Origin of the sequence: Mycobacterium sp. MYCO198283, from assembly GCF_021213805.1 — a bacterium.
Lineage (GTDB): Bacteria > Actinomycetota > Actinomycetes > Mycobacteriales > Mycobacteriaceae > Mycobacterium.
Window position 1 is genome coordinate 655,555 of sequence record NZ_JAJQJI010000001.1, and the last position, 56,046, is coordinate 711,600.

A 56,046-nucleotide genomic window follows, 5' to 3' on the forward strand; every position below is an offset into this window, starting at 1 on the left:
GGCGTAGATGACCGCGGAGGGCGCGTCCGACTTCGTCGTGGTGGCCAACCGCCTGCCCGTCGACGCCGAACGCCTGCCGGACGGCAGCGTGCGCTGGAAGCGCAGTCCCGGCGGGCTGGTAACGGCGCTCGAACCCCTGCTGCGTCGCCGCCACGGCGCCTGGATCGGCTGGCCCGGCCTGACCGACGGTGACGAGGACCCCATCGTCGAGGACGGCCTGACGCTGTACCCGGTGCGGCTCTCCGAAGACGACGTCGCCCGGTACTACGAGGGATTCTCCAACGGCACGCTGTGGCCGCTGTACCACGACGTGCTGGTCAAGCCGATCTACGACCGGCACTGGTGGGAACGCTACGTCGACGTCAACCGCCGGTTCGCCGAAGCGGCCGCCCGGGCCGCCGCCCCCGACGCCACCGTCTGGGTGCAGGACTACCAGCTGCAACTGGTGCCCAAGATGCTGCGGATGCTGCGCCCCGACCTGACCATCGGCTTCTTCCTGCACATCCCCTTCCCGCCGGTCGAGCTCTTCATGCAGCTCCCGTGGCGCACCGAGATCGTCGAGGGCCTGCTGGGCGCCGACCTCGTCGGCTTCCACCTCCCCGGCGGCGCGCAGAACTTCCTGTACCTGGCGCGCCGGCTGGTGGGCGCCAACACGTCGCGCGCGTCGATCGGGGTGCGCTCGCGGTTCGGCGAGGTCCAGGTCGGCGACCGCACGGTCAAGGTCGGCGCGTTCCCGATCTCAATCGACTCCGCCGAGCTCGACGAGAAGGCCCGGCACCGCGACATCCGGCGCCGCGCGAAGGAACTGCGGGAAGAGCTCGGCAACCCGAGCAAGATCCTGCTGGGCGTCGACCGGCTCGACTACACCAAGGGCATCGACGTCCGGCTGGCGGCGTTCGACGAGCTGCTCGCCGAAGGCCGGATCGACCCGCACGACACCGTGCTGGTGCAGCTCGCCACCCCCAGCCGCGAGCGCGTCGAGGCCTACCGACTGCTGCGCGACGACATCGAGCGGCAGGTCGGCCACATCAACGGCGAGTACGGCGAGGTCGGTCACGCGGTCGTGCACTACCTGCACAAGGGCCTGCCGCGCGACGAGCTGATCGCCTTCTTCGTGGCCGCCGACGTGATGCTGGTGACGCCGCTGCGCGACGGCATGAACCTGGTGGCCAAGGAGTACGTGGCGTGCCGCTCGGACCTCGGCGGGGCACTGGTGCTCAGCGAGTTCACCGGCGCGGCCGCCGAACTGCGGCAGGCCTACCTGGCCAACCCGTATGACCTCGACGGCGTCAAGAACGCGATCGACGCCGCACTCAAGCAGGACCCGGAGGAGGGCCGCCGCCGGATGCGGGCGCTGCGCCGGCAGGTGCTCGCCCACGACGTCGACCGGTGGGCCCGAAGCTTCCTCGATGCGCTGGCCACACCCGCCGACGGCGCGTCTATAGCACCTCGATGAAGTTCACCAGCCACTTGCCGTCGACCCGCTTGACGTCCACGCGCACGCGGCTGCCCTGGAACACCGGCTCGGTGGCGCCCTTCGCCGTCACCGTCCGCGTGAGGTAGACGAGCACCGACGCCGAGTTGCGGGTCGCGTCCATCACGCCGTAGCCGGTCACGTTGATCTGGCTGTTGACCTGCCGCTGCCGTGCCTCCGGGATCACGTCCCGGTCCGCCTGCGCCCGGAACGCGCGCCGGTATTCGGGGGTGAGCAGCGGCTCCGCTTCGGTCAGGCTGCGTTCGATGGTCTGGAAGTCGAAGCCCAGCACCGCCGGCACGGCCCGCGCCGCGATGGGACCCACCTCGTCGCGCGTCGCCTGCGCACCCACCAGTTCCTCGCGCTCCCAGAACAGGTAGCCGCTGACGGCGCCGGCGGCGACGATCGCCGCCACCAGCAGCGAGCTGAGGACGACGGTGACGGCGCGCATCCTGCGCGTCATCAATTGCCGCCTTCCGGATACGTGATGTCGTTGAGCGTCATCTTGCCGTCGTCGTCCTCGTGGACGGTCACCCGCAGCTTGTAGAACTGCGTCGGCTTGTTGATGCCGTCGATGTCGGTGACCGTCACCCGCATGGACACCAGCACCGACGCGTTGTTGCTGACGGGGTCGATGCCTTCTAGCGCCGCGCCGTTGACGATGGCCTCGGACTTGGCGTTGGTGTCGCGGAACAGCGACTTGAGACCGTCGAGGTTGCCCGGCTGGCTCAGCTGGTCGCGAAGCGGCCCGCTGGTGTTCGCGTACCACTGGTCGACACCGGAGTCGATGTTGTCCTGGGTGTAGCTGAACATGCTGATCAGCAGGGAGGTGGCGGTGTCGACGAAGCGCTGTTCCCGCTCGGCCCGCGCCTCGGCGTGCCGGATCTGCACACCGAGCGCGACGATCGCGGCGATCAGCGCGGCGGCCAACACCGCCGCGAAGGCGCCCGCCGCGTTGGCGACGAGCTTGCGGTGCGCCGGCCGGCGCGGCGGCGGGCCGGCCGCGGACTTCCGCTTACCCGCCCCGCCCGTCGGCGCCTTGACGCGGACGGTGGCGGTCTCGGGCGCAGCGGTGCCGGCCGGACCGGCGGCGCGGGACGCACGGCGGCGCGTCGTGGGACGGGATTCCAGATCAGCAGTCATCAGGATTGTCTCGGGTATCGCATCAGGTCTGTCCACGTCTCCGCGGGCAGCGTGGTCACACCGGAGTCGAACACCCCACGGTCTCCGTTGGGTGCCACGAACTGTCCGGTGTTCGGGTCGTAGGTTGTGTACGCCGGTCCCGCAGCCTGCGGCACCATGCCCGCCTCGGCGGGCAGCGGCGCGTCCGGCGCGGGCGCCGGCGGTGCGGGCGGCGCGGGCGCCGGCGGCTGCAGCCCGTACGGCGGTACCGTCGGGCCGTAGTACGGCAGCGGCGGCGGCGGCGGCCCGTCAGCCGGCGGCTGCGGCAGCGGGAACGGCGCGTGCGGCGCCGGCCCGGGACCTGGCGGCACCCCCGGCGGCAGCTGCACCACCGGCGGCCCCGGGTCCGGATCGGCTCCCGGCGGAATGAACGGGAACTTGTTCGGCGGCAGGATGTTCCGGCTGTCCGGCTCGTACCGCTGGTCCTCTCGCTCGCCCATCGGCGTGCCGACCGGGATCGGGGGCCCACGCCACGGGTTGCTGCCGATCGGCACGTAGCCGGCCGGGTCGCGGCACAGCTGGACGGTGGGCGCGCGCTTGCCCGGGAACTCCATGCACGGATAGTTGCGCGCCCCGCGCACCACGCTCGGATCGCTCTGCGGTACTTTGCAGTACAGGTCCTTGGGTAGGTCACGCAGCGTGGTGTCGGCGGGCGACCGGATCTCCGTCGCCGGAACGAAGCCCGTCAGGCACGGCGGCGGATCGCCCAGGTCGATCTTGAAGTCGAGCTTGCCGCCTTCGTCCTTCGGGACGCCACCGCCGACCGTGAGCAGCGCGGCGATCAGGGCGGGGAAGATCACCAGCGCCTGCTCGATGGACTTGTTGTAGATGACGCCGATGCGGCCGAGGTTGGCGAGGTTGGCGGCCAGCACCGGGAACGACGGCCGGATGCCGCTGAATGTCGCGCTGGCCTGGTCCGCGGCGCCCGGCGCCGACGCCAGTGTGTCCCGCAACTGCGCGTCCGCGTTCCGGACGTTGCCGGTGACGCGGGCGAGGCCGTCGGCGAGCGAGCGGATGTCGTCGCCGCTGCGGACCTGCGATTCCAGGAACGGCCCGGCTTGATCGATGAGCGCGACGGTCTGCTCGTAGCTGCCGTTCGCCTCGTCGATGAGCAGCCGCGCCGACCGGATCAGCCGCGACAGCTCGGGCCCGGAACCGTTGAACGCCTTGAACGTCTCGGCCAGCAATTCCCGCAGCCGGCTGTCACCGACGCTGCTCACCAGGTCCTCCGCGGACTGCAGCAGACCCGCGATGTCTTGGCCGATCGCGGTGCGGTCCTGTCCGATGCGGGCACCTTCCCGCAGCTTCTCGGTGGACGCGTTCTCCGGCGGCACCAGGTCGACATACTGCTCGCCGATGGCTGACACGCTCTTGACGGTCGCGGTGACGTTCGCCGGGATCGGTGTGCCGCTGTTGAGCACCATCTTCGCGTCGACGCCGTCGCGGGCCAGCCCGACGGACTCGACCTTGCCGACCTCGACCCCGCGGTAGGTGACGTTGGCGTTCTCGTACAGTCCGCCGCCGGCGACGAAGTTGGCGGTGATGTCGTAGGAGCCGATGCCGAGCGCCGTCGGCACCCGCAGGTAGAAGATCGCGACGGCGCCGACGGTGACGACGGTGACGATCGCGAAGATCGTCAGCTGGATGCGTGCGAGTCGATCGAGCATGTTCCTACTGCCTCGCCGTTCCGGGCGGGATCTTGAACGGGTCCGCGGCCTGTCCGGACAGGTTCGCCAGCTGGCCGGTCAGCCAGTCGGGCGGCGTCAGCACCTCACCCATGTGCTTCATGTTGGGGTCGAGCGCCGACGTGGTGAACACCGACTCGCCGGTGCGCCGCACCGTCAGGTCGAAGGTGACGAACACGTTGAGGTAGTCGCCGCGGACGGCGTTCTTGATGTAGTCGTTCACGAACGGGAAGGTCGGCAGCAGTTTCAGGTCGCTGATGAACTCGTCACGAGAGTCGTTGAACGCCTTGACCACCGGATAGAGATCGCGGATCACCGCGGTGAGGTCGGTCTTGGTCTGCGAGAGCATCCGCGAGCCGACCTCGGAGAAGCGGCCCAGCGCCGCAAAGGCGTTCACGATGTTGTCGCGGTTGTTGTTGAGCACCTTGATCGCGTCCGGCAGCGTGTCCAGCGCCCGGGCCAGATCGTCGCGGTGCCCGGCCAACTGCCCGGCCACCCGGTTGAGTCCTTCGGCCGCGGCGATGATGTCGTCGGTTTGCCGGTTCAGCGACCGCGTGAGCTCGGCGAGCCGGGGCAGCAGGCCGTTGAAATTCTGCGTCCGGCCGACCACCGCCTGATAGGCCTCGTCGGTGATGTCCTGCAGCGCACCGAGATTGCCCTTGTTCACCACGACGCCGAGCGCCGACAGCACCTCCTCTGTGCTCGGATAGATGTCTGCGCGACCTTGCGACCGCGTTGGCGGGGAGCTCGACGTCGCCGTTGAGCGCCAATTTCACCGCCGCGTAGAACGTGCCGTCGGGTCGCTGCATCGCCTCGATGCCCGAGACGCTGCCGACGGTGACGTCGTCGACGAGCACCGGCGAGTTCTGCGGCAGGGTCGCCACGTCGGGCAGTTCGACGGTGATCTCGTAGGAGCCGGACCCGTGCCCCTGCGTTCCCGGCAGATCGAGCGAGTTGAGGCCGCCGAACGAACAGCCAGCCAACACCGCCGTGCCACTCGCGATCGCCACCGTGCGGACGGCGACGGTCGACACGCCGCCCCTCGTCGGCCGCATCATCCGGCACCTCCCGGTCCGGGTAGCGGCGCCTCGGCAGGAGCCGGACCGGCAGCCGGACCCGGTGCAGGACCGGTGGCCGCCGGCGCCGACTGGCCGGCGACCGGTGCCTCCGCGGGCAGCGGTGCGGTCGGCTGACCGGCCGGGGTGGCGCCCGTCGACGTCGCGCCCGGTGCGGCGGTGCTCTCCTGCGGCGGCAGCATCAGCGAGTCCAGCGTGGCGTCGGACGGGATCTCCGGCGGCGTCACGCCGGGTGCCGGCAACCACTGCAGGTACGGCACCGGCGTGCGCACCTTCGCCTCGGTGGCCGGGGTGTCGTAGATGATCTGCCCCTTGTAGGCCGTGATGCTGTTGATCGGGTGGAACAGCACCGGCGGATAGTTCATGGTGATGCGGCGCAACACCGGACCCATGCGCTGACGGCAGATCTCGGCCCGCTTGAAGTTGTCCGGGTTGGCGCCGGTGTCGAACGTGCCGGCGCAGATGAACTGCACGGGGTTGGCGAAGTTCGGCAGCGACAGCACGCCGCCGACGGTGCCCTGCGCCGGGTTGTAGATGTTGTAGAAGTTCGCCAATCCGTTCGGCGTGACGTGCAGGATCTGCTCGATGTCGTCGCTCTGGTTGCTCAGCAGCGACGTGAAATCGGCCAGCTTGTTCACCTGACCGATCAACGCCTGATTGCTCTCACCGAGGAAGCCCCGCACGTCGTTCAGCGCGGTGTTGAGCGTCGCGAGCGTGTTGTCGAGGTCGGTCGTGCTCTCTGCGAGCACCTGCGACACCGACGCGACGTGATTGCTGAACTGCACGATCTGCTCGTTGCTCTTCGACAGCGCGTTGATCAGCACCTGCAGGTTCTTCACGGTGCCGAACAGATCGGTACGCGAATCACCGAGCCGGCCGGCGACCTGCGAGAGCTCGCGCATCGCGCTGCGGAACGAGTCGCCGTTGCCGTCGAAGGTGTCGGCGGCCTGGTTCACCGCGGCGGTCAGCGGACCCTGCAGCGAACCCTCGTGCGGCCCGAGCTGCCGCGACAGGTCCGTCAGCTGCTCCTTGACCTCGTCCCATTCCACCGGGACGGCCGTGCGGTCCAGGCCGATCTCGGCGCCGTCGGCCAGCGTCGCGCCGCTCGAATAGGCGGGTGTGAGCTGGATGAAGCGGGCGGCCACCAGGTTCGGCGCGATGATGACCGCCTGCGCGTCCTGCGGCACCTTGATGCCGGAGTGCAGGCTCATCGTCACCCGGACGTCGTCGGCCCGCGGATCGATGGCGTCGATGCTGCCGACCGGCACGCCGACGATGCGGACCTCGTCGCCCGGGTAGAGACCGACCGTGCTGGTGAAGTAGGCGACCAGCTTGGTTCCGGCCCGATGCGGCCAGACCGTGTAGATGCCCGCCGCGAGCATGATCACCAGCGCGGCGACCAGCGTGATGCGTACGCCGCGGCGGCGTTGCGTAAACAGTGTCATGGTGACTTCGGCCTGATGATGAGCCGCTCGGCGATGAGGCCGCGCAGGTAGTCGCTGAGGCTGTCGGGCAGCTTGCCCGGCTGGAAGTACGTGTCGAGCAGCACCTCGGAGATGGTTGCCGGCGGCAGACCGTAGAGGTTGATCTGGAAGCCGGGTGCCGAACCGACGACCTCGCCCAGGGCGGTGGCGAAGGGCGGGAGCCGGCGCAGCGCCTCGCTGATGTGCTCCCGACGCTCCAGCAGGTTGTCGAGCACGGCGTTCAACTTGGTCAGCGCCGGGGTGAATTCCTTGCGGTTGTCGCCGACGAACCCGGAGAGCTGCGCCGAGACGTCGTCGATGCCGGCGATCAGCTGGCTCAGCGCTTGGCGGCGCTCGTCGAGCGCCGCGAACAGCGAGTTGCCGTCGACGATCAGCTGGTTCACCTGGCCGGCGCGCTGCGCGAGGATGCTGGTCACCGACTTGGCGTGCTGCAGCAGATCCTCCAGCGCCTGGTCGCGCGAGTTCAGGCTGCGCGACAGCGCGGTCACGCCGTCGAGCGCACCGCGCAGGTGCGGCGTGGCGTCCCGCAGCGTGTCGGTCAACACCTGCAGCGCCTGCTCGAACTGCGGCTTGTCGAGTTGGGAGGCGTTGCGGCCGAGGTCCTGCAGGGCGGTGTTCAGGGTGTACGGCGTGGTGGTGCGGTCCAGCGGGATCGACGTCGCGTTGCCGGTGCCCCGCGGGGTGACGCCCAGCGACTTCTCGCCCAGCACGGTGTCGGTCTTGATGGCCACCAGCGTCTGGTCACCGACGCGGATCTTGCGGTCGACGGTGAAGGCCACCTTGGCGACCTCGCCGGCCAGGGCGACCGACGACACCGAGCCGACCTTGATGCCGGCGATGTTCACGTCGTTGCCGGGCGCGATACCGCCGGCATCGGCGAAGAACGCCTCGTAGTTCTTGCCCTGCGGGAAGAACGGCAGCTTGGTGTAGCCGAACGAGACGAGCACCAGGCACGCCACGATCGCGATGCCGAAGATGCCGGTGCGGATCGGGTCGCGCTCCTTGGGCCTAGCCACTTTCGGAGCACCTCCCCTTGCTCGGGTCCGGCGGACCGCCGAACGGAATCAGGATGTCGCTGCCGTTGGGACCGTTGATCTTGATCCGGACCGAGCAGTAGTAGATGTTGAAGAACGAGCCGTAGGCACCGAGCGCGTTCAACCGCAGGTAGTTCTCGGCGAGCGGTTCGACGACCTTGTTGACGTCGCCTTTGCGGTCGTCCATCGCCGTCGCGAACGGCCGCACGTTCTCGATCACGCCCTGGATGGGCCGGCGGGACTGCTGCAGCAGGTCGGTCAGTTCGGTGGTGGCCGACGCCAGCGGCGGGATGGCGCCCGCGATGGGGTCACGGCCCTTCGCCAGACCCGTGACGAGTTGCTGCAGCTGGTCGACGGCGGTGTCGAACTGCGCGCTCTTGGCGTCCACGGTGCCCAGCACGGCGTTGAGGTTGTTGATCACGTCGCCGATCAGCTGGTCGCGCGCCGCGATGTCCTGCGTGAACGAGCCGGTGTTGCTGAGCAGCTCGGCCATTGCCCCGCCCTGGCCCTGCAGCAGCTGGATGACCGCATTGCTGACCTCGTTCAACTTGCCGCCGTCGAGACCCTGGAGCACCGGCTTGAGGCCGCCGAGCAGCGCGTCGAGGTCGAGCGCGGGCTGGGTGTTCGTGATCGGGATGGTGGCCCCGGCCGGCAGCTTGCGCAGGTCACCCGGGCCCGCCGCGATCTCGAGGAACCGGTCGCCGACCAGGTTCTCGTATCGGATGAGCGCCTTGGTCGAGCTGTAGAGCTGGTAGCGGTCGTTGACGTCGAAGGTCACGGCCACCTGGTTGTCGTCGGTGAGCTTGACCTCATCGACGGTGCCGACCGCCACGCCGGCGATCCGGACGTCGTTGCCCGACTTGAGCCGGGCAGCGTCGGTGAAGATGGCGTGGTAGGTCTTGCCGGAGGCGAACCGGAACTCGCCGAAGACGACGATCAGGCCCGCCGCCACCAGCAACATGACGAGCGTGAAGGCGCCGACCTTGGCGAGTACGTGCTTGTCCCGCATGGCTAGAAGTCGTCCCTTTCGGCGTACACGCCGTTGAACAGGAACTGCAGCGTCGACGGCGCGTCGAACTGCAGCTCGGTGTTCGGCTGATATGGAACGTAGGCGTTGTCGGTGACCAGGAACGGCGCGCGGTACCAGGAACCGCCCAGCTGCTTCGACGGCATGTCGGGCAGGCCGCGGCAGTTCGGCCCGCCGGTGGCGTTGACGATCGGGAGGCTCTCGGGCCAGGTGTAGGCGGGGGCGCCGGGCAGGAAATTCGACGACACGAACAGGCCCGGCCGGGTACCGCCGATGATCGGGCCGAAGTTGTCGATGGCCTTGTCGACCGCCCGGAACAGACAGCCGAACTCCGGCGAGTAGTCGCCGAGGAGCTTCGCGGGCGCCCGCAGCCGCTGCACCGCGGCGATGAAGTCGTTCTCGGCCGGGGCGAGCGCCGCGTAGCCGTTGTCGCCGACGCCGATCGCGGACAGCAGGGCGGCGTTCAGGTTGTCCTGCTGGTCGACGACGGTGTTGCTGATGGTCGGGACGTTCTGGATCACCGTCACCAGGTCGGGCGCCGCGTCGCCGTAGACGTTGGCGACGACGGCTGCCTGCGCAAAGTCGTTCTCCAACGCCGGCAGTTTGGGGTTGAGCTGCGACAGGTAGTAGTTGAGGCCCTCCAGCGAGGCGCCCAGGTCGTCACCGTTGCCCCGCAGCCCCTCGCCCAGCGCCGACAGCGTGCCGTTGAGCGCCATCGGGTCGACTTTGTCGAGCAGGTTCATCAGCGTCTGGAACAACGTGTTGACCTCGACCTGCACGTCGGCGGCCTGCACGGTCGTGCCCGGTTCGAGCGGGGTCTGCTTCGGGTTCGCGGGCTGCACGAACTCGACGGACTTCGCGCCGAAGACCGTGTTGCCGGCGATCCGGACCACCGCGTTCGAGGGGATGTAGCCCAGCTGGCCGCTGTTGAGTGCGAGCGTCAGCTTGGCCTGGTCGCCCGCGTACTCGATCTGCTGCACCTTGCCGACCTGGATGCCGCGGTACTTCACCTTGGCGCCGGTGTCGAGCACCAGGCCGGCCCGCTTGGCGAGCACCGTGATGGTCTCGGTCGGCGTGAACGCGGCCGTGTAGAGCAGGTAGGTGAAGACCACCGCGACAGCGATGACGGCCGCGAGGATCGCCGCGGCGATCCTGACGTGACTGCGTCTCGCGTCCCCGTCTGCCATGTCTCCTCGCTAACCGGAGAGGTTGAAGTTACCGGACGCGCCGTACACGGCGAGGCTGATGAACAAAGTGATCACGACGACGACGATGAGCGACGTCCGCACCGCCTTGCCCACGGCGATGCCCACCCCTACCGGGCCGCCGGAGGCGTTGTAGCCGTAGTAGGTATGCACCAGCATCACCGCGATCGACATGACGATGGCCTGCAGGAATGACCACAGCAGGTCGGTCGGGATGAGGAACGTGTTGAAGTAGTGGTCGTACAGGCCGGCGGACTGACCGTTGATGAACACCGTCGTGAAGCGCGCCGCGAAGAACGCCGCGAGCACCGAGAGCGAGTACAGCGGAACGATCGCGATGAGGCCGGCGATCAGCCGGGTGGACACCAGGTAGGACACCGAGTGCACCGCCATCGACTCGACCGCGTCGATCTCCTCGGCGACCCGCATCGCGCCGAGCTGCGCGGTGGCGCCGGCGCCGATGGTGGCGGCGAGCGCGATGCCGGCGATCACGGGCGCGACGATGCGCACGTTGAGGAACGCCGACAGGAAGCCGGTGAGCGCCTCGATACCGATGTCGCCCAGTGACGAGTAGCCCTGCACGGCGATGACGCCGCCGGAGGCCAGCGTGAGGAAGGCAGCGACGCCGACGGTGCCGCCGATCATCACCAGCGCGCCCGCACCCAGGGTCATCTCGGCGATGAGCCGGACGGTCTCCTTGCGGTAGCGGGTGACCGCCTTGGGGACGTAGCGCATCGACTCGCCGTAGAACAGCGCCTGCTCACCGAAGCTGTCGATGCCCCGCGGCAGCCCCGAGAAGAAGCGGCGCAGCCGCAGCGTCGTGTCGTAACTCATGGCCGTCCGTTCCTCGGGCTCGTCGGCCGATCGGTCACGCGCATCATCGGGACAGCACCCGCACGCCGACCGCCGTCATGATCACGTTGATCACGAACAGGCAGATGAACGCGTAGACGACCGTCTCGTTCACGGCGACGCCGACGCCCTTGGGGCCGCCCTGCACCGTCAAGCCCCGGTAACAGCCGACGAGCCCAGCGACCACGCCGAACAGCAGCGCCTTGATCTCGGCGAGCAGCAGCTCGCCCAGCCCGGTCAGCACCGTGAGGCCGTTGATGAACGAGCCGGGGTTGACCCCCTGGAGGAACACCGAGAACACGTAGCCGCCGGTGAGGCCGATGGCGCACACCAGCCCGTTGAGCAGCAGCGCGACGAAGGTCGACGCCAGCACCCGCGGCACCACGAGCCGCTGGATCGGGTCGATGCCGAGCACCCGCATTGCGTCGATCTCCTCGCGGATGGTGCGCGCGCCCAGGTCGGCGCAGATGGCGGTGGCGCCCGCCCCGGCGACCACCAGCACCGTCACGACCGGCCCGAGCTGGGTGATGGTGCCGAACGCGGTGCCCGCGCCGGAGAGGTCGGCGGCGCCGATCTCGCGCAGCAGGATGTTGAGCGTGAAGGCCACCAGCACGGTGAACGGAATGGCCACCAGCAGCGTCGGGATCAGCGAGACCCGGGCGATCATCCACGTCTGCTCGAGGAACTCACGGAATTGGAACGGCCGCTGGAAGATCTTCCGGAAGGTGTCGAGGGTCATCTCGAAGAAGCCGCCCACGGCCCGCGCCGGGACCGCGAGCTGTTCCTTCAAGCTGGTTCCCCTTCTTGGACCCGCCCCGGCCGTTCGGCCGGCCCCCCGCCGGCAGGTCTCGGGAGTGGTGATCGACGCGATCGGTGCTGATGTCGGCTGTTGCCGCGTGTGAGCCGGATCATACTAACTAGAACACGTTCGCCGTGTCAAAGCCCGCAAGATGAGACATTTGGCTCCTGTTTGTCCAGGTCAGACGCGGCCGGGTGCGCCCGCGGTGAGAACACGTTCTAGTTGCCGCCGACGGATGCCAGGCGTCGCCGTCCTGCTACCCCCGGTCGGCCGGGACGTGCGACCCCTCGACGATGGCGCTCGCCGAAAAGCCGAGCCGCGGATCCCGGTCGGCGAAGAAGGATCCCATCGACGCGGCGAGCGCGTCGATGTCCCACGCGTTGCCGTCGGCGGTGAACTGCTCGGCGATCACCGGCGCGGCCATCAGCGACACCGTCGGCCCGTAGACGATGAACAGCTGGCCGTTGACCTTCGCGGCGGCGGGCGAGGCGAGGAACCGCACCAGGGTCACGACGTGCTCCGGCGACAGGCCGTCGATCTCGCCGTCGGCCAGTTCCGGCGCCTCACCGAACACACCCGCCGTCATGGACGTCCGGGCCCGCGGCGCGATGGCGTTGGCGCGCACGCCGTACCGCTCGAGCGCGCGCGCCGCGGACAGCGTCAAGTTGGTGATGCCGGCCTTCGCGGCGCCGTAGTTGGCCTGTCCGGCCGGACCCGAGATGCCGGCCTCGGACGAGGTGTTGATCAGCCGGCCGTAGACCGTGCCGCTGTCGCTCTCCTTCGCCTTCGCGCGCCAGTAGGCGGCGGCGTTGCGGGTGAGCAGGAAGTGGCCGCGCAGGTGCACGGCGATGACGGCGTCCCACTCCTCGTCGGACAGGTTGAACAGCATCCGGTCGCGGGTGATGCCGGCGTTGTTGACGACGACGTGCAGGCCGCCGAGCGCTTCGGCCGCGGCCACCATCTCGTCGGCGGTGGCGCGTTCGCTGACGTCACCGGCCACCGCCACGGCCTTGCCGCCGGCGGCCGCGATCTCGTCGACGACATCGGAGCCCTCGAGCGCCTTAGCGATGTCGTTGACCACCACGCTGGCGCCGGAGCGGGCGAGGCCGATGGCCTCGGCGCGGCCCAGTCCGGCGGCGGCGCCGGTGACCACGGCGACCTTGCCGGAGAGGTCAGTCGAGCTGTCGTACGTCGTCACGTGAACTACTACCTCTAGTCTCTGCGGATCAGCGCCGCGCGGGGGCATTCGTTGATGGATTGTTCGGCCAGCCGCTCCAAGTCGGCGGGCACCTCGTCGACCTTCGTGACCGCGTAGTCGTCGTCGTCGAGATCGAACAGATCCGGGGCGATACCTACACACACCGCGTTGCCTTCGCAACGGTCCCGGTCTACTTCCACCCGCATGACAACCTCCCTGCGCTCGCTGGACGACATTGCGCCACCGGCCCCGATCGGCCGACCTGGACCCTAAGACTAGAACGTGTTACAACCGGATGGCCATCCGCCCAGCGGCCCGACCCGAAGGACGATTTCGATGCGGATCAGTTACACGCCCGAGCAGGAGGAGCTGCGCCGCGAGCTGCGGTCGTACTTCGCCCAGCTGGCCACTCCCGAGCGGATGGAAGCACTCAACTCGTCCTCCGGCGAGATGGGCCGAGGCACCGTCTACCGCGACACTGTCGCTCAGATGGGCCGTGACGGCTGGCTCGCACTCGGCTGGCCGACGGAGTACGGCGGCCAGGCCCGTTCGACGATGGACCAGCTGATCTTCACCGACGAGGCGGCGATCGCCGGCATCCCGGTTCCCTTCCTCACCATCAACAGCGTCGCGCCGACCATCATGGCGTTCGGCAGCGACGAGCAGAAGGCGTTCTTCCTGCCCCGCATCGCGTCGGGCGACCTGCACTTCTCGATCGGCTACTCCGAACCCGGCGCCGGCACCGACCTGGCCGCCCTGCGGACCACCGCGGTGCGCGACGGCGACGACTACGTCGTCAACGGGCAGAAGATGTGGACGTCGCTCATCGCCTACGCCGACTACGTGTGGCTGGCGGTGCGCACCAACCCCGAGGCGAAGAAGCACCGCGGCATCTCGATGCTCATCGTGCCGACGACGGCCGAGGGTTTCTCGTGGACGCCCGTACACACGATGGCCGGCGTCGACACCAGCGCCACCTACTACTCCGACGTGCGCGTGCCGGTGTCGAATCGGGTCGGCGAGGAGAACGCCGGCTGGAAGCTCGTCACCAACCAGCTCAACCACGAGCGGGTCGCGCTGGTGTCCGCGATGCCGCTCTTCCTCGCGCTCAACCAGGTTCGCGAATGGGCGCAGCACACCAAGGACGCGCGCGGCGTCCGGCTGATCGACCACGAGTGGGTGCAGCTCAACCTCGCACGGGTGCACGCCAAGGCCGAGTACCTCAAGCTCATCAACTGGGAGCTCGCGTCGTCGGACGCCGCCGCACCGTCACCGGCTGACGCCTCGGCAGCCAAGGTGTTCGGCACGGAGCTGGCCACCGAGGCCTACCGCCTGCTCATGGAGGTCCTCGGCCCGGCGGCGACGTTGCGGCAGGACGCCCCCGGCGCGCTGCTGCGCGGCCGCGTCGAGCGCATGCACCGCTCGGCGCTCATCCTCACCTTCGGCGGCGGCACCAACGAGGTGCAGCGCGACATCATCGGCATGGTGGCGCTCGGCCTGCCCCGGGCGAATCGATAGGAGCAGCAATGGATTTCAGCACCACCGAAGCCGCCGCCGACCTCGCCGGACTGGTCGGCACCATTGTCGGCGCCGTCTGCACGCCCGAACACCAGCGGCGCCTCGACGAGGCCGACCAGCGGTTCGACCGCACGCTGTGGGACAAGCTCGTCGACGCCGACATCCTGTCCACCGCCTCGCCGGAGTCGGTGGGCGGGGGCGGTTTCGGTGTGCTCGAGCAGACCGCAGTGCTCACCGAACTCGGTCGGCAGTTGGCCGCCGTGCCGTACCTGGAATCGGTCGTGCTCGCTGCCGGCGCGCTGGCCCACTTCGGTGCCGAGGAGTTGCGCCGGCAGTGGGCGGTTCCCGCCGTCGGCGGTGAACACATCCTCACGGTGGCGCTCGACGGTGAACTCGGTGAGCCTCCGGTGCGGGCCACTCCCACCGGCGACGACCATCGGCTGACGGGCACCCGCACGCAGGTGGCGTTCGCGCCGCTGGCCGATGCGTTCTTGGTGCCGGCCGAGCTCGACGGCGGCACCTCGGTGTTTGTGGTGAGCGCCGCCGACCCCGGCGTGATCGTGTCACCGCAGCCCACCACCGGCATGGGCTGCGTCGGGCTGCTCGAGCTGCGCGACGTGCGGCTGCCCGCCGGCCGGCTCGTGGGCGACCGCGCGGTGGCGGACTGGCTGGCGAGCCGGAAGGCGCTCGGCCACGCGGCGTTCCAGCTCGGGGTGCTGCAGCAGGCACTGCAGCTGACCGCCGGATACGCCCGCGAGCGCGAGCAATTCGACCGGCCCATCGGCAGCTTCCAGGCGGTGTCGCAGCGGTTGGCCGACGGCTACATCGACATCCAGGGCCTGCGGTTGTCGCTGCTACAGGCCGCTTGGCGGGTGTCGGAGGACCTGCCCGCCGACACCGAGGTGGCCACCGCCGCCTTTTGGGCGGCCGACGCCGGGCACCGTGTCGCGCACACCGCCGTTCACGTGCACGGTGGCGTCGGCATCGACACCGACCACCCGATCCACCGTTACTTCCTGGCCGCGAAGCAGACCGAGTTCGCCGTCGGCGGCGCGGTGCGCCCACTGCTGCAGATCGGCCGGGAGCTGGCCGAGACACCCGCCTGACGGCCGCTGACGGCGATGGAGCGCGTTCCGACCGTCACCGAGCTGGTGCGGCCACTGGCCGAGGTGGACGACCGCGGGGTCCACTTCGAGGGCACCTTCACCAGCTGGCGAGCCTGCGTGCAGGCCGGCGCGGACCTGGCCGCGGCGCTGCACGCGCGCCTCGACCCCGATGCGCCCCCGCATGTCGGTGTGCTGCTGGGCAATACGCCGTTCTTCAACACCGTCCTGCTGGCCGCCGCAATGACGGGGATCGTGCCGGTCGGCCTCAACCCGACCCGTCGCGGTGCGGCGCTGCGCCGAGACGCCGCCCACGCCGACTGCCAGCTGGTGCTCACCGACACGACGGACCTGCTCGACGGCGCCGTCGACGTCACGAGCCCGGCGTGGGCCGACGAGGTCCGCTCGTACGCAGGCGCGCCGGTGCGCTTCGACGATCCCGATCCGGCCGACCTGTTCATGCTGATCTTCACCTCCGGGACCAGCGGCGATCCGAAAGCGGTGCGCTGCACGCACGCCAAGGTGGCGGTGCCCGGCCGCATGCTCGCAGCTAGGTTCGGGCTCGGCCCGGCCGACACCTGCTATCTCTCGATGCCGCTGTTCCACTCGAACGCGATCATGGCGGGCTGGTCGCCGGGCGTCGCGGCCGGCGCGTCGCTGGCGCTGCGGCGCAAGTTCTCGGCGTCGCAGTTCTTGCCCGACGTGCGGCGCTATCACGCCACGTATGCCAATTACGTCGGCAAGCCGCTGTCCTACATCCTCGCCACGCCGCAGCGGCCCGACGACGCTGACAATCCGCTGAAGGTGTTGTACGGCAACGAAGGTGCGCCCCGCGACCTCGACCGGTTCGCGAAGCGGTTCGGCGTCACGGTGGTCGACGGGTTCGGCTCCACCGAGGGCGGCGTCTCGATCGCCCGCACGCCGGATACCCCCGACGGCGCGCTCGGACCGCTCGGCGACGGAATCGACATCGTCGACGTCGACACCGGCGAGCCGTGCCCGCCCGGTGTGGTCGGCGAACTGGTCAACACCACCGGTCCCGGGCAGTTCGCGGGCTACTACCAGGACCCCGACGCCGAGGCGCAGCGGCTGGCCGGCGGGATCTATCACAGCGGTGACCTCGCCTACCGCGACGAGGCCGGCTACGCGTATTTCGCCGGGCGCCTCGGTGATTGGATGCGGGTCGACGGCGAGAACCTGGGCACCGCGCCGATCGAGCGGGTGCTGCTGCGTCATCCCGACGTGGCCGAGGCCGCGGTGTACGGCATCCCCGCCCCCGACGGCGTCGGCGATCAGGTGATGGCCGCCCTCGTGCTTCGTGACGGCGCGGTGTTCGACCCCGACGCGTTCTGCGAATTCCTCTCGGAGCAGCCCGATCTGGGGCCCAAGCAGTGGCCGACGGCCGTGCGGGTGGGCACCACGCTTCCCCGCACCGTCACGTTCAAGGTGCTCAAGCGTCAGCTCGCCGCCGAGGGCCGCGATTGCGCCGACCCGGTGTACGCGCTGTCGCGCTAGCTCGGTCAGGCGCCCGCGATCCTGTCGAGGTGGCGGCGCGCCGTCTCGAACCCGTCGACCAGTTCGGCGATGATGTCGGCGACGGGGCGGATCTCGTTCATCCGGCCGACGATCTGGCCGACCGGCATGGCCACCGTCGTCGGATCGGTCGACTCGTTCATCCGTTGATGCGCCTCGCTGACCAGGATGTTCTGCAGTGGCATCGGCAGCGGCTCCGGAGCGTCGGGAGCATCCCACGCGTCGGTCCAGCGGGTCTTGAGCAGCCGGGCCGGTTTGCCGGTGTAGATCCGGCGCCGCACGGTGTCCGCGGACGTCGCGCCAAGCAGCGCCTCCTGGATCACCGAGACACCCGACTCGCGTCGCACGCCGAGGTCGTACTCGGCGGCGGTCAGCCACGCCGAACCCATCCACACGCCCTGCGCGCCGAGCGCGAGCGCGGCTGCCACCTGGCGGCCGGTGCCGATCCCGCCGGCGGCGAGTACGGGTGCGCGGCCCGCCAGGGCGTCGACGACTTCGGGGATGAGCACCATCGAGGCGATCTCGCCGGTGTGGCCGCCGGCCTCATGGCCCTGGGCGACGACGATGTCGACGCCGTTGTCCGCATGGCGCAGTGCGTGTTTCGCGCTGCCGGCCAACGCCGCGACGGGCACGCCGGCCGCGTGCGCCTGGTCGATGACGTCCTTCGGCGGCGAGCCGAGCGCGTTGGCGATGAGCTTGATCGGGTGCTTGAGCGCCACCTCGACGTGCGAACGCGCGACGGAGTGCAGCCAGCCGAGCACGCCCTCGGACTTCTGTTCGTCCTCGGGCAGCGGCGGCACACCGAGGTCGGCGAGCGTCTTGTCGACGAACTCGCGATGCGTCTGCGGGATGAGCTTGTCGATGTCGACGGCGCTGCCCTCGGTGGGGACCTTCGCGGGCATGACGATGTCGACGCCGTACGGCTTGCCTTCGGTGTTCTCGTCCATCCACTGCAGGACGTCTTCGAGGTCGTCGGCGGCGTTGAAGCGCACGCAGCCCAGGACGCCGAGCCCGCCGGCCTTGCTCACGGCGGCGGCGACCTTCTCCGACGGCGTGAAGGCGAAGATCGGGTACTCGATGCCGAAGCGGTCACACAGCTCGGTACGCATCACTTGCTCGCTCCCTGGACGTGCTTGGCGTCCACCTCGTCGGCCGGCCGCGACTCGGTCTGTTCCTTGGCCCACCGGTAGTCGGGCTTGCCGGCGGGCGTGCGCTGGATGGTGTCGGTCCACCAGATCTTGCGCGGCACCTTGTATCCCGCGATCTCGTTGCGGACGAACGCGTCGAGATCGGCGAACGACGGCGTCGCGCCTTCGCGCCGCTGCACCACGGCGGCGACGCATTGCCCGTACCGCTCGTCGGGCACACCGACCACCAGCGCGTCGAATACGTCCGGGTGACCCTTGAGCGCGCCCTCGACCTCTTCGGGGTAGATCTTCTCGCCGCCGGAATTGATCGACTGCGAGCCGCGGCCCAGCATCGTGACGCTGCCGTCGGCCTCGACTGTCGCGTAGTCGCCGGGGATCGCGTAGCGGACGCCGTTGATGGTGCGGAACGTCTCGGCCGTCTTCTTCTCGTCCTTGTAGTAGCCCAGCGGGATGTGCCCGCGCTTGGCGATCATGCCGCGCACCCCGCTGCCGGGCTGGACCTCGTTGCCGTCGTCGTCGATCACCACGACGTTCCTGTCGATCGTGACGCGCGGGCCGCCGGTGTGCGTCTGGCCCTTCGCGACGACGCTCGACCCGCCGAAGCCGGTCTCCGAGGAGCCGATGGAGTCGGTGATGATGCGGTCGGGCAGCAGCTCCAGCAGCTGGTCCTTCAGCGCCGGCGAGAACAGCGCCGCCGTACTGGCGAGCAGGAACAGGTTCGACAGGTCATACCGGGCGCCGTTGGCTTCGAGCGCGTCGAGCAACGGGCGGGCCATCGCGTCGCCGGTGAAGAACAACAGGTTCACCTTGTGCCGCTCGCAGGTGCGCCACACCTCGTCCGGATCGAATTCGGGCGCCAACACCACCGTCTGCCCGCCGAACAACGCCATCCAGGTGGCGCTCTGGGTGGCGCCGTGGATCATCGGCGGAATGGGGTACCGGATCATCGGTGCGTTCTCGGCCGCCTGCTTGGCCAGGCCGTACTCGTCGGCGATCGGCTCGCCCGTCGCAAAGTCGGTGCCGCCGAACAACACTCGGTAGATGTCCTCGTGACGCCACATGACGCCCTTCGGGAAGCCCGTCGTGCCGCCGGTGTAGAGCAGATAGATGTCGTCCGCGCTGCGCGGACCGAAGTCCCGCTCGGGCGAGCCCTGCTCCAACGCAGCGTCGAATGCCACGCCGCCGTAGCTGGAGAAGTCCTCGCTGCTGCCGTCTTCGACCACGACCACCGTCTGCAGCGACGGCACGTCGGGCAGCACATTGGCGACCCGCGGGCTGTACTGCCGCTCGTGGATCAGCGCCACCATGTCCGAGTTGTCGAACAGGTACTTCAGCTCACCCTCGACGTAGCGGAAGTTCACGTTGACGCCGATGGCGCCGGCCTTCACCACGGCCACCATCGCGATGACGATCTCGATGCGGTTCCGGGAGTACAGGCCGACCTTGTCGTCCTTTCGCACCCCTCGGTCGAGCAGGAAGTGCGCCAGCCGGTTGGCCTTCTCCTCCAGCTGGGCGTAGGTCAGCTGTTCGTCGCCGCAGATCAGGGCGACGCGGTCAGGCACGGCGTCGATGGCGTGCTCGGCGAGGTCGGCGATGTTGAGGGCCACGGCACCAAACTAGAACGTGTTACATTTCGAGACAAGTCCGTGGCACCGACGCTGGGAGGCCTGTTCCGTGAGCGAGTCCGACGACACCCCCGACGCCCTCATCGAGCAGCGCGGACACACGCTCATCCTGACGCTGAACCGGCCCGCGGCCCGCAACGCGCTCTCCACCGAGATGCTGCAGATCATGGTCGAGGCGTGGGACCGCGTGGACAACGATCCGGAGATCCGCTCCTGCATCCTGACCGGGGCCGGCGGCTACTTCTGCGCCGGCATGGATCTCAAGGCAGCAACCGCCAAGCCGCCGGGCGACTCGTTCAAGGACGGCAGCTACGACCCGTCGCGCATCGACGGCCTGCTCAAGGGGCGCCGGTTGACCAAGCCGCTGATCGCCGCGGTCGAAGGCCCGGCCATCGCCGGCGGCACCGAGATCCTGCAGGGCACCGACATCCGCGTCGCCGGCGAGAGCGCGAAATTCGGCATCTCGGAGGCCAAGTGGAGCCTGTATCCGATGGGCGGGTCGGCCGTGCGGCTCGTCCGGCAGATCCCGTACACCATCGCGTGCGACCTGCTGCTCACCGGCCGTCACATCACCGCCGCCGAGGCGCTGGACTACGGGTTGATCGGCTACGTGGTGCCCGACGGCTCGGCGCTCGACAAAGCCCTCGAGATCGCCGAGGTCATCAACAACAACGGCCCGCTCGCGGTGCAGGCCATCCTGCGGTCGATCCGCGAGACCGAGGGCCTGCACGAAAACGATGCGTTCAAGATCGACACGAAGATCGGCATCGAGGTGTTCCTCAGCGACGACGCGAAGGAAGGCCCACGGGCGTTCAAGGAGAAGCGCCCGCCGCAGTTCAAGATGCGCTGAGTGTTCGTCCTGTCGCCGAGCGTCACCTCATGGCGGGATTCACGCCGTCAGACCGCCACCAGTTGACGCTCGACGCGCCAGTGCCCGGTGAACGCGGCTCACGATGCTGCCCTCACCGTCTTCTGATGTCACGCGAATGACGATCCAGCCGAGCGCGGTGAGCTCTTCCATCCGCCGGATGTCCCGGTTGAACTGGTATGTATCGGTCCGGTGGTGGTCGCCGTCGTACTCGATGGCCACCTTGAGCTGCTTCCAGCCCATGTCGAGCACGGCGACCACTTCGCCATACACGCCGCGGACCGTGATCTGGGTTTCGACGGGCGGGAACCCATGCCGTGCCAGCAGCAGTCGCAGCCAGGTCTCCCGGGGTGACTCGGCTCCACGGTTCATGGCCGCCAACGCCTTGCGGGCTCGCCGGATACCTCGTCGGCCTGGGTACCGCTCGAGCAGTGCCTCGACCTCACGAACGTCGAGGCGCGTCGCGCGGGCAAGCGCGTCGAGGACGGCCACCGCGCGAGCGAAGGGATAGCGGCAGGCGATGTCGACCGCCGTCCGGCTGGGTGTGGTGACGCGCACGCCGTCGATGAGCATGACCTCGTCGTCGGCGACGCGGTCCTGCCACGTCACAATGCCGCCGGGCGGGCAGCGGCGGTAGTACAGCAGTTCGGCCGGCTGCTTCCCGCCGATCCACTTGGCACCGTGCAAGGCAGCCGCGGAACTACCTGCTACCACCGCCCGCCGTCGCGACCACACCCACGCGGCCCTCGCCCGCGCTTTCGCGGTCAACGGCTCGGACCCGAGGACGTAGACGTCGGGATAGATTGGTGTCGCAGTCGTGCGCAGTCGGTGCCTGGTCAGCCGACCCGTCGCCAACGCCTCGCTGCCCAGAAACGGTTCCCCCATGCCCGGCAGTATGTCGACGGGCTCCGACGGTCGTGACGAAACGGCGCTACACCACCGGCTTGCCCGGCGTGAAGACGACGGGCATGGCCTCGAGCCCGGATACGAAGTTGGCGGCCCGCAGCGGAAGCACGGCGTCGTCGGCGAGCCGCAGATCCGGCATGCGCTGCAACACCTTTGTCAGCATGAGCCGCAGCTCGAGGCGGGCGAGCTGGTTGCCCAGGCAGAAGTGGGTGCCGAATCCGAAGGCCACGTGGCTGTTCGGATTCCGGTCGATCCGGAAGCTCTCGGGGTCACCGAAGACCGACTCGTCGAAGTTCGCCGACTCGAACATCAGCATGATCTTCTCGCCGGATCTCAGCTGGGCGCCGTGGAATTCGGTGTCGGCGGTCAACGTGCGGCACATGTTCTTCACCGGCGACGTCCAGCGCAGCATCTCCTCGATGGCGCCGGGCAAGAGCTCCGCGTCCGCCACCACGCGCTCCCACTGATCGCGATGGCGCAGCAACTGCGCGGTGCCGCCCGACAGCGTGTGGCGGGTGGTCTCGTCGCCGCCGATGAGGATCAGCAGCGTCTCGAAGACGATCTCGTCATCGGTCATCCGGGAGCCCTCGACCTCGGAATTCACCAGCACGGAGAACAGGTCGTCGGTGGGCTCGGCCCGCCGCTTGCCGATGACGTCCATGGTGAAGGCGGTGTAGGCGGCAAAGGTGTCCATCAGCTTCTGGATCGTCGCCTCGTCGACGGTCGAGCTCAGCCCGCAGACCAGGTCGTCGGACCACTGCAGCAGCATGCCGCGCTCCTCGGGCAGCACGCCGAGCATGTCGCCGATGACGGCCATGGGCAGCGGCGCGGCGATGTCGCGCACGAAGTCGCACTCGCCGCGCTCGATCACCGCGTCGATCAGCGTGTCACAGAGCCGCTCGATCGACGGCACCTTGTCCATCACCCGCTTGCGGGTGAACCCGGCGTTGACGAGCTTGCGCCGCAACAGGTGCGCCGGATCGTCCATGTCGATCATGTAGGGCATGCCGGGCTGATCCGGGCGAATGCCACCGGTCGAGCTGAACAGCTCCGGGTTGCGCTCGGCGTCGATCACAGCCTGGTAGGTGGTGGCGGCGGCCAGCCCGTTGCGGTCGCGGAACACCGGTTGGTTCGCCCGCATCCAGCGGTACGCCTCGCGCGCGGCGGCCCCGTCGGCGTAGAAGTTGCCGTCCGCCAGGTCGACGTCGGGAATCGTGGTGGTCATGGCTCTCCCGGACTCAGGGCGTGACGACATGGGCGTCACCGAAGGTCATTTGGACGCGAGCGGAGGACTGCGACGCCATCGCTCGTTTGGGGAGACCGAGGGACGCCAGGTCCGCGGCGTACGGGTGGTCACCCAGCCGCAGCCGCGCCCCGCCGACCCGCACCCGCATGCCGGAATTTCGCATCTCCCAGGGGATCTCGCGGGTGACGCCGTCGAGGCAGCTGTAGGTCCGCAGGGTCTGGGGCTTCGAGGTGAGCGCCGACGGCAGCGGCACCCCGCTTGCGAAGTCGACACCCGCGATGAGCTTCCCGTCTTTGGCGACCTCGAAGCCGAACGAGGAACCCTCGCGCACCGTGAAGTCGGCCATGATCTTCGGGAAGCCCCAGATGGTGCGGCCGGCCTCGAGCGTGAAGGACTGGTCGACGGGCAGGTGGTGGATGAAGGCGGCGGCGTTGCGCAGCGCGGCCGGTCCGCGGGCGTTCGCCCCGGCGGGGTTCACCATCACCGCGGTGCCGAACTCGTTATATCTGCCCAGGTCGCCGTCGTGGTAGCGGACGAGCATGAGCATGACGACGGCCTTGCCCGGCAGGTACTCGCACACCCGCAGGCCGCTGTAGTCGATGAGCTGCTGCGCGGCCGGCGCGGACACCGAGAACATCGCGACGTGGCAGTCGGCGTGGCGGATCCGGACCGGCATCGTCAGCACCGTGCCGGCAATCGTGTGCTGAGCGGGTGTGGTCGACGTCACGCGCCCAACCTAGAACGTGTTCTAGTTCGTGGCAAGACCGTTCAGACGAGCCCGGCGAGATCCCGGATCTGCTCGGCAGAACGTGCACCGACCACCATCATCGTCACGCCCGCGGCCTCCCAGGCCTTGATCTGCTGCTGCACGTACCCCAGGTCGCCGACGATGGCCGAATCGTCGACGAGCTCGTCGGGGATCACCGTCGCCGCCTCGTCCTTGCGCCCGGAGCGGAAGAGCCTGGTCACGTCGTCGACCACCTCGGCGTAGCCCATCCGCCGGTACACGTCGGCGTGGAAGTTGGTGTCCTCGGCACCCATGCCGCCCATGTAGAGCGCCAGGTGCGGCTTCATCAGCTCCATGACCGCGGCCCGGTCGTCGGTGACGATCACCTGCGCCGTCGCGCAGATCTCGAAGGTCTCGCGGGTGCGCCGGGCGCCGGGGCGCGCGAAACCCTCGTCGAGCCACTCGTTGTACATGCCCGCAATGCGCGGGGAATAGAAGATCGGCAGCCAGCCGTCGCAGATCTCGGCCGCGAGCGCGACGTTCTTCGGGCCCTCCGCGCCCAGCATCACCGGGATGTCGGCGCGCCGCGGATGGGTGATCGGCTTCAGCGGCTTGCCCAGGCCGGTGGTGCCCTCACCGGTGAGCGGCAGCGGGTAGTGCGGGCCGGCGCTGGTCACCGGCGCCTCACGGGCCCACACCTGCCGCAGGATGTCGATGTATTCGCGGGTGCGCGCCAGCGGCTTCGGGAACCGCTGCCCGTACCAGCCTTCGACGACCTGCGGCCCGGACACACCCAGGCCCAGGATGTGCCGGCCGCCGGACAGGTGGTCGAGCGTCAGCGCGGCCATGGCGCACGCGGTCGGCGTGCGGGCCGACAGCTGGATCACCGACGTGCCCAACCGCATTCGGCTGGTCTCGCGGCCCCACCAGGCCAGCGGGGTGTAGGCGTCCGAACCCCACGCCTCGGCGGTGAAGACGGTGTCGAAATCCGCCTCCTCGGCCGCCGCGACGAGTTCTGCATGGTTCTCCGGGGGGTGCGCGCCCCAGTAGCCGAGCTGCAGTCCGAGCTTCATCCAGATCGCCTCATCACGTTCCTTGCCACGATTCTTAGAACCTGTTCTACTCTGATGCGTGAGCGTCAGCCAAGACAGCCCGGGCCTGCTCGATGCGCATGAGCCACCGCTTTCGGCCCCCCTCCGACTGTCATTCGACTACACCCGTTCGGTCGGGCCACTGCTGAGCCAGTTCTTCACCGCGTTGCGCGGCAAGCGCATCGTCGGGGTCCGCGGATCGGACGGCCGCGTGCTGGTGCCGCCGGCCGAGTTCGACCCCGTGACCTGCGCGCGGTTGAGCGAGATCGTACCGGTGAGCGCCGTCGGAACCGTCCAGTCGTGGACCTGGCAGTCGGAGCCGCTCGAGGGTCAGCCGCTGGACCGGCCGTTCGCGTGGGCGCTCATCACGCTCGACGGCGCGGACACGGCGCTGCTGCACGCCGTCGCCGCCGACGGGCCCGACGCCATCAGCACCGGCGCGCGGGTCACGGCGCACTGGGTCGACGAGCCGGTCGGCGCCATCACCGACATCGCCTACTTCACCATCGGCGAGGCCGAGGAAGCCGTCGAGCACACCACCGACGAGCGCGACCCGGTCAAGATCGTGGTCATCCCGACGGCCATCGAGATCCAGCACACCGCCTCGCTGCCCGAGAGCGCCTACCTGCGGGCGCTGCAGGAAGGCAGACTGCTCGGCGCGCGATCGGCAAAGGGCCGCGACGGCAAGCCCGGCAAGGTGTATTTCCCGGCGCGCGAAGCGGATCCGGCCACGGGTCTGCCGCTCGACGAGTTCGTCGAGCTGTCCGACAAGGGCACCGTCACGACCTTCGCGATCATCAACATCCCGTTCGCGGGCCAGCGCATCAAGCCGCCCTACGTCGCGGCGTACGTGCTGCTCGACGGCGCCGACATCCCGTTCCTGCACCTGGTCACCGAGATCGACGCCACCGAGGTGCGGATGGGCATGCGGGTCGAGGCGGTGTGGCGGCCCCGCGAGGAGTGGGGCCTCGGTATCGACAACATCTCGCATTTCCGGCCGAGCGGTGAACCGGACGCCGACTACGACACCTACAAGCACCACCTGTAAAGGCCTGGCACAGTGACTGATCGCAACGTAGCGGTGGTCGGGTTCGCGCATGCACCGCATGTGCGCCGCACCGAAGGCACCACCAACGGCGTCGAGATGCTCATGCCGTGCTTCGCGGCGCTCTACGACGAGCTCGGCATCGCGCAGCGCGACATCGGCTTCTGGTGTTCCGGATCCTCCGATTATCTTGCCGGACGCGCGTTCTCGTTCATCTCCGCAATCGACTCGATCGGGGCCGTGCCACCGATCAACGAGTCGCACGTCGAGATGGACGCCGCGTGGGCGCTGTACGAGGCCTACATCAAGCTGCTGACCGGCGAGGTCGACACCGCGCTGGTCTACGGGTTCGGCAAGTCGAGCGCGGGCATCCTGCGCCGCGTGCTCGCCCTGCAGACCGACCCGTACACGGTCGCGCCGCTGTGGCCGGATTCGGTGTCGATGGCGGGCCTGCAGGCGCGCGCCGGCCTGGACGCCGGGAAGTGGACCGCCGAGGACATGGCACAGGTGGCGCTCGACGCGTTCGCCGTCGCCGAGCGCACCGACTCCGAGCCGCCGGCCGCCGACATCGACGAGCTGCTGAGCCGGCCGTACTTCGCCGAACCGCTGCGTCGCCACGACATCGCACCGATCAGCGACGGTGCCGCCGCGATCGTGCTCGCGGCCGGCGATCGAGCGCGTGAGCTCCGTGAACGGCCGGCGTGGATCACCGGTTTCGAGCACCGCATCGAAACACCGGTCCTCGGCGCGCGCGATCTGACGACGTCGCCGTCGACGGCGGCCTCGGCGCAGGGCGCCACCGGCGGCGACACCGGCTCCATCGACGTCGCCGAGCTGTACGCGCCGTTCACCCATCAGCAGCTCATCCTCAAAGAGGCGATCGGGCTGGGCGACGGGACGGCGGTCAACCCGTCGGGCGGGGCGCTGGCCGCCAATCCGATGTTCGTCGCGGGGCTGGAGCGCATCGGTTTCGCGGCCCGGCACATCTTCGACGGATCGGCACAGCGGGTGCTCGCCCACGCCACGAGCGGGCCTGCGCTGCAGCAGAATCTGGTCGCCGTGCTGGAAGGGAAATAACCATGGCTGGACGCAAAGCAGCGGTTCTCGGCACCGGCCAGACCAAGTACGTCGCCAAGCGTCAGGACGTGTCGATGGGCGGCCTGGTCCGCGAGTCGATCGACCGCGCGCTCGACGACAGCGGGATGACGCTCGATGACATCGACGCCGTGGTGGTCGGCAAGGCGCCCGACTTCTTCGAGGGCGTCATGATGCCGGAGCTGTTCCTGGCCGACGCGGTGGGTGCGACGAACAAGCCGCTGATCCGCGTGCACACCGCCGGCTCGGTGGGCGGCTCAACCGGCGTGGTGGCGGCGAGCCTGGTGCAATCCGGGAAGTACCGCCGCGTGCTGGCGATGGCGTGGGAGAAGCAGTCGGAGTCGAATGCCATGTGGGCGTTGAGCATTCCGGTGCCGTTCACCAAGCCGGTCGGCGCCGGTGCGGGCGGGTACTTCGCCCCGCACGTGCGTGCCTACATCCGCCGCTCGGGCGCGCCGACGCACATCGGCGCCATGGTGGCGGTGAAGGACCGGCAGAACGGCGCGAAGAACCCGCTCGCGCACCTGCAGCAGAGCGACATCACCCTGGAGAAGGTGCTGAGCTCGCAGATGCTGTGGGACCCGATCCGCTTCGACGAGACGTGCCCGTCGTCGGACGGCGCGTGCGCGCTGGTGATCGGCGACGAAGAGACCGCGGACGCCCACGTCGCCGAGGGCCGTCCCGTCGCCTGGATCCACGCCACGGCGCTGCGCACCGAGCCGCTGGCCTACTCCGGCCGCGACCAGGTGAACCCGCAGGCCGGCCGTGACGCCGCCAAGGCGCTGTGGCAGGCCGCCGGCATCACCAGCCCGATCGACGAGATCGACGTCGCCGAGATCTACGTGCCGTTCTCGTGGTTCGAGCCGATGTGGCTGGAGAACCTGGGGTTCGCCCCCGAAGGTGAGGGCTGGAAGCTCACCGAGGCCGGCGAGACGGCGATCGGTGGACGCATCCCGCTCAACCCGTCGGGCGGGGTGCTGTCGTCGAACCCGATCGGCGCGTCGGGCCTGATCCGGTTCGCCGAGGCCGCCATCCAGGTGATGAGCAAGGCCGGCGCGCACCAGGTCGAGGGCGCTCGCAAGGCACTCGGCCACGCCTACGGCGGCGGATCGCAGTACTACTCGATGTGGGTCGTCGGCGCGGACAAGCCGGCATGAGCGAACATCCGGCCACGGCGGCCGGCCGCCGCTCCCGCGAGGCGGCCATGGCGCACGACAAGCAGGCATGGCTCGACAACTTCGCCGACGACGCCGTGGTCGAGGACCCCATCGGGCCGTCGCACTTCGACCCCGAGGGAAAGGGCCACCGCGGTAAGGAGGCGATCGCCAAGTTCTGGGACATGGCCATCGGTCCCAACGAGATGACGTTCCACTTCACCGACTCCTTCCGCTGCGGCAACGAGGAAGCAAACACCGGGCACATCTCGATCGTCACCAGCGGCCTGCAGGTGACGTGCGAGGGCGTGTTCACCTACCGCGTCAACGACGAGGGCAAGCTCGTCGCGCTGCGCGCGTACTGGGAGCTCGACCGCGCGGCAGCGACAGCCAAGCCGGTCTCCTAGCCGTCAGGCCTCGGACAGCCCGGCGCGGTAGCGGCGCGCCAAGTCCTCGTACTCCGGCGCATTGGTGCGCACCCAGTCGGCGGCATGGGTGCCGGCGATCGGTCCCTTGACCTTTGCCGGGGCGCCGACGACCAGCACCTCGTCGGGAATCTGCATGCCGCCGAGCACCACCGCGCCGGCGGCGATCAGGCTGCGGGCGCCGATCACCGCGCCGTCGAGCGTGGTGCAGTGATTGCCGACGAGCGTGCCCGCGCCGATCACGGTCCCGTGTACGACGCACGAGTGCGCCACGGTCGCGCCCGGACCGATGTCGGTGGGTGTGCCCGGCGAGGCGTGCACCACGGAGTTGTCCTGCACGTTCGCGCCCGCGCGCACGACGATCGGGCTGTAGTCGGCCCGCAGCACCGCGCCGAACCACACCGACGCCTCGGCCTCGACCGTCACGTCGCCGACCAGCACCGCGGTCGGGGCGATGAAGGCTTCGGGATGAACGGTCGGGGTACTCCCCTCGAAGCTGTACAGCGGCATTGCTCACATATACCTGCGGCGCCGCGGCTCGATTGCGCAGCCTGACGGTAAAACTGTAACGTGTTCTAATTGGAGAGCACTAGATGGAGGTGCGTCGTGCCCACGGAAGCCGCCGGCATTCGCGAGATCGACACCGGGACGCTGCCCGACCGCTACGCCCGCGGTTGGCACTGCCTCGGGCCGGTGACCAGCTACCTCGACGGCGAGCCTCACAGCGTCGAGGCGTTCGGCACCAAGCTGGTCGTCTTCGCCGACTCGAAGGGCGACATCAAGATCCTGGACGGCTACTGCCGGCACATGGGCGGTGACCTGTCGCAGGGCACCATCAAGGGCGACGAGGTCGCCTGCCCGTTCCACGACTGGCGGTGGGGCGGCGACGGCAAGTGCAAGCTCGTGCCCTACGCCAAGCGGACGCCGCGGCTTGCTCGCACCCGGGCCTGGACCACGGATGTGCGCGCCGGCCTGCTGTTCGTGTGGCACGACCACGAGAACAACCCGCCGCCGCCCGAGGTGCGCATCCCCGACATCCCGGAGTACGCCAGCGACGAGTGGACCGACTGGCGGTGGAACTCGATCCTGATCGAGGGCGCGAACTGCCGCGAGATCATCGACAACGTCACCGACATGGCGCACTTCTTCTACATCCACTTCGGGCTGCCGACGTACTTCAAGAACGTCTTCGAGGGCCACATCGCCTCGCAGTACCTGCACAACGTGGGCCGGGCCGACGTCAACGACATGGGCACCACTTACGGTGAGGCGCACCTGGATTCGGAGGCGTCGTACTTCGGGCCGTCGTTCATGATCAACTGGCTGCACAACAACTATGGCGGTTTCAAGGCCGAGTCGATCCTGATCAATTGCCACTATCCGGTGACGCAGGACTCGTTCGTGCTGCAGTGGGGCGTCATCGTCGAGAAGCCCAAGGGCCTTGACGAGAAGACCACCGACAAGCTGGCCCGGGTCTTCACCGAGGGCGTCAGCAAGGGCTTCCTGCAGGACGTCGAGATCTGGAAGCACAAGACGCGCATCGACAACCCGCTGCTGGTCGAGGAGGACGGCGCCGTCTATCAGCTGCGACGGTGGTATCAGCAGTTCTATGTGGATGTCGCGGACGTGACCCCGGAGATGACAGACCGCTTCGAGATCGAGGTCGACACCACCGCGGCCAACAAGTACTGGAACACCGAGGTCGAACAGAACCTCAAGCGCCGCGAGCAGGAGACGGCGGAGCAGCCCACGCAGGTGCCGTGATGACGGAGCGCGACGAGGCACCCGACGCCGATCGGTTGGCCGAGTCGATGCTGCTGCTCTACGGCGCGCACGACGACGACGATCACCCGGCGAGCGGCGGGCGCAGCACGAGCAGCTGGAGCAAGGCGCCGAGCTTCGCCTCCGATCCGGAGCGGGCGGCAGCTGTGCGGGCGGCGACGGAGCAGGACCGCGAACGCTACCTGACCAGCGGGCTGGTGCCCATCGACTGCCGCTACTGCCACGTGTCGGTGGACGTCCGCAAGCTCGGACCCGGGCACACCTCGGTCCAGTGGAACAGCGATGCGTCGCAGCGGTGCGCCCACTTCGCCGAGGTCCGCGAATCGGGCGGTGAGCCCGCGCGTAGCAAGGCGTGCCCGAAGCTCGCCGACAGCATCAAGCACGCGATCGCCGAAGGCGTGCTGGAGGAGACGTCCTCGGCGCCGTCACCCGGCGACGGCTGACACGGCGCCGCTCACAGCCCCTCGAACCGGGCTTTCACCGCCTCGGCGGTCAGGCCGTAGTCCTCGAGTCGGTAGGTGTGTTTCGGCGCGCGCGGCCCCTGCTGGCTCTCGGCGTGCATCTGCTGCATGGCCGCCTGCGCGTCGGCCGTGAGCTCGATGCCGAAGTACCCGTAGATGTTCTCGACGGTGGCCAGCGGATCGCGGATGAAGTCGAAGTAGTCGACGTCGTAGAACTGGGCTGGGTTGCGTTGTGCCCGTTCGGCTTTGAAGCGCTCCAGTCCGCGGGACCAGGTGTCCATCGCGTCGCGGCCGATCACCTCGCCGACGAAGGTGTTCGACCAGCCCTTGGTGGTGTGGTAGCTCAGTGAGCACATCGACGCCATCAGCGTCTCGGCGGGTCGGTGGCACTGCACCACGAGCGCATCGGGATACGCCGCGAACAGCGCGTCGAGCGCGAACAGGTGGCTCGGGTTCTTGAGCACCCAGCGCTTGCCGACGTCGTTCAGGCCGATCAGCTGCAAGTTCTTGCGGTGCCGCTGATAGGGCTTGGTCCAGTCCTGCTCGGCGAGCCAGTGGGCGTAGGTCGGCACGTGCGCGAGCGTCTCGTAGGACACCGAATGCAGCGACTGCCGCAGCAGCTGCCAGCACTCCTCGACCTCGTCGGCGGTCATGTAGTGCAGGCCCAGGTATTCCGGGTCCTCGTTGTGGGCCTGCGCGAACTGCGCGTCGAGCTGCTGGAACACCGGGTTGTCGGCCCAGGTCTCGCGGGGCGGGCGCGGCTGCGGAAACTCCGCCAACCACAGTTCGAGCCCCTGGTGACCGGGGTCGGCGGTCAGCAGTCGGTGCAGCGCGGTGGTGCCCGTGCGCGGCAGGCCGGTGACGAAGATCGGCCGTTCGATGGGGACGTCGGCGTGCTCGGGGTGCTGCTTCCACGCGGCCTCCGACAGCAGCCGGGCGACCAGCGCGTTGCGCAGGAAGAAGCGCGACATCTTGCTGCCGAGCTCGGTGAGGTCGGCGTCGCGCCGGTAGGACTCCAGCAGCACGCCGAGCGCTTCGCGGTAGTTGTCGTCGTCGGTGCCGAAGTCGTCGAGCCCGCACGCCTTGGTGGCCGAGGCGTGCAGGTCGTCGACAGTCCCGACGTCGGTGCGCGTCACGCTTTGTACTCCCCGCAGTTGACGTCGAGCGTCTGGCCGGTGATGCCGCTGGCAAGGTCGCTCGCGAGGAACACGATGGCCGAGGCCACCTCGTCCTCGGTGGGCAGCCGCTTGAGATCCGACGCCGCCGCCGTGGCGGCGTAGATCTGGTCGACATCCGTGCCGTACTTGTTTGCCTGATACTCGAAATAGCTCTTCAGCGTGTCACCCCAGATATAGCCCGGCGCAACGGAATTAACGCGGATACCCTGCTCCCCCAGCTCGCTGGCCAGCGACTGCGACATCGCCAGCAACGCCGACTTCGCCATCTTGTAGGCGCCGTACTTGGGCTGGGAGTGCCGGATGACCATCGAGTTGACGTTGACGACGGCGCCCTTGGACTCTGCCAGGGCCGGGGTGAAAGCCTGCGTCAGCCGCAGCGCCCCGAACACCGTCAGCTCGATCGCCTCCCGCATGTGCTCGAACGTCGTGTCGGCCAGCGGCTTCATCGACGGGACGCGAAAAGCGTTGTTGATCAACACGTCCGCCCGGCCGTACTCCTCGAGCGTCCGTGCGACGAGGTTCGCGACCTGCTCCTCATCGGTGATGTCGGTGGGCACCGCGACGGCTCGCCGGCCGGTGCCGGTGAGCTGCTGTGCCACGTCGTCGAGCCGTTCGGCGGTGCGCGCGGCGAGCACCAGGTCGGCGCCCGCCTCGGCGCATCGCCGGGCGAGCGTGGTGCCGAGCGCCGGCCCGACCCCGCTGATGACGACCACCTTGCCGTCGAGCATGTCAGCCCACCATCCTGTGCTGGATCTGCCGCTGCCGCAGCGCGATACGCGCTCGCCAATCGTCGCCGGAAATGACGTTCGCGTCGTGGTACGGCAGTGCCTGGGCGACGTCGGCCGTGTCGATTACCTCCAGGGTCGGCCCGTCGGCCTCGGCCAACTCGCGCGAGAGTCGCTGCCAGCGGAATTGCAGGTAGCCCTTGCGATGGCCCAGCGTCTCGCACCAATTGGTGACGCCGGGGTTCGCCTCGGACACCACGATGCGGATATTGCCGTCCGGGTCGGCCTGCGCCTGGGTGCCGTTGAGCGACGTCTGGTGGTTGATGTAGTCGAGCGAGATGTACCAGAGGCTGCCGAGCTGGAAACCGAGGTACGGGGCGTCGGACACCGGGATGGTGATGACGATCGCCTGGTCGGGAGCCAGGTCGTAATGCCCCACCGACGAGTACTGCGTGGCGAGGCCGCCGGGGGTGAGCCGCGGCGCGGTCAGCGTGTTGACGGGCAGCGTGTCGTAGAACCACTGCGGGAACTGCAGCCAGGTCTTGACCCGCTGCACGAGCTGCTTGCCGGCGACGGCGTAGCGCTTCTCGATGAGCTCCCTGGTGAGCGGTGGTGGCGCCGTGCCGGCGGTGTCGGTCCGGGCGATGCTGACGTATCCGCGCTGCGCCGACCAGTCGTTGTAGACCTCGCGGATGAGCAGCTGGCCGGGGCTGGTGGGGGTGACGCGCCATTCGAAGCTGCCGTCGTCGGCGATGTCGAGTTCGCGGTCGTCGAATGCCGCCTGACTGACCGGCACGTTGTCGTCGGTGTACTCGCCGCCGAGCAGCTGGAAGCTCAGGTCGGTCGTGGTGCCGCGGCGTCCGGTGACGACGTACTCATGGTTCGCCTGGACCCGGGTGCCGAAGTAGAGCGTGTCCGGATTGTCCAGCCCCATCTTGGTGAACGGACCGGTCCCCGACTGCAGGAACGGGTGATCGCGGTCGTAGTCGAAGGCCAGGTGCTCGCAGGCCGCGATGCCACCGGCCAGGTACTGCAAGCCTTCCAGCAGGTCGGCGTCGGACTCGATGAAGGGCGCCTCGGCGACGAGCCGTTCCGCCTCGGCGATCGCGTCGATGAAAGGCTGCGAATACACAGTCGTGAAACTAGAACCTGTTCTACCAAGAGTCAATATGCTGACCGCAGTGGTCCAGATATGAACCGTTGCGTAGGCTGGCCGCCGTGTCCGCCGAGCCACCGAATCGGCCATCCCCTCCCACCGACCGCGTCGTGCGTGTGCTCGACTTCCTCGCCGGCCGCCCGACGCAGCGGTTCGGGCTGTCCGACCTCGCGCGACAGACCGGGCTCAGCAAGCCGACCTGTCTGGGCATCGTCACCGCGCTGACCGACGCCGGCTACCTCGTCCGCGACCCCTGCGACAAGACCTACCGCCTCGGCCCGGCGCTGATCACACTCGGCCACCGGGCGCAGGAGTCGATGCGCATCAGCCCGGCCGCGCGTGACGAGCTCCGTCGGCTGTCGGCCCGGTTCGACGCCACGGCCGCGCTGTCCGGGGTGATCGACGACCGGATCACCGTGCTGGACCTGGTCTCGCCCGCCGGCGCCCGCCCCGGCGTCGAGGTGGGGCAGAGTTACCCGTTCGCGCCGCCGGTCGGCCTGATGTTCGTGCTGTGGGACGACGACGCCGAGCGCAGCTGGCTCGCGAAGGAGCCAACGGTGGCGCTGCGCACCGACTCCGACCGGCTGCGTCGGGTGGTCGCCGAGTGTCGTGCGGACGGCTACCTGGTGGAGCGGATCACCGCGGGCGGCCGGCGGCTGTACTCGTTGCTGGCCGGCGTCTCCACCGACCTGCCCGACGAGCTGCGGGCGCTGCTCGGCGAATTGGTGTCCGACATCGGCGAGCGGGTGTACCTGCGCAGCGAGAACCCCAACGGCCGCCGCCACGACATCAGCGTCATCTCGGCGCCGGTGTTCGACCGCGACCAGCGCCAGGCGATGGTCGCATCGCTGCACATCGGCGCCTCGCTCACCGACGGCGAGATCCGCGACCGCGCCCGGGCTGTGGTAGCGACCGCGGACGCGGTGACGCGGCAGTTGGGCGGCGTGAAGCCGGGCTGCTAGGTCACGACACCGCGGCAATAGCGAACGGCAACACCGCGGGCGCGCCGGCCTCGCGCAGCAGCCGGCCGGCCATGGTCGCCGTCCAGCCGGTGTCGATCAGGTCGTCGACCAGCAGCACCGGCCCGTCGACACCGGCCAGGTCCGGCGGCGACCACGCGCCGTGCAGGGCCGCCACGCGATACGCCGAGTTCGCGGCGGTCACCGGCCGGCGGTCCGGCGCGTAATGCAGCACCCCGAGATCGGTGAGCCGACCCAGCTGCGCGAGCCGCTCGGCCAGCGACCGGATGAGCAGCGGGTGCCGCTCGGAGTCGAGCGCCATGACCGCCGTCGGCCGGGTCTCCCACCGCCAGCCGGCGAGCACGTCGACCGCCGCCCGCACGATGTCGTCGGGAACGGGGGCGTCGGGGGCGTCGAGCAGCCGGCGCAGCGCGGCACCCCAGCCGAGGTCGGTGAGCCGCCCGATGACCCGGCCCGCGGCCGGTCCGTCGCTGATGCGCCCGGACACCTCGACGCCGAGCTTCGCCATGCCCGACGGCCACTGCCGCCGCGGCAACACCTCGACGCCGGGCCGCAGCAGTTCGTCGCGGGTGGCCTGCAGCGCCGCGGCGTCGACGTCGGCGCGATAGCGCGGTGGCGTGCAGTTGTCGCAGCGGCCGCAGCGGTCGCCCTCGCGCAGCTCCGGGTCGTCGAGCTGAGCACGCAGAAACGCCATGCGGCAGGCGTCGGTGTCCTGGTAGTCGAGCATCGCCTGCTGTTCGCGGCGGCGCGCCTCGTCGAGCCGGCGGTAGCGCTCCTCGTCGTAGGTCCACGGTTCGCCGGTCGCCAGCCAGCCGCCCTTCACCCGCCGGACAGCGCCGTCGACGTCGAGCACCTTGAGCACCATCTCCAGCCGGGTGCGCCCGAGGTCCACCAGCGGTTCGAGGGCGGGCGTGGACAGCGGACGGTCGGTGTCGAGCGCCCGCAGCACCGCGCGCACCGCCGATTCGGCGGGGAAGGCGACCGACGCGAAGTACCGCCACACCTCGCGGTCCTCGTGGCCGGGCAGCAGCACCACCTCGGCCGACTCGGCCGCTCGGCCGGCGCGCCCGACCTGCTGGTAGTAGGAGATCGGCGACGACGGCGCGCCGAGGTGGACGACGAAGCCGAGGTCGGGCTTGTCGAAACCCATGCCGAGCGCGGACGTCGCCACCAGCGCCTTGACGTCGTTGGCCAGCAGGTCGGCTTCGAGCTGTTCACGCTCGGCCGGATCGGTGGCGCCGGTGTAGGCGGCCACCCGATGGCCGCGATCGCGCAGCAGCGTTGCCACGTCGGACGCCTGCGCAACGGTGAGCGTGTAGATGATCCCCGAACCCGGGAGATCGGCCAGGTGCTGCGCGATCCAGGCCGCGCGCTGCGTGGTGGTGCCGGCCTTGACGACCGACAGCCGCAACGACTCCCGGTCGAGCGACCCGCGCAGCACCAGCGTGTCGCCGTGTGCATCGCCCACCCCGAGCTGCGCCGCGACGTCCGCCACCACGCGGTCGTTGGCAGTCGCCGTGGTGGCGAGCACCGGCACATCGGCGCCGAGGTCGGCGAGCAGCGTGCGGATGCGTCGGTAGTCGGGCCGAAAGTCATGGCCCCAGTCGGACACACAGTGCGCCTCGTCGACCACGACGAGCCCGGCGTCGGCAGCCAGCGAAGGCAGCACGCTGTCACGGAAGTCCGGGTTGTTGAGCCGCTCCGGGCTGACCAGCAGCACATCGAGGTCGCGGGCGCGGACCCGCTCGTGGATCCCGTCCCACTCGGCGACGTTGCCGGAGTTGATGGTCGCGGCGCGCACCCCGGCCCGCTCGGCCGCCGCGACCTGGTTGCGCATCAGCGCCAGCAGCGGCGACACGATGACCGTCGGCCCGTGCCCGGCGTCGCGCAGCAGCTTCGCGGCGATGAAGTAGACGGCCGACTTGCCCCAGCCGGTGCGCTGGACGACGAGCGCGCGGCGTCGGCCGACCACCAGCGCCTCGATGGCCGTCCACTGGTCGTCACGCAACCGCGCCGCCGGACCGGCGAGCTGCGTCAGGATCGCCTGGGCGTCGTCGCGCGTGATCATGCGCCCATCGTGCCCGCCGCCACCGACACGGCGGCGGGTCAGGACGTCGCGGAGCCCTCCATCTCGCGCTTGAGCTCGAGCGCGATGTCGATGAGTTGGTCTTCCTGGCCGCCGATCAGCTTGCGCTGCCCCGCGCGGTGCAGCAGCTTGTGCGCGGGCACGCCGTAGCGCTCGGACTGGCGGATGGCGTGCTTGAGGAAGCTGGAGTACACGCCGGAGTAACCCATGATCAGCGCGTTGCGGTCCAGCAGGCATTCGGCGGGCATGGCGGGGGCGACGACTTCCTCGGCGGCGTCGGCGATGTCGAAGAAATCGATGCCGGTCTTGACGCCGATCTTGTCGAACACCCCGATCAGCGCCTCGACGGGGGCGTTGCCGGCGCCGGCGCCGAACCGGCGGCACGAGCCGTCGATCTGCTTGGCGCCCGCGCGCACCGCCTCGATGGAGTTGGCGACGCCGAGGCCGAGGTTCTCGTGGCCGTGGAAACCCACCTGGGCGTCCGACCCCAGTTCGTCGACCAGCGCGGCCACCCGGTCGCGGACGCCCTCCAACACCAATGCACCCGCGCTGTCGACGACGTAGACACACTGGCAGCCGGCATCGGCCATGATCCGCGCCTGCGCGGCGAGCTTCTCCGGGCCGATGGTGTGGCTCATCATCAGGAAGCCAACGGTTTCCAGCCCGCGTTCACGCGCCAACCCGAAGTGCTGAATGGACACGTCGGCCTCGGTGCAGTGCGTGGCGATCCGGCAGATCTCACCGCCGTTGTCCTGGGCCTCGATGATGTCCTCTTTGGTGCCGACCCCGGGCAGCATGAGGAACGCGATCTTGGCGTCCTTCGCCGTCTCGGCGGCGAGCTTGATCAGCTCCTGCTCGGGGGTCTTGGAGAACCCGTAGTTGAAGCTCGACCCGCCCAGCCCGTCGCCGTGGGTGACCTCGATGACCGGCACGCCGGCGGTGTCCAGCGCGGCGACGATCGACCGGACCTCGTCGGCGGTGAACTGGTGGCGCTTGTGGTGCGACCCGTCGCGCAGCGAGGTGTCGGTGATCCGGACGTCCCAGCTGGAGTCGAAGAAGATGTCGCTGCTCATGCTTGGGCTCCCGCCTTGCTGAGGGGCTCCTTGGCGATCTCCTCGCCCACCTTGGTGGCCGCGGCGGTCATGATGTCGAGGTTGCCGGCGTAGGTCGGCAGGTAATCGCCGGCACCCTCGACCTCGATGAACGTCGTCACCACCGCCTGCCCACCGGAGTTGATGGACGGGTCGTCGAACTGCGGCTCGTTGAGCAACCGGTAGCCGGGCACATACGTCTGCACCTCGGCCACCACATCGTGGATCGACGTGGCGATCGCGTCACGGTCGGCGTCCTCGGGAATGGCGCAGAAGATGGTGTCGCGCATGATCATCGGCGGATCAGCCGGGTTGAGGATGATGATCGCCTTGCCGCGCGCCGCACCACCGATCGTCTCCACCCCGCGTTTGGTGGTCTTGGTGAACTCGTCGATGTTGGCCCGCGTGCCCGGGCCGGCGCTGCTGCTGGACACCGACGCCACGATCTCCGCATACGGAACCCCGCCGTTATCGACCAACGCGCGCGATACCGCGTGCACGATCGGGATCGTGGCCTGCCCGCCGCAGGTGATCATGTTGACGTTCGGCGCATCCAGATGCTCACGCAGGTTCGCCGGGGGGATCACCGCCGGACCCACCGCGGCCGGGGTCAGATCGATGGCCCGGATCCCGGCTTCGGCGTATTTCGGCGCGGCGGCCCGGTGCACGTAGGCGCTGGTCGCCTCGAACAACAGGTCCGGTTTGTCGTCCTGGGCCAGGAGCCAGTCCACACCCTGCGCCGTGGTCTCCAGGCCGAGGTCGCGCGCCCGCTTCAACCCGTCGCTGTCGGGGTCGATACCGACCATCCACCGCGGCTCCAGCCACTCCGACCGCAACAACTTGTACAGCAGATCGGTGCTGATGTTGCCGGACCCGACGATCGCGACTTGAGCTTTCTGGGCCATCGGCCCCTCCTCTACTCGAATGACAATCGGACCGACCCGAGGCCGGCGAAATCGGCGACGAACGCATCACCCGGCCGCGCGTCGATGGCCCGCGTGCACGATCCCGGCAGCACGATGTCCCCGGCCTTCAACCGCACACCGAAACTCTCCACCTTGCGCGCGAGCCACGCCACCGCCGTCACCGGATTTCCCAGCACCGCATCGCTGCGGCCCTCGGCGACCACCTCGCCGTTGCGCGTCAAGACGGCGTCGATGGCCGTGACATCAACATCGCCCGGCTTCACCCGCGCCTCGCCGAGCACCCAGCCCGCCGACGACGCGTTGTCGGCGATGGTGTCGCACAGCGCGATCTTCCAGTCCTTGATGCGGGTGTCGATCAGCTCGATCGCCGGCGCGAACGCCGCCGTGCCGGCCAGCACGTCATCCTCGGTGCAGTCCGCGCCCGGCAGGTCCTGCGCCAGCACGAAACCCACCTCCACCTCGACCCGCGGATACAGATAACGACGGGCCGGCACAGGCTTGTCTTCGAACACCTGCATCTCGTCGAGCAGATGGCCGTAATCCGGCTCGTCGACACCCATCATCTGCTGCATGGCCTCACTCGACAGGCCCACCTTGTGGCCCACCACCCGGGCGCCGTCGGCGACCCGCCGCCGGATGTTGATCAGCTGGATCTCGTAAGCGTCCACCACGTCGATGTCGCCGTGCCGGCCCGTCAACGGCGTCAGCGGCTCGCGGCTGCGCTCCGCCTCGGCCAGCTCCGCAGCAAGCTGTTCTCGCGTTTGGGCAGTCAACATTCTCGAAACCTTATAGCGCCGCTCTGCGGTCGGGATGGTGCACGTCAGACAGGGGCCGCTGGCGCCTGGCGCGGCCAATTCTATAACGTGTTCTACATGACCGACCAGGAGTATGACGTCATCGTCGTCGGGAGCGGCGCCGCCGGCATGGTCGCGGCACTCACGGCTGCCCACCAGGGTCTTTCGGCGATCGTCATCGAGAAGGCCCCGCACTTCGGCGGCTCGACCGCGCGCTCCGGCGGCGGCGTGTGGATCCCCAACAACGAGATCCTCAAGCGCGACGGCGTCACCGATACACCGGAGGCCGCGCGCACCTATCTGCACACGATCATCGGCGACGTCGTCCCGGCCGAACGCATCGACACCTATCTCGAGCGGGCGCCCGAGATGTTGTCGTTCGTGCTCAAGCACACGCCGCTGGAGTTGTGCTGGGTGCCGAACTACTCCGACTACTACCCCGAGACGCCCGGCGGGCGGGCGGGCGGGCGGTCGGTCGAGCCCAAGCCGTTCGACGCCAAGCGGCTCGGCGACGACCTGCAGAACCTCGAGCCGCCCTACGGCAAGGTGCCGCTCAACGTGGTCGTGATGCAGCAGGACTATGTACGGCTGAACCAGCTCAAGCGCCATCCCCGGGGCGTGTTGCGCAGCGTCAGGATCGGCGCCCGCACCATGTGGGCCAAGGCCACCGGCAAGGCGCTGGTCGGCATGGGCCGCGCGTTGATCGCGCCGCTGCGCATCGGCCTGCGCGACGCCGGGGTGCCGCTGCGGCTCAACACCGCGCTGACCGACCTCTACGTCGAGGGCGGCGCGGTGCGTGGTGTCTATGTCGTCGAGGCGGGGGACTCCGCCGGCGCCGACCCGCAACTGATCCGCTGCCGCCGCGGCGTCATCCTGGGCAGCGGCGGCTTCGAGCACAACGAGCAGATGCGCGTGAAATACCAGCGGGCACCGATCACCACCGAATGGACGGTCGGCGCAAAGGCCAACACCGGCGACGGCATCCTGGCTGCCGAGAAGCTGGGCGCCGCACTCGAACTCATGGAAGACGCGTGGTGGGGACCCACCGTGCCGCTCGTCGGTGCGCCGTGGTTCGCGCTGTCGGAACGCAATTCGCCCGGCTCGATCATCGTGAACCTGAACGGCAAGCGGTTCATGAACGAGTCCATGCCCTACGTCGAGGCCTGCCACCGCATGTACGGCGGCGAGTACGGCCAGGGGCCCGGCCCCGGCGAGAACGTGCCGGCGTGGCTGGTGTTCGACCAGCAGTACCGCGACCGCTACATCTTCGCGGGTCTGCAGCCGGGGCAGCGGATTCCGCGCAAGTGGCTGGAGTCCGGTGTGATCGTCAAGGCGGACACGCTCGACGAGCTGGCCGCCGCGACCGGACTGCCGGCGCAGGACTTCAAAGCCACCGTCGAGCGGTTCAACGGTTTCGCCCGCAGCGGCGTCGACGATGACTTCCACCGCGGTGAGAGCGCCTACGACCGCTACTACGGCGATCCGACGAACAAGCCGAACCCCAATCTCGGTGAGCTGACGCATCCGCCGTACTACGCCGCGAAATTGGTGCCGGGCGACCTGGGCACCAAGGGCGGCATCCGCACCGACGTCCACGGCCGCGCGCTCCGCGACGACGGCAGCGTGATCGACGGCCTGTATGCGGCCGGTAACGTCAGCTCGCCGGTGATGGGCCACACCTATCCCGGCCCCGGCGGCACCATCGGCCCGGCGATGACCTTCGGCTACCTGGCGGCGCTCCACCTGGCGTCCGCCGCAACGGCGCAGCAGGGCACGGTGGCCTAGCGATGCCGATCGATCTCGACGCGGCGCTGGGCGCCGAGCTGCCACCGGTCGAGTTCTCCTGGAGCAGCAGCGATGTGCAGCTCTACCATTTGGGGCTGGGTGCGGGCGCCGATCCGCTCGACCCGCGGGAACTGCGCTATCTCGTCGACAACACGCCGCAGGTGCTGCCCACGTTCGGCAGCGTGGCGGCGACGTTCCACATGACCGAACCGCCGACGGTGAGCTTCCCCGGCATCGACATCGAGCTCTCGAAGGTGCTGCACGCCAGCGAAGCCGTGACCGCGGCGGGTCCGCTGCCGCCGTCGGGTTCCGGACGCGGCGTGACGCGGATCGTCGACATCTGGGACAAGGGCAAGGCGGCGGTCATCTGGTCGGAGACCACCGTCACCACGCTCGACGGCGATCCGCTGTGGACGCAGCGCCGGTCGATCTTCGCTCGCGGCGAGGGCGGTTTCGGCGGCGAACGCGGCCCGTCGACGTCGACCGCGCCACCCGACCGGGCCCCCGACGTCGAGATCGCGGTGCCGGTGCTGCCGCAGCAGGCGCTGCTCTACCGGCTGTGCGGCGACCGCAACCCGCTGCACTCCGATCCCGAATTCGCCGCCGCCGCCGGCTTTCCGCGGCCGATCCTGCACGGGCTGTGCACCTACGGCATGACCTGTAAGGCGCTCGTCGATCGCTTCCTCGACGGCGACGCCACCCGCGTCGGCTCGTACGGCGCCCGGTTCGCCGGCGTCGTATTCCCGGGCGAGACGCTGTCGGTGCGGGCCTGGGAGGACGGCGGCACACTGACCGGGGTGGTGGTGGTGCCGGAGCGGGACGACGCCGTGGCGCTCGCAGGTGTGGAGCTCGTCGCGGCCTAGGACCGTGCCGCGGCTCAGGCGTGCGTGGCCCACCAGGTGTAGAGCTGGTCGAGGTTCGGGCCGGCCGGGGTCGACTCGGTGGTGGCGAGCACCCGCTGGGTGTCGTCGGTCCACGCCAGCGTCGGCCGGTCGCCACGGAAGCCGCACACCAGTGTGCCGCTGGCCTTCTCCGGGGTGGCGTTACGGCGCCACGGCCCCGGTGACTGCATGTTGCGCGGACAGCCGACCACGGTGATGCCGGCCATGTGGTCGCCGAGCGCGGCGGCCAGCGCCGCCGGATCGGTGGCGAGCGTGTAGGACGACGACACCGGCCCGCCGGGGTCCGTGTTGGGGCCGCACACCAGGCGCGCGTCGGCTCCGGCGGGTGCGTCGGCCGGCGTGCAACTGTCGGGTGGGTAGCCCGTCGGCAAGAATTCGCGCAGCAGGGCCTGCCCTGCCGGATCGGCTGCGGGGCGGTCACTTTCGGTGGTGCTGCCGCCGGGCTGCGATGCGGGAGCCGACGTGGCCGGCGGGTCGTCGTCGGGGCGGGTCAGCCAATACGCCCCGGCCGCCACACCCGCCAGCGTCAACACGACGGCGGCGCCGATCACGACGATTCGACCCCGGCCGCGCCGGATCCGTCGGGGCTGCGGCACGGCCGCGGCGTCGAAGTACGTGCTCCATGCCGGTGGCGGCGCCGGCGGTGGCGGCCCCCAGGCCGGGGCTGCAGCGACGGGCGGCGACGGCGGCACGACGTGCACCGGCCCGGTGTCGGCGTCGTCGGCGATCGGTTCCGGCACGGTCATCGGGAAACCACCACCCGGCTCACCATCACGCCACGCCCCCAGGTCCGCCCGTCAACGTCCGCGTCCGAGCCTAACCGGCGACGAGTCAGCCGAGGATCAATCCGGACGTGGGAACACCGGTGCCCGCGGTGACGAGCACATGCTCCACGCCGTCGACCTGGTTGACGGAGGTGCCCCGCAGCTGCCGCACCCCTTCGGCGATCCCGTTCATCCCGTGGATGTAGGCCTCGCCCAGCTGACCGCCGTGGGTGTTGATCGGCAGCCGGCCGCCGACCTCGATCGCGCCGTCGGCGACGAAGTCCTTGGCTTCACCCCAGCCGCAGAACCCGAGTTCCTCCAGCTGGATCAGCGTGAACGGGGTGAAGTGGTCGTAGAGGACCGCGGTCTGGATGTCGTCGGGCCGCAGGCCGGATTGCGACCACAGCTGCCGGCCGACCAACCCCATCTCCGGCAGGCCGTCAAGCTCGGGCCGGTAGTAGCTCACCATCGAATACTGGTTGGGTGACGCGCCCTGCGCGGCGGCTTCGATGACCGCGGGCCGGTGTTTGAGGTCCTTGGCCCGCTCGGCGCTGGTGATGACGAGCGCAACGGCGCCGTCGGTCTCCTGGCAGCAGTCGAGCAACCGCAGCGGTTCGGCGATCCACCGCGAGTTCTGGTGGTCCTCGATGGTGATCGGCTTGCCGTAGAAGTAGGCGTTCGGGTTGTTTGCGGCATGCTTGCGGTCGGCGACGCTCACGGCGCCGAAATCACGGCTCGTCGCACCGGACAGATGCATGTAGCGCTTGGCGATCATCGCCACCTGCGCCGCCGGGGTGGAGAGCCCGTGCGGGTAGGAGAACGAGTTGTCGACGCCGGTCGAATCGGCGTTCTCGACCAACCGGGTCTGCACCTGCCCGAACCGCACCCCCGACCGCTCGTTGAACGCACGGTAGGCGACCACGCAGTCGGCGACACCGGTCGCGACCGCGATGGCCGCCTGCTGGACAGTGGCGCAGGCCGCGCCGCCACCGTGGTGGATCTTCGAGAAGAACTTCAGCTCGCCGATGCCCGTGGCGCGGGCGATCGCAACCTCGGTGTTCGAGTCCATCGTGAACGTCGTCATGCCGTCGACGTCGGCGGGTGTCAGGCCGGCGTCGTCGAGCGCGTCGAGCACGGCCTCGGCCGCCAGCCGCAGCTCGCTGCGGCCCGAGTTCTTCGAGAAGTCCGTCGCGCCGATCCCGGCGATCGCCGCCTTGCCGCCGAGCGGACCGGGCATCAGACAGCTCCTCCGAGTTGAACTGTGGCGGTGGCGATCACGTGGTTGCCGAGGCTGTTGGCGCCGACCACCTTGAGCGTCACCACGTCGCCGTCGACCTCGGTCACCTCACCGGAGAACGTGACCGTGTCGTAGGCGTACCACGGCACACCGAGCCGCAGCCCGATCGAGCGGACGCGAGCATCCGGGCCGGCCCAGTCGGTGACATAGCGCTCGACCAACCCGGTGTCGGTCAAGATGTTGACGAAGATGTCCTTCGAGCCCTTGGCCTGCGCCTTGTCCCGATCGTGGTGCACGTCCTGGAAGTCGCGGGTGGCGATGGCCGTGGAGACGATGAAGGTCGGATCGCCGTAGAGCGTCAGTTCAGGCAGCGTGGCGCCCACCGCGAGCGCGCTCACGCGGCCGGCTCCCAGGCGTACAGCGTCCACGCCGGCCCCACGTCGTTGGCGGGGAAGTCGATGTACGTTGCGCGAACCGGCATTCCGATCTGCACCGCGGCGGGTTCGATGTTGCGCAACTCCCCGAGCATGCGAACGCCCTCCTCCAGTTCGACGAGCGCGATCACGAACGGCAGCGTGCGGCCCGGCACCTTCGGCGCGTGGTGCACGACGAAGCTGAACACCGTGCCGTTGCCCGACGCGACGACATAGTCGGTCGGCTGGTCCTTGTCCGCCCAGATGGCCGGCACCGGCGGATGCTGCAGGCTGCCGTCGGGCCGGCGCTGAATGCGGAGTTCGTGCGCGTTGACGCCGTCCCAGAAGAACTTGGTGTCCTTCGACGAGGCCGGGCGCATCATCGCGTCGGCGTCGAGGTCGTCCGGGACCGCCGTTGCCGCTGGCTCCGCGCCGCTCTTGGGCCGGAATTTCAGGATGCGCCAGTCCATCTCGGCGACTGGATTGCTGTCGTCGTCCCCGACGTACCAGGTCATCTTCTGGTTGATGAAGTAGCCCTCGCCCAGGGCGGTGTTCTTCGGGCCGATCACGTCGGTCAGCTCGGCGCTGATGCTGACATGCTCGCCGAGCTGCAAATAGCGGTGGTAAGTCTGCTCGCAGTTCGTCGCGACCACCCCGACATAACCGGCCTCGTCGAACAGCGCCATCATCTTGCTCAGCGGATCGTCGTCGGCGCGCCGGCCGCGCAGACCGGCCATCGTCCACACCTGGATCATCGCGGGCGGTGCGACGATGCCGGGATGCCCCGCCGCCCGCGCGGCCGCCTCGTCGACGTAGACCGGGTTCGCGTCGCCGATGGCCTCCACCCAATGCCGGATCATCGGCTGGTTCACCGGATCCGGGCCGAGGCGCGGCGCGCTCCGCCCGGCGGCCTTGATCTCCTCGGCCGCCGATCGAAGATCGCTCATCTCAGGCGCTTTCTCTTCGGGCGAGCCCTCATCGGGGGCGCTTTCTCTCCGCGCAAGCGCTCATCGGGGGACCCTCGGCACCTTCAGCCCCGACGCCGCGATCATCTCGCGCATCACCTCGTTGACGCCGCCGCCGAACGTGATGACCAGGTTGCGCTTCGTCTGAGAATCCAGCCACCGCAACAGCTCTGCGATGTCCTCGTCGGCGGGGTTGCCGTACCCGCCGACGATCTCCTCGGCCAGCCGGCCGACCCGCTGGATCCGCTCGGTGGAGAACACCTTCGTCGCGGCGGCGTCCGCGACGGCGATGGTCTCGCCGGCCGCCGCCACCTGCCAGTTGAGTAGCTCGTTGATCCGCCAGATCGCCCGGATCTCACCGAGCGCCCGACGCACGTTGTCGATCTCGATGGGCGTGACGCCGTTGCTGCCGGGCTTCGATGCCCAGGCGTGCACCCGGTCGTAGACGCCCGCGACCTTGCCGGCCGGCCCGAGCATGACGCGCTCGTGGTTGAGCTGCGTCGTGATCAGCTTCCAGCCCGCGTTCTCCTCACCCACCAGCATGTCGGCCGGCACCCGCACGTCGTTGTAGTAGGTGGCGTTGGTGTGGTGCGCACCGTCGGACAGGATGATCGGCGTCCACGAGTACCCGGGATCCGTCGTGTCGACGATGAGGATCGAGATGCCCTTGTGTTTCGGCGCTTCCGGGTCGGTGCGCACCGCGAGCCAGATGTAGTCGGCGTCGTGGCCGCCGGTGGTCCAGATCTTCTGGCCGTTGACGATCCATTCGTCGCCGTGACGCACCGCCGACGTCCGCAGCGACGCCAAGTCGGTACCGGCCTCGGGCTCGGAGTAGCCGATCGCGAAGTGCACCTCACCCGCCAGGATCGCCGGCAGGAAGCGCTTCTTCTGCTCCTCGGTGCCGTACACCTGCAGCGTCGGGCCGACGGTCTGCAGCGTCACCGCGGGCAGCGGCACGTCGGCGCGGGCGGCCTCGTTGACGAAGATCGACTGCTCGACGGGGCCGAACCCGTGGCCGCCGAACTCCTTGGGCCAGCCGACGCCCAGCTTGCCGTCGGCGCCCATGCGCTTGATGACCGCGCGGTAGGCGTCGTTGTGCCGGTCGGTCTCCATCGCCTGCGCTTCCTGCGGCGTGATGAGATTCGAGAAGTACTCCCGCAGTTCGGCTTGCAACTGCCGCTGCTCCGGCGTCAGGTCGATCAACATGGCTAGGCTCCCACCAGGTCCAGGCGCTGCGACGGTCCGCCCAGCAGCCGGGTCAGGTCCTTGATCGTCGAGTAGTAGCGGTTCATCGGATAGGTGATGTCCATCCCCATCCCGCCGTGCAGATGGTGGCAGGTCTGCATCACCGGCGGCGCCTGCGAGGTCAGCCAGTAGCCGAGCACGTCGAGGTCCTCGGCCGCGTCGCGCCCCTCCGACAGCCGCCAGATGACCGACGTCGACGCGAGATCCACCGTGCGCGAGACGATGTAGACCTCGGCCAGCTGCGCGGCGACGGTCTGGAAGGTCGACAGCGGCCGGCCGAACTGGTGGCGGTTGGCCACGTAGTCGGCGGTCAGCCGCAGCGCACCCGCGACCAGGCCGGCCGCAAAGGCGCCGATCGCGGCGAGCGCGAGCTGGTTGACCCGGTGCGCGGTGGCGTCGGCCAGCACATCGGCGTCGTCGACCGCCACGTCGGAGAACACGACCGTGTACTCGTCGGCGCCGTTCGACGTCGGAGTCGGGATGAACCGCACCCCGTCGGCGCCGGCGGCCACCACGGCCACACCGGTGTCGGCGGTCACCAGGATCCATTGCGCCGCTTCGGCATACGGCACGCCCACCTTGGTGCCGTCGAGCCGGCCAGCCGAGAGCGTCGTGGCCGGCCGGTCCGGCAGCGCCGACCCGGGCTCGTTGAGCGCGGCGGTCACCAGCGCGCCCGTCGCGACGCCGGCGAGATAGCGGTCCTGTTGGCCGTCCGTGGCGAGGCTCCGCAGCGGAATCAGTCCGAGGCCGAGGGTTGCCAGCGCCGGACCGATCACGCCGTGGCGGCCGATCTCGGTGAGCGCGGTCGCGATCTCGGCGAGCCCCAGCCCGTCACCGCCGAGCCGGTCCGGCACACCCAGCGCGGCGACGCCACCGGAAACCAGTGCGTCCCAACTGTTCTCCCGTTCGAGCACAGACGTCACCACGTCGGCGACAGCCTGCTGCTCGGGATTCGGACTGAAATCCATCCACTCCTCCTCGAGTGCGATCAGCGGCGCTGTCTACTTGCCGGCTCCGGTGTAGTCGACCTGCCAGTGCTTGATGCCGTTGAGCCACCCCGACCGTAACCGCTCGGGCTGGCCGATCGGCTTGAGATCGGGCATGTTGTCGGCGACCGCGTTGAAGATGAGGTTGATGGTCATCCTGGCCAGGTTGGCGCCGATGCAGTAGTGGGCGCCCGTGCCGCCGAAACCGACATGCGGGTTCGGGTTACGCAGGATGTTGAACGAGTGCGGGTCCTCGAACACCTCGTCGTCGAAATTGGCCGAGCGGTAGCTCATGACCACCCGCTGCCCCTTCTTGATGCTGACGCCGCCGAGCTCGACGTCCGCCAGGGCGGTGCGTTGGAACGCCGACACCGGCGTGGCCCAGCGGACGATCTCGTCGGCGGCGGTCTCCGGGCGCTCCCGCTTGTACAGCTCCCACTGCTCGGGATTGTTCGCGAACGCGATCATGCCGTGGGTGATCGAGTTGCGGGTGGTCTCGTTGCCGGCCACCGCGAGCATGATGACGAAGAAGCCGAATTCGTCGTCTGACAGCTTCTCACCGTCGAAATCGGCCTCGATGAGCTTGGTGACGATGTCCTCGGTCGGGTGCTGCTTGCGCTCCTCGGCCATCTTCATGGCGTAGGTGATCAGCTCGAACGACGACATCGCCGGGTCGACATCGGCGTACTCGGGATCCTCGCCGCCGGTCATCTCGTTGGACCAGCGGAAGATCTTGTCGCGGTCGTCCTGCGGCACGCCGAGCAGCTCGGCGATGGCCTGCAGCGGCAATTCGGCCGACACCTGCTCGACGAAATCCCCCGCGCCGTTGGCGAGCGCACTCTTGGCGATGTTCTGCGCCCGCTGGTGGAGTTCGGCCTCCAGCCGGCCGACCGCACGCGGGGTGAAGCCGCGCGAGATGATCTTGCGGAGCCGGGTGTGCTGCGGCGCATCCATGTTGAGGAGCACGTGGCGCTGCAGGTCGATCGCGTCGCGCGTCATCTCCTGCGGCCACACCGGGATGGCGCCGTCGGGCGAGCTCCCGAAGACGTCACTGCGCTTCGACACCTCCTTGACGTCGGCGTGCTTGGTGACGAGCCAGTAGCCCTTGTCGCCGAAACCACCCGTGCCGCCCGGCACGTCGACCCAGTGGATAGGCTCGGACCTGCGGAGCTCTGCCAGCTCATCGACCGGCAGCCCCGCCAGGTTGACGTCGGGGTCGAGGAAGTCGAAATCGGCGGGGATCTTGGGGGAATTCACTGTGCTCTCTCCTGGATTGCAACATGTTCTAGTGTCAGTAAAACATGGCTCCACCGCAGATCAAAGGCACGGCCGCATCCTCGCTTGTCAAGCGAATGAAACGTGTTCTAGCCTGGCGCGATGGGCAATCCAGTCATCGTCGAAGCCACCCGTAGCCCCATTGGAAAGCGCAACGGATGGTTGTCGGGTCTGCATGCGACCGAGCTCCTCGGCGCGGTGCAGAAGGCGCTCGTCGACAAGGCCGGTGTCGACTCCGGCTTTGCGGCAGAGCACGTCGAGCAGGTCATCGGCGGCTGCGTCACGCAGTTCGCCGAACAGTCCAACAACATCACCCGCGTCGGCTGGCTGACGGCCGGGCTGCCCGAGCATGTCGGCGCCACCACCATCGACTGCCAGTGCGGCAGCGGCCAGCAGGCAAACCACCTCATCGCGGGATTGATCGCCGCCGGCGCCATCGACATCGGTATCGCCTGCGGCATCGAGGCCATGAGCCGCGTGGGCCTGGGCGCCAACGCCGGGCCCGACCGTTCGGCGATCCGGGCGGAGTCGTGGGACATCGACATGCCCAACCAGTTCGAAGCCGCTGAGCGAATCGCCAAGCGCCGCGGCATCACCCGCGACGACATCGATCAGTTCGGGTTCGCCTCGCAGGCCAAGGCCAAGCAGGCCTGGGCCGAGGGTCGGTTCGACCGCGAGATCAGCCCCATCGAGGCGCCGGTGCTCGACGAGAACAAGCGCCCCACCGCCGAGCGGGCGCCCGTCACCCGCGACCAAGGGCTGCGCGACACCACGCTCGAAGGGCTCAGCCAGCTCAAGCCGGTGCTGGAGGGCGGTATCCACACCGCGGGCACGTCGTCGCAGATCTCCGACGGCGCCGCCGCCGTGCTGTGGATGGACGAAGACGTCGCCAAGGCGCACGGCCTCACGCCGCGCGCCCGCATCGTCAGCCAGGCGCTCGTCGGCGCCGAGCCGTACTACCACCTCGACGGGCCCGTCCAGTCCACCGCCAAGGTGCTCGAGAAGGCCGGCATGAAGATGGGCGACATCGACCTCGTCGAGATCAACGAGGCGTTCGCGTCCGTCGTACTGTCGTGGGCCCGCGTGCACGAGGCGGACATGGACAAGGTGAACGTCAACGGCGGCGCAATCGCGCTCGGACACCCCGTCGGGAGCACCGGCAGCCGGCTGATCACCACCGCGCTGCACGAGCTGGAGCGCACCGACGCCAGCACCGCGCTCATCACCATGTGCGCGGGGGGTGCGTTGTCCACCGGGACCATCCTCGAACGGATCTGACGGCGTGGCCGTCTCCGACGACGACCGGTTCGCCGCGGCGCGCGCCTACATCGCCGCGCTGGCGAGCCACGACGCCGACGACGTGCCGTTCGCCCCGGACTGCACGCGCGTCGAGGTGGGTATCAAGACCGGTTTCTCCGGAAAACACCTGCGCCGCAGCCTCAATCGCGGGCTGCAGTACCGCGTGATCACCGCGACCACCGAGCCCGAGCTCACCGCCGACGGCGACGAGATCCGCGCTCGCTTCGACGTGATCACCCGGGCCGCGTTCGGCGGGCGCCGCGTGGCCGCGCACGTCGACGAGACCTTCCTGATCCCCGCCGCCGATGGCAAGATCCATCACATCCGGGCCGACATCCGGCCCTTCCTGCAGCGTTAAGGACCGTCGATGGCCAATCCGCCCCGCTTCCTGAACTCCGGTGCGACGGGCGTCATCATCAAGTGGATGTCGCGGCTCAACACCGCGGTGTACAAGCGAAGCGGCGGAAAGATCGGCGGGACGTTCCTGCGAGGCGCGCCCGTCGGCGTGCTCACCACCACCGGGCGCAAGACCGGCCAGCCTCGCGAGAGCCCGCTGCTGTACCTGCGGGAGGGCAACCGGATCGTCCTCGTCGCCTCGCAGGGCGGCCGCGCCACCAACCCGATGTGGTATCTGAACCTCAAGGCCAACCCCGAGGTGTCGTTCCAGATCAACAACGAGGTGCTGCACCTGACGGCGCGCGACGCCACCCCGGCCGAGCGCGACGAATACTGGCCCAAGCTCGACGCGATGTATCCCGACTTCAAGAACTACCGCTCCTACACCGACCGCGAGATCCCGATCGTCATCTGCGATCCGTAACGGTTTGCGCCCCTACCAGGCGGGCTAATAACCCACCATGGGTGAGCTGTCGCAAAAGGTTCGCAACTCCGGCGTGCTCGCCACCGCCCTCAAGTATTTCTCGCGCGGCCACATCGCCGTGTACCAGCGCACCAACGGCCTGCTCGGTCACCGGTTGCTCTGGTTCCCCGCCGCGCTGCTCACCACCATCGGGCGCAAGTCCGGCAAGCCGCGCACCACGGCGATGCTCTACTACCGCGACGGCGACAAGGTGATCCTGCCGGCGTCGTTCGGCGGCCGCGCGAAGGACCCGCTGTGGTACCGCAATCTCAAGGCAAACCCCGACGTCACCGTGCAGATCCGCGACGAGATCATGCATCTGCGAGCCCGTGATGCCAGCCACGAGGAGCGCCGCCGCTACTGGCCGATCCTGGTTCAGATGTATCCGCCGTACCAGAACTACCGCGAGGCCGCCGAGCGCGAGAACCGGGAGATCCCGCTGGTGGTGTGCGAGCCGGCGGGCTCCTAGGTCACCCGACTGCGAAGCGGGCATCCACCGTGGCGGCGACCTCGATGTCCTCCGGCACCAACTCCAGATCGCTCGCGGCGACGCTGTCCGCGCGTGAATAGCTGCCCATCACCATGCCCTCGGGATGGCCCTTATCGCTCAGCATTCCGGCGTCTGCGATCGCCACCGGCCGGACGGCGCCTAACCCGAGTGCACCGACACCGGGCGAGCGCGAGCGTGCGCGGATTGCACACCTGTTGCGGCGTGTCGGCGTACAGACACGCACGCTCGCGCAGATGGCCGGGGACGAGCCGTCAGGTGCCGTAGACGGGCGCCGGGGGACGCGCCTTGGCCAGCAGATCTCGCACGACCGGGCCGAGTTCGGTCGGATCCCACCGCGCGCCCTTGTCGACCTGCGGCCCGTGCGCCCAGCCCTCCGCCACCCGGATCAGGCCGCCCTCGAGCTCGAACACGCGGCCTGTCACGTCGCGCGACTCCGCACTGCCGAGCCAGACCACCAGCGGCGAGATGTTCTCCGGCGCCATCGCGTCGAAGTCCCGGTCCTGGGTGCTCATCATCTCGGCGAACACCGTCTCGGTCATGCGGGTGCGGGCCGACGGCGCGATCGCGTTGACGGTGACGCCGTAGCGGCCCAGCTCCGCGGCGGCCACCAGCGTCAGGCCGGCGATCCCGGCCTTGGCCGCGGAGTAGTTGCCTTGCCCCACACTGCCCTGCAGCCCGGCGCCCGAGCTGGTGTTGACGATGCGGGCGTCGACCTGCTCGCCGGCTTTCGCCTGCGCACGCCAGTGGGCGGCGGCGTGGCGGATGGTTGCGAAGTGGCCCTTGAGGTGGACGGCGACCACGGCGTCGAACTCGGCCTCGCTGGTGTTGGCGATCATCCGGTCGCGGACGATGCCCGCATTGTTGACCAGCACGTCGACCCTGCCGAAGCTGTCCACCGCGTGCTGGACGAGGCTCGCGGCCTGCTCCCAGTCGGAGATGTCGGAGCCGTCGGCGACGGCTTCCCCACCGGCGGCGGCGATCTCGTCGACGACGCCCTGCGCGGCGCTGCCGCCGCTCGCCGGTGAGCCGTCGAGTCCCACGCCGATGTCGTTGACCACCACGCGGGCGCCTTCGGCGGCGAACGCCAGCGCATGCGCGCGGCCGATACCGCCGCCGGCGCCGGTCACGATGACCACCCGGCCGTCGAGAAATGCCATGTTGTGCTGTCTCCTCTACGTGATCGCGCTGGTGGCTTCGAGATACGGCGGCGGCTCGCCCCCACCGTGGACGGCGAGCGTCGCCCCGCTGACGTAGGACGCCGCGTCGGAGGCGAGAAACGCGGCGGCCCAGCCGATCTCGGTCGGTTTGGCGAGCCGGCCGAGCGGCACCGTCGCGGCCACCGCCGCCTGCGATTCGGCGTCGCCGTAGAACAGCTCGACCTGCTCGGTCTCGACCATGCCGACCGCGAGGGCATTCACCCGCACCTTCGGCGCCCATTCGACCGCGAGCGTGGCGGTGAGGCTCTCCACGCCGGCCTTCGCCGCACCGTAGGCGGCGGTGCCGGGGGTGGGCCGCCGGCCGCTGACGCTCGAGATCGACACGATGGCCCCACCCGAATCCTGCTGCTGCATCGCGGCATTCGCCCGCTGCGACACGTGCAGCATGCCGAGCAGGTTCAGCTCGACGATCTTCGCGTGGAACTTCGGCGACGCGTCGGCGGCCAGCGCGTAGGGCGATCCGCCGGCGTTGTTCACCGCGACGTCGATGCGGCCGTGATCGGCGACGATGCCGTCGATCAGGTCTGCCACCGACTGCGGATCCCGCACGTCGCAGGTGCGGAACTCGTACGGCGAACCTTCGACCGGCCTGCGCGCACAGGCGATCACCGTGGCGCCCTGAGCAGCGAAGACCTCGCTGATGCCCGCCCCGACCCCGCGGACACCGCCGGTCACCAACACCACTTGGCCGGCCAGTCCCAGGTCGAACGAACCGCTGCCTGACGAGTCGGTCACTGTGCTAGCGTACCAAGCAAGTGCTTGCTCAGGTAGCAACTCCCCAGAAGGACGCCCATGCCCATCGCCGCCAGCGACGTCGAGCCGGGGATCGTCTCGGTCACGGTCGACTATCCACCCGTCAACGCCATCCCCTCCCGCGGCTGGTTCGAACTCGCCGACGCGATCACCGCCGCCGGCCGCGACCAGACCACGCACGTCGTGATCCTGCGGGCCGAGGGTCGCGGGTTCAACGCGGGAGTGGACATCAAGGAGATGCAGCGCACCGCCGCGGACGCGAGGAGCAGAAACGAACCTGCGTTTGGAGCACTCATCGACGCCAACCGCGGCTGCTTCGAGGCGTTCCGCGCGGTGTACGAGTGCGCGGTGCCGGTCGTCGCCGCGGTCAACGGCTTCTGCGTCGGCGGCGGCATCGGCCTGATCGGCAACGCCGACGTGATCGTCGCCTCCGACGACGCGACGTTCGGCTTGCCCGAGGTGGAGCGCGGCGCCCTCGGCGCGGCCACGCACCTGTCGCGGCTCGTCCCGCAGCACATGATGCGCCGGTTGTTCTTCACCGCCGCCACGGTCGACGCCGCGACGCTGCACCACTTCGGCTCCGTCCACGAGGTCGTGCCGCGCGCCGAACTCGACGAGGCGGCGCTGCGGGTGGCCCGCGACATCGCCGCCAAGGACACCCGCGTGATCCGCGCGGCGAAGGAGGCGCTGAACTTCATCGACGTGCAGCGGGTCAACTCCAGCTACCGCATGGAGCAGGGCTTCACCTTCGAGCTGAACCTCGCCGGCGTCTCCGACGAACACCGTGACGCGTTCGCGGGGACCGACAAGGGATCGAAGTGAGCCAGAAGCTGACCACGCTGGACGAGGCGGTCGCCTCGATCGAGAGCGGCATGACCATCGGCGTCGGCGGCTGGGGCTCCCGCCGCAAGCCGATGGCATTCATCCGGGCGCTGCTGCGCACCGACGTCACCGACCTCACGGTGGTGACCTACGGCGGCCCGGACCTCGGGCTGCTGTGCTCGGCGGGCAAGGTGAAGCGCGCCTACTACGGCTTCGTGTCACTCGATTCGCCGCCGTTCTACGACCCGTGGTTCGCCAAGGCCCGCACCTCCGGCGCCATCGAGGCGCGCGAGATGGACGAGGGCATGCTGCGCTGCGGGCTGCAGGCCGCCGCGCAACGGCTGCCGTTCCTGCCGATCCGCGCCGGCCTGGGCAGCTCGGTGCCCGACTTCTGGGACGGCGAGCTCGCGACCGTCACCTCGCCGTATCCGTCGCCGGGCGGCGGCACCGAGACGCTGATCGCGATGCCGGCCCTGCGGCTCGACGCCGCGTTCGTCCACCTGAACCTCGGCGACGAGCGCGGTAACGCCGCCTACACCGGCGTCGACCCGTACTTCGACGACCTGTTCCTGATGGCCGCGGACCGCCGCTACCTGTCGGTGGAGCAGGTGGTGCCCACCGACGAGCTGGTGAAGGCGGTGCCGCACCAGGCGCTGCTGGTCAACCGGATGATGGTCGACGCCGTGATCGAGGCACCCGGCGGTGCGCACTTCACCACCGCCGCACCGGATTACGGCCGCGACGAGAGATTCCAGCGCCACTACGCCGAAGCGGCAACGGAGCCCGACACGTGGCGGGCGTTCGTCGAGCGCTTCCTGTCCGGCGGCGAGGACGACTACCAGGCCGCGGTGCGCGCCTTCGGGGAGGAAGCATGAGCGACGTCACCCGCGCCGAGGTGTGCGTCGTCGCCTGCGCGGAACTGTTCCGCGACGCCGGCGAGATCATGGTCAGCCCGATGACCACCGTCGTGTCGGTCGGCGCCCGGCTCGCCCGGCTCACGTTCTCCCCCGACATTCTGCTGACCGACGGCGAGGCGATGCTGCTCGCCGACACCCCGGCGATCGGCAAGCCAGGTGCCACCGAGGGCTGGATGCCGTTCGGCCGGGTCTTCGAGACGCTGACCTGGGGCCGCCGCCACGTCGTGATGGGCGCCAACCAGATCGACCGCTACGGCAACCAGAACCTGTCGGCGTTCGGGCCGCTGCAGCGGCCCACGCGGCAGATGTTCGGTGTGCGCGGTGCGCCCGGCAACACGATCAACCACCGCACCAGCTACTGGGTGGGCAACCACGCACCGCGAGTGTTCACCGACACCGTCGACATCGTGTCCGGGA

56 protein-coding genes and 2 pseudogenes (2 of these 58 cut by a window edge) are annotated in these 56,046 nt (G+C 69.3%); 22 read left to right on the forward strand and 36 right to left on the reverse strand.

Features of this window, described 5'->3' with window-relative positions; translation table 11 throughout:
• Window positions 1-7, forward strand: the end of a protein-coding gene (locus tag LV457_RS03415; protein WP_232168999.1) for a hypothetical protein. Its footprint begins 158 nt before the window's first position; 7 of the gene's 165 nt are visible here — the last part of the coding sequence; its start codon lies beyond the left edge, outside the window; its stop codon occupies window positions 5-7.
• A complete protein-coding gene (locus tag LV457_RS03420) occupies window positions 8-1,456 on the forward strand; it encodes a trehalose-6-phosphate synthase (RefSeq protein ID WP_232169001.1) in 1,449 nt (482 codons plus the stop codon).
• On the opposite strand, the gene LV457_RS03425 is transcribed toward LV457_RS03420, so the two are convergent.
• From LV457_RS03425 to LV457_RS03480, 12 genes and pseudogenes are all read right to left on the reverse strand, one after another.
• Window positions 1,440-1,937, reverse strand: a complete 498-nt coding sequence (locus tag LV457_RS03425) for a mammalian cell entry protein (protein WP_232169002.1) — start codon at window positions 1,935-1,937, stop codon at window positions 1,440-1,442. The genes LV457_RS03420 and LV457_RS03425 overlap by 17 nt on opposite strands.
• Window positions 1,937-2,617, reverse strand: a complete 681-nt coding sequence (locus LV457_RS03430; protein WP_232169003.1) for a mammalian cell entry protein — start codon at window positions 2,615-2,617, stop codon at window positions 1,937-1,939. Before LV457_RS03430 ends, LV457_RS03425 begins: the two co-directional genes overlap by 1 nt.
• Window positions 2,617-4,323: an MCE family protein gene (locus tag LV457_RS03435; RefSeq protein WP_232169004.1), complete on the reverse strand. Its 1,707-nt coding sequence runs from the start codon at window positions 4,321-4,323 to the stop codon at window positions 2,617-2,619. Before LV457_RS03435 ends, LV457_RS03430 begins: the two co-directional genes overlap by 1 nt.
• Before the next feature lie 4 nt (window positions 4,324-4,327).
• Window positions 4,328-5,396: pseudogene (locus tag LV457_RS03440) on the reverse strand (MCE family protein).
• Window positions 5,396-6,862, reverse strand: a complete 1,467-nt coding sequence (locus LV457_RS03445) for an MCE family protein (RefSeq protein ID WP_232169005.1) — start codon at window positions 6,860-6,862, stop codon at window positions 5,396-5,398. Before LV457_RS03445 ends, LV457_RS03440 begins: the two are co-directional and overlap by 1 nt.
• A complete protein-coding gene (locus LV457_RS03450) occupies window positions 6,859-7,917 on the reverse strand; it encodes an MCE family protein (RefSeq protein WP_232169007.1) in 1,059 nt (352 codons plus the stop codon). Before LV457_RS03450 ends, LV457_RS03445 begins: the two co-directional genes overlap by 4 nt.
• Window positions 7,910-8,944 (reverse strand): MCE family protein, encoded by a 1,035-nt coding sequence (locus LV457_RS03455; RefSeq protein ID WP_232169008.1) that lies wholly within the window; start codon window positions 8,942-8,944, stop codon window positions 7,910-7,912. The genes LV457_RS03450 and LV457_RS03455 overlap by 8 nt, the downstream gene beginning before the upstream one ends.
• Before the next feature lie 2 nt (window positions 8,945-8,946).
• Complete coding sequence (locus tag LV457_RS03460) at window positions 8,947-10,149, reverse strand: MCE family protein (RefSeq protein WP_232169009.1); 1,203 nt, start codon at window positions 10,147-10,149, stop codon at window positions 8,947-8,949.
• A gap of 9 nt (window positions 10,150-10,158) precedes the next feature.
• Window positions 10,159-11,001 (reverse strand): ABC transporter permease, encoded by an 843-nt coding sequence (locus LV457_RS03465; protein ID WP_232169010.1) that lies wholly within the window; start codon window positions 10,999-11,001, stop codon window positions 10,159-10,161.
• Between the two features lie 43 nt (window positions 11,002-11,044).
• Complete coding sequence (locus LV457_RS03470; protein ID WP_232169011.1) at window positions 11,045-11,809, reverse strand: ABC transporter permease; 765 nt, start codon at window positions 11,807-11,809, stop codon at window positions 11,045-11,047.
• Window positions 11,810-12,074: 265 nt separating this feature from the next.
• The gene (locus LV457_RS03475; RefSeq protein WP_232169012.1) at window positions 12,075-13,016 is read right to left on the reverse strand and encodes a 3-oxoacyl-ACP reductase; all 942 of its coding nucleotides are present in this window, start codon (window positions 13,014-13,016) and stop codon (window positions 12,075-12,077) included.
• A gap of 14 nt (window positions 13,017-13,030) precedes the next feature.
• Window positions 13,031-13,222 (reverse strand): ferredoxin, encoded by a 192-nt coding sequence (locus LV457_RS03480; protein WP_232169013.1) that lies wholly within the window; start codon window positions 13,220-13,222, stop codon window positions 13,031-13,033.
• 130 nt (window positions 13,223-13,352) lie between these two features.
• On the opposite strand from LV457_RS03480, the gene LV457_RS03485 reads away from it, so the two are divergent.
• The 3 genes from LV457_RS03485 to fadD17 are packed head-to-tail and all read left to right on the forward strand — an operon-like array spanning window position 13,353 to window position 17,152.
• On the forward strand, window positions 13,353-14,534 hold the full coding sequence (locus LV457_RS03485; RefSeq protein ID WP_232169014.1) for an acyl-CoA dehydrogenase family protein: 1,182 nt from the start codon (window positions 13,353-13,355) through the stop codon (window positions 14,532-14,534).
• An 8-nt stretch (window positions 14,535-14,542) separates the two neighbouring features.
• A complete protein-coding gene (locus tag LV457_RS03490; RefSeq protein WP_232169017.1) occupies window positions 14,543-15,640 on the forward strand; it encodes an acyl-CoA dehydrogenase family protein in 1,098 nt (365 codons plus the stop codon).
• Between the two features lie 15 nt (window positions 15,641-15,655).
• On the forward strand, window positions 15,656-17,152 hold the full coding sequence (gene fadD17, locus LV457_RS03495; RefSeq protein ID WP_232169018.1) for a long-chain-fatty-acid--CoA ligase FadD17: 1,497 nt from the start codon (window positions 15,656-15,658) through the stop codon (window positions 17,150-17,152).
• A 5-nt stretch (window positions 17,153-17,157) separates the two neighbouring features.
• On the opposite strand, the gene LV457_RS03500 is transcribed toward fadD17, so the two are convergent.
• Entirely contained in the window at window positions 17,158-18,279 is a 1,122-nt protein-coding gene (locus LV457_RS03500) for a nitronate monooxygenase family protein (RefSeq protein ID WP_232169230.1), read from the reverse strand.
• Window positions 18,279-19,925: an acyl-CoA synthetase gene (locus tag LV457_RS03505; RefSeq protein WP_232169019.1), complete on the reverse strand. Its 1,647-nt coding sequence runs from the start codon at window positions 19,923-19,925 to the stop codon at window positions 18,279-18,281. The genes LV457_RS03500 and LV457_RS03505 overlap by 1 nt, the downstream gene beginning before the upstream one ends.
• 67 nt (window positions 19,926-19,992) lie before the next feature.
• Between LV457_RS03505 and LV457_RS03510 the strand changes: the two genes are divergently transcribed.
• Window positions 19,993-20,793 carry a crotonase/enoyl-CoA hydratase family protein gene (locus LV457_RS03510; protein ID WP_232169020.1) on the forward strand — a complete coding sequence of 267 codons (801 nt, stop codon included), beginning with the start codon at window positions 19,993-19,995 and terminating at the stop codon, window positions 20,791-20,793.
• Window positions 20,794-20,832: 39 nt separating this feature from the next.
• On the opposite strand, the gene LV457_RS03515 is transcribed toward LV457_RS03510, so the two are convergent.
• The 4 genes from LV457_RS03515 to LV457_RS03530 all read right to left on the reverse strand — a co-directional run bounded on the left by LV457_RS03515 (window position 20,833) and on the right by LV457_RS03530 (window position 24,763).
• Window positions 20,833-21,696: a DUF559 domain-containing protein gene (locus tag LV457_RS03515; RefSeq protein ID WP_232169021.1), complete on the reverse strand. Its 864-nt coding sequence runs from the start codon at window positions 21,694-21,696 to the stop codon at window positions 20,833-20,835.
• Between the two features lie 46 nt (window positions 21,697-21,742).
• Window positions 21,743-22,942 (reverse strand): cytochrome P450, encoded by a 1,200-nt coding sequence (locus LV457_RS03520; RefSeq protein ID WP_232169024.1) that lies wholly within the window; start codon window positions 22,940-22,942, stop codon window positions 21,743-21,745.
• A gap of 13 nt (window positions 22,943-22,955) precedes the next feature.
• A complete protein-coding gene (locus LV457_RS03525; protein WP_232169231.1) occupies window positions 22,956-23,639 on the reverse strand; it encodes an acetoacetate decarboxylase family protein in 684 nt (227 codons plus the stop codon).
• Window positions 23,640-23,731: 92 nt separating this feature from the next.
• Window positions 23,732-24,763 (reverse strand): LLM class F420-dependent oxidoreductase, encoded by a 1,032-nt coding sequence (locus LV457_RS03530; RefSeq protein WP_232169025.1) that lies wholly within the window; start codon window positions 24,761-24,763, stop codon window positions 23,732-23,734.
• A 58-nt stretch (window positions 24,764-24,821) separates the two neighbouring features.
• On the opposite strand from LV457_RS03530, the gene LV457_RS03535 reads away from it, so the two are divergent.
• From LV457_RS03535 to LV457_RS03550, 4 genes are read left to right on the forward strand one after another with little or no spacing between them, the layout of a single operon-like run.
• Complete coding sequence (locus tag LV457_RS03535) at window positions 24,822-25,829, forward strand: Zn-ribbon domain-containing OB-fold protein (protein WP_232169026.1); 1,008 nt, start codon at window positions 24,822-24,824, stop codon at window positions 25,827-25,829.
• Window positions 25,830-25,841: 12 nt separating this feature from the next.
• Window positions 25,842-26,903, forward strand: a complete 1,062-nt coding sequence (locus LV457_RS03540) for a thiolase domain-containing protein (RefSeq protein WP_232169027.1) — start codon at window positions 25,842-25,844, stop codon at window positions 26,901-26,903.
• A 2-nt stretch (window positions 26,904-26,905) separates the two neighbouring features.
• The gene (locus tag LV457_RS03545; protein ID WP_232169028.1) at window positions 26,906-28,078 is read left to right on the forward strand and encodes a thiolase domain-containing protein; all 1,173 of its coding nucleotides are present in this window, start codon (window positions 26,906-26,908) and stop codon (window positions 28,076-28,078) included.
• Window positions 28,075-28,482 (forward strand): nuclear transport factor 2 family protein, encoded by a 408-nt coding sequence (locus LV457_RS03550; protein ID WP_232169029.1) that lies wholly within the window; start codon window positions 28,075-28,077, stop codon window positions 28,480-28,482. Before LV457_RS03545 ends, LV457_RS03550 begins: the two co-directional genes overlap by 4 nt.
• A gap of 3 nt (window positions 28,483-28,485) precedes the next feature.
• Here LV457_RS03550 and LV457_RS03555 read toward each other — a convergent pair whose 3' ends face one another.
• Window positions 28,486-29,010 (reverse strand): gamma carbonic anhydrase family protein, encoded by a 525-nt coding sequence (locus LV457_RS03555; protein ID WP_232169031.1) that lies wholly within the window; start codon window positions 29,008-29,010, stop codon window positions 28,486-28,488.
• Window positions 29,011-29,106: 96 nt separating this feature from the next.
• Between LV457_RS03555 and LV457_RS03560 the strand changes: the two genes are divergently transcribed.
• Both LV457_RS03560 and LV457_RS03565 read left to right on the forward strand, forming a co-directional pair.
• Window positions 29,107-30,264 carry a Rieske 2Fe-2S domain-containing protein gene (locus LV457_RS03560; protein ID WP_232169033.1) on the forward strand — a complete coding sequence of 386 codons (1,158 nt, stop codon included), beginning with the start codon at window positions 29,107-29,109 and terminating at the stop codon, window positions 30,262-30,264.
• The gene (locus LV457_RS03565; RefSeq protein WP_232169034.1) at window positions 30,264-30,725 is read left to right on the forward strand and encodes a hypothetical protein; all 462 of its coding nucleotides are present in this window, start codon (window positions 30,264-30,266) and stop codon (window positions 30,723-30,725) included. Before LV457_RS03560 ends, LV457_RS03565 begins: the two co-directional genes overlap by 1 nt.
• A gap of 11 nt (window positions 30,726-30,736) precedes the next feature.
• Here the strand turns inward: LV457_RS03565 and LV457_RS03570 are convergent, their stop codons facing one another.
• Genes LV457_RS03570 through LV457_RS03580 form a run of 3 tightly spaced genes read right to left on the reverse strand, consistent with a single transcriptional unit; the run spans window position 30,737 to window position 33,778 of the window.
• Entirely contained in the window at window positions 30,737-31,879 is a 1,143-nt protein-coding gene (locus LV457_RS03570; RefSeq protein WP_232169035.1) for a sulfotransferase, read from the reverse strand.
• A complete protein-coding gene (locus LV457_RS03575) occupies window positions 31,876-32,649 on the reverse strand; it encodes an SDR family oxidoreductase (protein WP_232169036.1) in 774 nt (257 codons plus the stop codon). Before LV457_RS03575 ends, LV457_RS03570 begins: the two co-directional genes overlap by 4 nt.
• A 1-nt stretch (window position 32,650) precedes the next feature.
• Window positions 32,651-33,778 carry a hypothetical protein gene (locus tag LV457_RS03580; protein ID WP_232169037.1) on the reverse strand — a complete coding sequence of 376 codons (1,128 nt, stop codon included), beginning with the start codon at window positions 33,776-33,778 and terminating at the stop codon, window positions 32,651-32,653.
• Window positions 33,779-33,912: 134 nt separating this feature from the next.
• On the opposite strand from LV457_RS03580, the gene LV457_RS03585 reads away from it, so the two are divergent.
• Window positions 33,913-34,764 (forward strand): IclR family transcriptional regulator, encoded by an 852-nt coding sequence (locus LV457_RS03585; RefSeq protein WP_374198705.1) that lies wholly within the window; start codon window positions 33,913-33,915, stop codon window positions 34,762-34,764.
• 1 nt (window position 34,765) lies between these two features.
• On the opposite strand, the gene LV457_RS03590 is transcribed toward LV457_RS03585, so the two are convergent.
• From LV457_RS03590 to LV457_RS03605, 4 genes are read right to left on the reverse strand one after another with little or no spacing between them, the layout of a single operon-like run.
• Entirely contained in the window at window positions 34,766-36,850 is a 2,085-nt protein-coding gene (locus LV457_RS03590; protein ID WP_232169038.1) for a RecQ family ATP-dependent DNA helicase, read from the reverse strand.
• Between the two features lie 38 nt (window positions 36,851-36,888).
• A complete protein-coding gene (dmpG, locus tag LV457_RS03595; RefSeq protein WP_232169039.1) occupies window positions 36,889-37,941 on the reverse strand; it encodes a 4-hydroxy-2-oxovalerate aldolase in 1,053 nt (350 codons plus the stop codon).
• Entirely contained in the window at window positions 37,938-38,864 is a 927-nt protein-coding gene (locus LV457_RS03600) for an acetaldehyde dehydrogenase (acetylating) (RefSeq protein WP_232169040.1), read from the reverse strand. The genes dmpG and LV457_RS03600 overlap by 4 nt, the downstream gene beginning before the upstream one ends.
• An 11-nt stretch (window positions 38,865-38,875) precedes the next feature.
• Window positions 38,876-39,661, reverse strand: a complete 786-nt coding sequence (locus LV457_RS03605; RefSeq protein ID WP_232169233.1) for a 2-keto-4-pentenoate hydratase — start codon at window positions 39,659-39,661, stop codon at window positions 38,876-38,878.
• A 96-nt stretch (window positions 39,662-39,757) separates the two neighbouring features.
• Between LV457_RS03605 and kstD the strand changes: the two genes are divergently transcribed.
• Both kstD and LV457_RS03615 read left to right on the forward strand, forming a co-directional pair.
• On the forward strand, window positions 39,758-41,464 hold the full coding sequence (kstD, locus tag LV457_RS03610) for a 3-oxosteroid 1-dehydrogenase (protein ID WP_232169041.1): 1,707 nt from the start codon (window positions 39,758-39,760) through the stop codon (window positions 41,462-41,464).
• A 2-nt stretch (window positions 41,465-41,466) separates the two neighbouring features.
• A complete protein-coding gene (locus LV457_RS03615) occupies window positions 41,467-42,327 on the forward strand; it encodes a MaoC/PaaZ C-terminal domain-containing protein (RefSeq protein ID WP_232169042.1) in 861 nt (286 codons plus the stop codon).
• 14 nt (window positions 42,328-42,341) lie between these two features.
• Here LV457_RS03615 and LV457_RS03620 read toward each other — a convergent pair whose 3' ends face one another.
• The 7 genes from LV457_RS03620 to LV457_RS03650 all read right to left on the reverse strand — a co-directional run bounded on the left by LV457_RS03620 (window position 42,342) and on the right by LV457_RS03650 (window position 49,233).
• Window positions 42,342-43,112, reverse strand: a complete 771-nt coding sequence (locus tag LV457_RS03620) for a hypothetical protein (protein ID WP_232169043.1) — start codon at window positions 43,110-43,112, stop codon at window positions 42,342-42,344.
• Window positions 43,113-43,197: 85 nt separating this feature from the next.
• Window positions 43,198-44,367 (reverse strand): lipid-transfer protein, encoded by a 1,170-nt coding sequence (locus tag LV457_RS03625; protein WP_232169044.1) that lies wholly within the window; start codon window positions 44,365-44,367, stop codon window positions 43,198-43,200.
• Window positions 44,367-44,750, reverse strand: a complete 384-nt coding sequence (locus tag LV457_RS03630) for a MaoC family dehydratase (protein ID WP_374198722.1) — start codon at window positions 44,748-44,750, stop codon at window positions 44,367-44,369. The genes LV457_RS03625 and LV457_RS03630 overlap by 1 nt, the downstream gene beginning before the upstream one ends.
• An 11-nt stretch (window positions 44,751-44,761) precedes the next feature.
• Entirely contained in the window at window positions 44,762-45,727 is a 966-nt protein-coding gene (locus tag LV457_RS03635) for a bifunctional MaoC family dehydratase N-terminal/OB-fold nucleic acid binding domain-containing protein (RefSeq protein ID WP_232169046.1), read from the reverse strand.
• A 60-nt stretch (window positions 45,728-45,787) separates the two neighbouring features.
• Entirely contained in the window at window positions 45,788-46,951 is a 1,164-nt protein-coding gene (gene fadE29 / locus LV457_RS03640) for an acyl-CoA dehydrogenase FadE29 (RefSeq protein ID WP_232169047.1), read from the reverse strand.
• Between the two features lie 2 nt (window positions 46,952-46,953).
• Entirely contained in the window at window positions 46,954-47,958 is a 1,005-nt protein-coding gene (locus LV457_RS03645; protein ID WP_232169048.1) for an acyl-CoA dehydrogenase family protein, read from the reverse strand.
• A 33-nt stretch (window positions 47,959-47,991) separates the two neighbouring features.
• Window positions 47,992-49,233 carry a cytochrome P450 gene (locus LV457_RS03650; RefSeq protein ID WP_232169049.1) on the reverse strand — a complete coding sequence of 414 codons (1,242 nt, stop codon included), beginning with the start codon at window positions 49,231-49,233 and terminating at the stop codon, window positions 47,992-47,994.
• A 120-nt stretch (window positions 49,234-49,353) separates the two neighbouring features.
• Here LV457_RS03650 and LV457_RS03655 point away from each other — a divergent pair, with 120 nt between their 5' ends.
• From LV457_RS03655 to LV457_RS03670, 4 genes are read left to right on the forward strand one after another with little or no spacing between them, the layout of a single operon-like run.
• Entirely contained in the window at window positions 49,354-50,529 is a 1,176-nt protein-coding gene (locus LV457_RS03655; RefSeq protein WP_232169050.1) for a steroid 3-ketoacyl-CoA thiolase, read from the forward strand.
• Between the two features lie 4 nt (window positions 50,530-50,533).
• Entirely contained in the window at window positions 50,534-50,908 is a 375-nt protein-coding gene (locus tag LV457_RS03660) for a hypothetical protein (protein WP_232169051.1), read from the forward strand.
• Window positions 50,909-50,917: 9 nt separating this feature from the next.
• Window positions 50,918-51,370, forward strand: coding sequence for a nitroreductase family deazaflavin-dependent oxidoreductase (locus LV457_RS03665; RefSeq protein ID WP_232169052.1), 453 nt, complete (start codon window positions 50,918-50,920; stop codon window positions 51,368-51,370).
• 37 nt (window positions 51,371-51,407) lie between these two features.
• Complete coding sequence (locus tag LV457_RS03670) at window positions 51,408-51,878, forward strand: nitroreductase family deazaflavin-dependent oxidoreductase (protein WP_232169053.1); 471 nt, start codon at window positions 51,408-51,410, stop codon at window positions 51,876-51,878.
• 1 nt (window position 51,879) lies between these two features.
• On the opposite strand, the gene LV457_RS03675 is transcribed toward LV457_RS03670, so the two are convergent.
• The 3 genes from LV457_RS03675 to LV457_RS03685 form a co-directional block, all read right to left on the reverse strand.
• The gene (locus tag LV457_RS03675) at window positions 51,880-52,044 is read right to left on the reverse strand and encodes a hypothetical protein (protein ID WP_232169054.1); all 165 of its coding nucleotides are present in this window, start codon (window positions 52,042-52,044) and stop codon (window positions 51,880-51,882) included.
• A gap of 127 nt (window positions 52,045-52,171) precedes the next feature.
• Window positions 52,172-53,077 carry an SDR family oxidoreductase gene (locus LV457_RS03680; protein WP_232169056.1) on the reverse strand — a complete coding sequence of 302 codons (906 nt, stop codon included), beginning with the start codon at window positions 53,075-53,077 and terminating at the stop codon, window positions 52,172-52,174.
• Between the two features lie 15 nt (window positions 53,078-53,092).
• A complete protein-coding gene (locus LV457_RS03685) occupies window positions 53,093-53,872 on the reverse strand; it encodes an SDR family oxidoreductase (RefSeq protein ID WP_232169058.1) in 780 nt (259 codons plus the stop codon).
• A 57-nt stretch (window positions 53,873-53,929) separates the two neighbouring features.
• On the opposite strand from LV457_RS03685, the gene echA20 reads away from it, so the two are divergent.
• The 3 genes and pseudogenes from echA20 to ipdB all read left to right on the forward strand — a co-directional run.
• On the forward strand, window positions 53,930-54,712 hold the full coding sequence (gene echA20 / locus LV457_RS03690) for a (7aS)-7a-methyl-1,5-dioxo-2,3,5,6,7,7a-hexahydro-1H-indene-carboxyl-CoA hydrolase (protein ID WP_232169059.1): 783 nt from the start codon (window positions 53,930-53,932) through the stop codon (window positions 54,710-54,712).
• Complete coding sequence (ipdA, locus tag LV457_RS03695; protein WP_308192160.1) at window positions 54,709-55,587, forward strand: cholesterol ring-cleaving hydrolase subunit IpdA; 879 nt, start codon at window positions 54,709-54,711, stop codon at window positions 55,585-55,587. Before echA20 ends, ipdA begins: the two co-directional genes overlap by 4 nt.
• Window positions 55,584-56,046: pseudogene (gene ipdB / locus LV457_RS03700) on the forward strand (cholesterol ring-cleaving hydrolase subunit IpdB) (its annotated part continues 284 nt past the right edge of the window); the annotation flags it as partial. The gene ipdA and the pseudogene ipdB, both read left to right, overlap by 4 nt.

Coding starts and splice junctions, on each gene's coding strand:
- LV457_RS03645 (WP_232169048.1), bottom strand. CDS start 47,958: ATGGATTTCAGTCCGAATCCCGAGCAGCAGGCTGTCGCCGACGTGGTG.
- LV457_RS03625 (WP_232169044.1), bottom strand. CDS start 44,367: ATGCCCGGTCCGCTCGGCGGCAAGGCGGCGATCGCCGGGATCGGCGCG.
- LV457_RS03490 (WP_232169017.1), top strand. CDS start 14,543: ATGGATTTCAGCACCACCGAAGCCGCCGCCGACCTCGCCGGACTGGTC.
- LV457_RS03525 (WP_232169231.1), bottom strand. CDS start 23,639: ATGCCGGTCCGGATCCGCCACGCCGACTGCCACGTCGCGATGTTCTCG.
- LV457_RS03590 (WP_232169038.1), bottom strand. CDS start 36,850: ATGATCACGCGCGACGACGCCCAGGCGATCCTGACGCAGCTCGCCGGT.
- LV457_RS03465 (WP_232169010.1), bottom strand. CDS start 11,001: ATGAGTTACGACACGACGCTGCGGCTGCGCCGCTTCTTCTCGGGGCTG.
- LV457_RS03635 (WP_232169046.1), bottom strand. CDS start 45,727: ATGAGCGATCTTCGATCGGCGGCCGAGGAGATCAAGGCCGCCGGGCGG.
- kstD (WP_232169041.1), top strand. CDS start 39,758: ATGACCGACCAGGAGTATGACGTCATCGTCGTCGGGAGCGGCGCCGCC.
- LV457_RS03600 (WP_232169040.1), bottom strand. CDS start 38,864: ATGGCCCAGAAAGCTCAAGTCGCGATCGTCGGGTCCGGCAACATCAGC.
- LV457_RS03670 (WP_232169053.1), top strand. CDS start 51,408: ATGGGTGAGCTGTCGCAAAAGGTTCGCAACTCCGGCGTGCTCGCCACC.
- LV457_RS03655 (WP_232169050.1), top strand. CDS start 49,354: ATGGGCAATCCAGTCATCGTCGAAGCCACCCGTAGCCCCATTGGAAAG.
- fadD17 (WP_232169018.1), top strand. CDS start 15,656: ATGGAGCGCGTTCCGACCGTCACCGAGCTGGTGCGGCCACTGGCCGAG.
- fadE29 (WP_232169047.1), bottom strand. CDS start 46,951: ATGTTGATCGACCTGACGCCGGAGCAGCGGCAGTTGCAAGCCGAACTG.
- LV457_RS03445 (WP_232169005.1), bottom strand. CDS start 6,862: ATGACACTGTTTACGCAACGCCGCCGCGGCGTACGCATCACGCTGGTC.
- LV457_RS03620 (WP_232169043.1), bottom strand. CDS start 43,112: ATGACCGTGCCGGAACCGATCGCCGACGACGCCGACACCGGGCCGGTG.
- LV457_RS03420 (WP_232169001.1), top strand. CDS start 8: ATGACCGCGGAGGGCGCGTCCGACTTCGTCGTGGTGGCCAACCGCCTG.
- LV457_RS03455 (WP_232169008.1), bottom strand. CDS start 8,944: ATGCGGGACAAGCACGTACTCGCCAAGGTCGGCGCCTTCACGCTCGTC.
- dmpG (WP_232169039.1), bottom strand. CDS start 37,941: ATGAGCAGCGACATCTTCTTCGACTCCAGCTGGGACGTCCGGATCACC.
- LV457_RS03460 (WP_232169009.1), bottom strand. CDS start 10,149: ATGGCAGACGGGGACGCGAGACGCAGTCACGTCAGGATCGCCGCGGCG.
- LV457_RS03515 (WP_232169021.1), bottom strand. CDS start 21,696: ATGGGGGAACCGTTTCTGGGCAGCGAGGCGTTGGCGACGGGTCGGCTG.
- LV457_RS03575 (WP_232169036.1), bottom strand. CDS start 32,649: ATGCTCGACGGCAAGGTGGTCGTCATCAGCGGGGTCGGGCCGGCGCTC.
- LV457_RS03680 (WP_232169056.1), bottom strand. CDS start 53,077: ATGGCATTTCTCGACGGCCGGGTGGTCATCGTGACCGGCGCCGGCGGC.
- LV457_RS03520 (WP_232169024.1), bottom strand. CDS start 22,942: ATGACCACCACGATTCCCGACGTCGACCTGGCGGACGGCAACTTCTAC.
- LV457_RS03565 (WP_232169034.1), top strand. CDS start 30,264: ATGACGGAGCGCGACGAGGCACCCGACGCCGATCGGTTGGCCGAGTCG.
- LV457_RS03530 (WP_232169025.1), bottom strand. CDS start 24,763: ATGAAGCTCGGACTGCAGCTCGGCTACTGGGGCGCGCACCCCCCGGAG.
- LV457_RS03500 (WP_232169230.1), bottom strand. CDS start 18,279: ATGCGTACCGAGCTGTGTGACCGCTTCGGCATCGAGTACCCGATCTTC.
- LV457_RS03550 (WP_232169029.1), top strand. CDS start 28,075: ATGAGCGAACATCCGGCCACGGCGGCCGGCCGCCGCTCCCGCGAGGCG.
- LV457_RS03480 (WP_232169013.1), bottom strand. CDS start 13,222: ATGCGGGTGGAAGTAGACCGGGACCGTTGCGAAGGCAACGCGGTGTGT.
- LV457_RS03665 (WP_232169052.1), top strand. CDS start 50,918: ATGGCCAATCCGCCCCGCTTCCTGAACTCCGGTGCGACGGGCGTCATC.
- LV457_RS03485 (WP_232169014.1), top strand. CDS start 13,353: ATGCGGATCAGTTACACGCCCGAGCAGGAGGAGCTGCGCCGCGAGCTG.
- echA20 (WP_232169059.1), top strand. CDS start 53,930: ATGCCCATCGCCGCCAGCGACGTCGAGCCGGGGATCGTCTCGGTCACG.
- LV457_RS03435 (WP_232169004.1), bottom strand. CDS start 4,323: ATGCTCGATCGACTCGCACGCATCCAGCTGACGATCTTCGCGATCGTC.
- LV457_RS03545 (WP_232169028.1), top strand. CDS start 26,906: ATGGCTGGACGCAAAGCAGCGGTTCTCGGCACCGGCCAGACCAAGTAC.
- LV457_RS03605 (WP_232169233.1), bottom strand. CDS start 39,661: ATGTTGACTGCCCAAACGCGAGAACAGCTTGCTGCGGAGCTGGCCGAG.
- LV457_RS03425 (WP_232169002.1), bottom strand. CDS start 1,937: ATGACGCGCAGGATGCGCGCCGTCACCGTCGTCCTCAGCTCGCTGCTG.
- LV457_RS03430 (WP_232169003.1), bottom strand. CDS start 2,617: ATGACTGCTGATCTGGAATCCCGTCCCACGACGCGCCGCCGTGCGTCC.
- LV457_RS03615 (WP_232169042.1), top strand. CDS start 41,467: ATGCCGATCGATCTCGACGCGGCGCTGGGCGCCGAGCTGCCACCGGTC.
- LV457_RS03555 (WP_232169031.1), bottom strand. CDS start 29,010: ATGCCGCTGTACAGCTTCGAGGGGAGTACCCCGACCGTTCATCCCGAA.